The sequence below is a fragment of the Pseudomonas sp. R-28-1W-6 genome, from assembly GCF_009799925.1.
GTDB lineage: Bacteria > Pseudomonadota > Gammaproteobacteria > Pseudomonadales > Pseudomonadaceae > Aquipseudomonas.
In genome coordinates this window covers 1-55,404 of the sequence record NZ_WELK01000016.1, presented here as the reverse complement: position 1 = coordinate 55,404, position 55,404 = coordinate 1, and the positions used below count along the sequence as shown (strand labels likewise).

The window sequence follows — 55,404 nt, the reverse complement described above, 5'->3', positions numbered from 1 at the left end:
CAACGACCGCTACGGCCACCAGGCCGGCGATGCGGTGCTGCGCCAGGTCGGCCAGGTGTTCCAGCAGGCCGCCCGGCGCCCGCTGGACATGGCCGTACGCATGGGCGGCGAGGAGTTCGCACTGCTGCTCTACGACATCGATGCCGCGCAGACGCAGCAGCGCGCCGAGGCCTTGCGCCAGGCCGTCGAGGACCTGCGGATCGAGCATGCCGGCTCCACCAGCGCCGCCGTGGTGACCCTGTCTATCGGCGTGGTCTGCCTGCTGCCGCAGCCCGGCCAGGCCCCGAGCAGCCTGTACCAGCAGGCCGACCGCTGGCTGTACGAGGCCAAGGCCTTTGGCCGCAACCGGGTGATGAGCGCGGCGCAGTAGTCTGGCCGCAAGGGTCTGTCGCTTTGGCGCATTCTGTCGCCAGGCGCATGCGGGCCGGCTGCTAGCATCGCCGTTTTCGCAGCCGAGCCGTGCCGATGCAACGATTGATCCAGGCCAATGGCCAGCCCCATTACGGCATCTTCGCCGAGGCCCCGGGCCTGGTGAACTACCGCGACTTCGACTTCCGCTCGCCCATGGGCCGGCGCCTGGGTGCCTTGGCCAAGTGGCGGCGCTTCCACCAGTTCCAGTACTTCGGCCTGGTCAGCCACGAGCTGATCGGCGGCTGCGCCCTGGGCAACCTCAGCCTGCTCGGCGTCGGTTTCGTCTACCTGTTCCATCCGCCCAGCGGCCGCATGATCGAACGCCAGTTCCGCCTGCCCCTGGGCTTTGGCAGCCGCTTCTCGCAGCAGCCGGACGACGGCATCTGCGAGCTGCGCAGCGGCGGCAACCTGCTGCGCCTGGAGAACCGCCCGCAGCCCAGGGAGAAGCGCCTGCTGGTCGAACTGGACGACGGCACGCGCATCGATGCGCACTTCTCCGAGCAGCAGCCGGCCTTCCAGCCCATGTGCATCTGCACGCCCACGGCGGTCAACGGCTGGGTCTACGCGCAGAAGGTGGCCGGGGTTCGCTGCCGCGGTGCGGTGCAGAGTGCGCTGGGCGATTTCGACCTGGCGCAGATCGAGGTGTTCGCCCACCACGACTGGTCGGCCGGCTACATGCGCCCGGAAACCCACTGGAACTGGGCCTGCCTGTCCGGCGAGGTGGCCGGCGTGCGGGTCGGCCTGAATCTGTCCTGCGGGGTCAACGAAACCAGCTTCAGCGAGAACTGCTACTGGCTGGACGGCGAGCTGGTCCAGGTCGGCGGCGTGCACTTCCAGTTCGACCGCGACGACCCGTTGCAGCCCTGGCAGATCCGCTCCGCCGATGGCCAGATCGAGCTGCGTTTTCGCGGCCACGGCCTGCACCGCGAGCGGCTCGACCTAGGCCTGCTGGCGAGTAACTTCAAGCAGGTCTTCGGCTGCTTCGAGGGCGTCCTGCGCCCACCGGGCCGGGCTCCGCTGGTGATCGAGCAGCTCTGGGGCTTCGTCGAGGATCAGTACGTGAAATGGTAACGGCGGGCTTGGCGGGGGCCCGCGTCGGAGTTATGGTTAGGTGACTAATAATTAGGTTTTTCTGCTGTCTGCCCGCCATAGGGGCAGGCGGGCGGTAGCGGAAACCGGGAAATCGTCACTATGAATACGTTTGCGCAACACAGTTTCGGCATGCAGCTGGCTCAACTTTCCCGCGCCTGGCGCGCCGAACTGGATCGCCGCCTGGCCGGCCTCGGCCTGTCCCAGGCGCGCTGGCTGGTCCTGCTGCACCTGGCCCTGCACCAGGAACCGCCGACCCAGCGCGAGCTGGCGAAAACCGTCGGGGTCGAGGGGCCGACCCTGGCCCGCCTGCTCGACGGCCTGGAGGCCCAGGGCCTGGTCCAGCGCCAGGCCGTGCCGGAAGACCGCCGGGCGAAGAAGGTGCTGCTCAGCCCGCAGGCCCGCCCGCTGATCGAGCAGATCGAGAGCATTGCCATGGGCCTGCGCAAGGAGCTGTTCGCCGGCGTCAGTGAGGAAGACATGCAGCTCTGCCAGCGGGTGCATGCCCAGGTCCTGGCCAATCTGGAAAAGAACTGAGGTTGCCCATGAGCGAAGCCACGCGATCCGCCAAACCCGAGGTGGTCATCACTTACTGCACCCAGTGCCAGTGGCTGCTGCGTGCCGCCTGGCTGGCCCAGGAACTGCTCAGCACCTTCGCCGACGAGCTGGGCAAGGTCAGCCTGGAACCGGGTAGCGGCGGGGTGTTCTGCATCAGCTGCGACGGCAGCCAGCTGTGGGAGCGCAAGGCCGACGGCGGCTTCCCCGAGGCCAAGGTGCTCAAGCAGCGCCTGCGCGACCTGATCGATCCGGCCCGCGACCTGGGTCACAACGACCGCTGAGACCCTGTTCACTATCTCCCGGCTGTGTCTGGCTCTAATCCAACAGATGGTGAGCAGGCTCTGAGCCGCGCGCCAGCGTTTAGCTGAGGTCGTCGACGCTCGGGCTGTGCTTGCTCAGGCGTGCCGAGAGCACCGTGGCCAGCACGATCAGCGCGCCGCCGCAGAGCATGCGCAGCCCCGGCTGTTCGTGGAACAGCCACCAGGCGAAGGCGATGCCGTAGACCGGCTCCAGGGCGAACACCACCGAGGCATTGCGCGCGTTGAGCACGCGCAGGCTGGCGACGAACAGGCTGTGCGCCAGCGCCGTGCAGAGCAGGCCGAGCAGGCCGATCCACAGCCAGTCGAGCGGGCGCACCGCGGGCAGCAGGCTCCAGGCAAAGGGCAGGCTGCACAGCAGGATGCTGATGTTCTGCCACAGCGCCGCCTGGGCCGGGTGCAGGCCGCGGGTGGTGGCGCGGTTGCTCACCGACACCAGGGCGAACAGCAGGCCGGACAGCACCGCCCAGGCCAGGCCGAGGGTCGCCTGGTTGCCGAAGTCGAAATTCGGCGTGACCAGCACCAGGCCCAGGCAGACCAGGCCGACCACCGCCCATTCGCCACGGCGCACCCGCTCCTTGAACAGCAACCCTTCGAGCAGCACGGTGAAGGCCGGGAAGGTGGCGAAGCCGAGGGTGGCCACTGCCACGCCCGCCACCTTCACCGCGATGAAGAAACTCCACCAGTGCCCGCCGAGCAGCAGGCCGGCACCGGCCAGGGCCAGGCGGCGCTGCCAGCTGGGCCGCTCCTGGCCGGTGGCGGTGCGGGCGAACAGGCCCAGGGCGCCGACGGCGAACAGGGCGCGGCCGAACACTATGACCACCGGGGCGGCCAGGGCCAGCTTGCCGAAGATCCCGGACAGGCCGAAGAACAGCGCGCCCAGGTGCAGGGCCAAGAGTGCCTTGCGCCGGTTCATGCCAGGCGTGCGCCGTTGGGCAGCGGATGCTCGAAGCTGGCCAGCACCACCTTGCCGTCCGCGTCGTAGACGCCGGTGACCAGCACCTCCGAACGGATGCCGGCGATGCGCTTGGGGGCGAAGTTGCACACGCAGAGGACCTGGCGGCCGATCAGCTGCTCGGCCGAGTAGTGCGCGGTGAGCTGGGCGCTGGAGGTCTTGATCCCCAGCTCGCCGAGGTCGACTTCCAGCACATAGGCGGGTTTCACGGCTTTCTCGTTGAGACGGGCGCTGCGCAGGGTGCCGACGCGCAGTTCCACGCGCTCGAAATCCTGCCATTCGATGGTTTGCATAGGCGACTCCTGAATATCGGCAGAGTCTAGACGGCGCCCCCGCGCCCGGTCTGTCGGGTTACTCCCGGGATTTGTCGCGAGACTCGCGGCGCAGCTGGCGCGGAGTGCTGCCGAGCTGGCGGGTCAGGGCCGCGGTGAAGGCACTCTGCGAGGCGTAGCCGACCCGCGCGGCGACTTCGCCGACCGCCAGGTTGCTGGCCAGCAGCAGTTCGCGGCCCAGCTGCAGGCGGCGGCTGCGCACGTAGTCCATCGGCGTCTGCCCGGTTTCGGCGAGGAAGCGCGCGTGGAAACGCGCCACCGACAGGCCGCACAGGCGCGCCAGGTCGGCCACCTGCAGCGGATGGGCACAGTGGCGCGCGATGTGCGCATCGAGCGCCGCCAGCGGCAGGCCCGGGCTCGCCGCCGGCTGGCTGCTGCTCAGGCTGGCCAGCAGCAGGGCGGCGCCTTGCTGGGCGATCACCTCATCGTTGATCGGGCTGGCGGCCAGCCAGTTGACCAGCTGGCTCTGCGCCGGGTTGAGCAGCACGCGCCCGGGGCGTTCGAGCAGACGCCGGCCGGCATCGGCATGGGCGCCCAGGCGCTGCTGCAGCCAGCCGTCCGCGGGCACGTCGAGCACCAGGCAGTGGCTGCCGGCGGCACTGGCGCAGGCATGGTGGGCGGTGGGCGGCACCACGGCGAGGCTGTGGCTGAGCACCTGGCAACCCTGGCCGGCAACTTCGAAATCCAGGCAGCCGGACAGGCCGAACACCAGCTGGGCGTGCTCGTGGCTGTGGGCGATCTGTTCGTGGCGATACTGACGCAGGGAGAGGACCGGGTGCATGACGGGCTCCAGAAACGAGCCGGCAGTCTACACCGCCGCGGCGGGCCGGTGGGCTGTCATTGGACTGTCGCCTGGCGGTCATGCGGCCTTCACCGGCGGCGGGCAAGCTCGCGCTAAAACCAGCGGAGGCCCTCCATGAGCATCGCCGAGCGCAGCAAACCGAGCCGCAAGCAACGAGTCCGCACCCTGTGGATCTCCGATGTGCACTTGGGCACCCGCGACTGCCAGGCCGAGCGCCTGGCCGAGTTCCTCAAGCGCTACCAGGCCGACAAGATCTACCTGGTCGGCGACATCATCGACGGCTGGAAGCTGCGCGGCGGCATCTACTGGCCGCAGGCCCACACCAACGTGATCCGCCGCCTGCTGACCATGAGCAAGCGCGGCACCGAGGTGATCTACGTCACCGGCAACCACGACGAGTTCCTGCGGCGCTACTCCCGCTTGATTTTGGGCAATATCCAGCTGGTCGACGAGGCCGAACACCTCACCGCCGATGGGCGCAAGCTGCTGGTGATCCACGGCGACCAGTTCGACGTGATCACCCGCTACCACCGCTGGCTGGCCTTCCTCGGCGACAGCGCCTACGAAGTCACCCTGACCCTCAATCGCTGGCTCAACCACTGGCGCGAGCGTTACGGCTACGGCTACTGGTCGCTGTCGGCCTACCTCAAGCACAAGGTCAAGACCGCGGTGAACTTCATCAGCGACTTCGAGGAGGCGATCGCCCACGAATGCGTCAAGCGCGGCTTCGACGGCGTGGTCTGCGGGCATATCCACCACGCCGAGATCCGCCGGGTCGGCGAGGTCGAGTACCTCAACTGCGGCGACTGGGTGGAATCGTGCACGGCACTGATCGAGCACCTGGACGGCGGCATCGAACTGTATCGCCTGGCCGAGGCCCAGGCCCGCGAGGCCCAGCTGGCCATCGGGCAGGTGGCATGAGGATCCTGATCGTCAGCGATGCCTGGCTGCCGCAGGTCAACGGCGTGGTCACCAGCCTGCAGGCGCTGGTCGCCGAGCTGCGTGGCCTCGGTCATCTGGTCAAGCTGCTGGCTCCCGGCGACTTCCGCACGCTGCCCTGTCCGAGCTACCCGGAGATCCCGCTGGCCTGGGACCTGTGGAAGGTTGGCCCGGCGATCCGCGAGTTTCGTCCCGATTGCGTGCATTTGGCCACCGAAGGCCCGCTCGGCTGGGCCGCCCGGCGCTGGCTGAGCCGGCGCGGGCTGGCCTTTTCCAGCGCCATCCACACGCGTTTCCCGGAATACGTGCACGGCCGCTGGCCGCGGATTCCGCTGAGCTGGGGCTACGCCTACCTGCGCCTTTTCCACCGGCCGAGCCAGGCGGTGCTGGTGAGCACCGAGCGCATGCGCGAGGCGTTTGCCGCCCACGGCCTGCGCGGCCTGCAGCTGTGGCGCAAGGGCGTGGATGGCGCGCAGTTCCGAGCGCAGGAGGCGCTGCCGGGCGAGCCGGTGTTCCTCTACGTCGGGCGCCTGGCGGCGGAGAAGAACCTGCGGGCCTTCCTCGACCTGGACCTGCCGGGTGAGCAGCGCGTGGTCGGCGATGGCCCGCAGCGCGCCGAACTGCAGGCGGCCTATCCGCAGGCGCGCTTTCTCGGCTACCAGCAGGGCGCCGAACTGGCCCGCAGCTTCGCCACGGCCAGCGTGCTGGTGTTCCCGTCGCGTACCGATACCTACGGCCTGGTGATGCTCGAAGCGCTGGCCTGCGGCACGCCGGTGGCGGCGTTCCCGGTGGCCGGGCCGCTGGATGTGCTGGAGGAGGGTGTCAGCGGGGTGATGCGCGAGGATCTGCGCGAGGCCTGCCTGGCGGCCCTGCAGCTGGACCGCGGGCAGTGCGCGGCGCTGGCGGCGCGGCAGTCGTGGCGGGCCTCGGCGCTGGAGTTCCTGGCCCGGCAGCCGTTGCTCGATGGCGAGCCCGTGCCGGTCGAGGAGCTGCAAGCCCTGCAGGCGTAGGCTGGGTGGAGCGCGCCGCGCCGAAGCCCGGCGAGCGAAACCGGGGCGTCGGCTGCATTGGCCTGCGCTGCGCGCAACCGGCATCAGCCCCGGAAACGAAGAAGCCGCCTCGCGGCGGCTTCCGGGTTACAGGATGACCTTGTCGCGCAGCTTCTCGGCGGCCTGGTTGAGGGCCTGGATGACCTTTTCCTTGTCGTAGTTCTGGATGCCGTTGGTATCCAGGTACATGGAAAAGCCCGGCAGCTCGTGTTCGACGTAGCTGGACTTGGCGCCCAGGTCGCGGCGGAAGTCCACCACCTGGTAGATCTGCACCGGACGGCTGAAACCCTTGACCGCGATCTGGCCCTTGTCGCGGCACATGATCACGTCCTTGACCAGCGAGTAGGCCTCGTGGGAGATCAGGATCTCGCCGGCCTCGGCCGCGCTTTCCAGGCGGCTGGCCAGGTTCACTTCGCGGCCGATGATGGTGTAGTCCATGCGCGTGTCGGCGCCGAAGTTGCCCACCGTGCAGTAGCCGGTGTTCAGGCCCATGCGGATTTCCAGCGGCTTGGTGATGCCCTGGGCGCGCCACTGCTGGCGCAGCACCTTCATGTGCTTGCGCATGGCGATGGCCATGGACACGGCGTTCACCGCATCCTTCTTGGCGCCCTGGGTGGCCGGGTCGCCGAAGAACACCATGACGCTGTCGCCGACGAACTTGTCGATGGTGCCGCCGTACTTCAGGGCGATCTTCGACATCTCGTTGAGGTAGGTGTTGAGCAGATCGGTCAGGGCCTCGGCTTCCAGCTCCTCGGACAGCTCGGTGAAGCCCTTGATGTCGGAGAAGAACACGGTGAGCTTCTTGCGCTGGGTTTCCAGGCGCACGTGCTTCTTGCCGCTGAAGATCATTTCCCAGACCTGCGGCGACAGGTACTTGGCCAGGTTGCGCGCCAGGCGGGCGGCCTTTTCCTGTTCCTTCTTGATCTCGCTGCGGACCTGGGTCAGGTGGCGGCTCTGCTGGTGGACGAAATAGGCGGTGATGCAGATGTACAGGGTGGTCAGCAGGATGCTGACCAGGGCCACCAGGATCGGCGTGCTGGCATTGACCTGCGGCTGAGCCAGGGCGGTGGTTAGTGCCATGCTGCCGGCGGCCACCAGCAGGGCCAGGCCCATGTGGCGCAGGCCGCCGGAGATCAGGGTGCTGAAGCTCAGGGTGAGCAGGAACATCAGCGTCGGCACCACCGAGAAGCCCATCAGCACGGCGGCCATGCCGGCATGCACGGCGTCGATGAACAGCAGCACCAGGTGGGTCTTTTCCGGGTAGTCGCGCTTGAAGCGGTTGCCCAGGTGGTGGGCCAGGTGCGGGTAGAGCAGGGCGTAGGGCACCATCCACAGGATGTCGTAGCCGAAATGCTGGGAGTAGGTGCCGGCGGCGAGGCTGGCCGCCGTCGCGATATAGGCCAGCACGCGGGAGTAGTACTCGCGCAGCACGGGGGTGGAGTGGACCCGCGAAGGGTCCTGGGCGACAGACTTAATCAAATGCGAATGATCCCTGCTGGTTTTCTGGCGCTTCTGGCGAGCGCCTGGGTGGTCTGCAAGACCTGAGCCAAGGCTATGGCAAGGCGGGATCATAACCATGTGCGGGGCCGGCGGCCAAGCATGACCGCCGAATGGTGGGCCAGGCGTGCGCCCACGCCGTTGCCCGGACGGGGGGAAGTCGACCGGCAGCTGGCGGCTGGTCCGCGTGCTTGAGCGGACCAGCGCTGGACTCAGAACCTGTTTCGGATCTTTTGAGCTAGAGCCAAGCAAGGCGCAACGACCAGCGGGAGTAACAGCCGCAGGCTGGCCCGAAGGGTGAGCGCCAGCGAATCAATTGGGCGAGGACGCGGAGTTTACGAGGTGTAAATGAGCAGTACTCGTTTCACTCGCCCTTCGGGTCGCGCTAAAGCGCGCTAGCCGCAAGCGGCTTGCTGAGCCCAATTGATCAGCCTGCGGCTGTTACTGAGTTGCAACGCAGCATGGCCGACGATCAAGAGATCCGAGGCAGGTTCTCAGAAGCGGATGCGCCCGGTGAAAGCGTCCTTGAGCATGACCCAGTCGCCCATGAAGCTGTACAGCGGGTACTTGAAGGTGGCCGGGCGGTTCTTCTCGAAGACGAAGTGGCCGACCCAGGCGAAGCCGTAGCCGGCCACGGGCAGGGCCAGCAGCCACAGCCACTGCTGGCTGGCCAGGGCATAGCCGAGGATGCCGAGCACCAGCAGGCTGCCCACGTAGTGCAGGCGGCGACAGACATCGTTGCTGTGCTCCTGCAGGTAATAGGGGTAGAACTCGGCAAAGCTGTGGAAGCGTTCGGTGGTTGCGGCGCGCATGGCGTACCTCCTGTCATTGTCGGCTGGCAGTGTAGGGCGACTGTCTCCGGCGGCCAGTGACATACAGTGCCAGTTTAGTATCCTCATGGCGCCATTTCGTGCCGACCAACCTAATAAGAACAATCGATGAGCGAACGTACCACTTCATCCAGCTGGGCATCCGGCATCGTCGCGGCTCTGGAGCTGGGCGGGGTCGATTGCCGCAGCCTGTTTGCCCGTCTCGGCCTTGACTATGCGGCGCTCGCCGATGCCGACGCACGCTTCCCCCAGGACGCCATGACCCGCCTGTGGCACCTGGCGGTGGAAGCCTCAGGCAATCCGGCCATCGGCCTGAACATGGCCAGGGTGGTGCGCCCGTCATCCTTCCATGTGGTGGGCTACGCGCTGATGTCCAGCCGCAACCTGCTGGAAGGCTTCGCGCGCCTGGTGCGCTACCAGCGCATCATCGCCGAGGGCTCCGATCTCGGTTTCCAGCCGACGGCCGACGGCTACCAGCTGACCCTGGTGATCCATGGCGATCGCCTGCCCTCGGCCCGGCAGAGCGCCGAAGCCTCGCTGGCCTACTCCCTGGCCTTCTGCCGCTGGCTCACCGGCAAGCCGCTGACGCCGCGGCTGGTCAGCTTCCAGGGGCCGCCGCCGGTGGACCTGCAGCCCTACAGGGAGGTGTTCCAGGGGCCGCTACGGTTCAATGCCGAGCACTATGCCCTGCTGTTCGAGCGGGCCGACCTGGATGCGCCGCTGCCCACCGCCAACGAGGCGCTGGCGCAGCTGCACGACCGTTTCGCCGGGGAATACCTGGCGCGCTTCTCGGACAGCCGGGTGACCCACCAGGTGCGCCAGGTGCTCTGCCGCCTGCTGCCCCAGGGCGAGCCCAAGCGCGAGGCGGTGGCCCAGGCCCTGCTGCTGTCCGAGCGCACCTTGCAGCGGCGCCTGCAGGACGAGGGCAGCACCTACCAGCAACTGCTGGACGACACCCGCCGCGAGCTGGCCGGGCAATACCTGGCCCAGCCTAACCTGACCCTGCTGGAGATCGCCTATCTGCTGGGTTTCGCCGACCCGAGCAATTTCTTCCGCGCCTTCCGCCGCTGGTTCGACAGCACCCCGGGCGAGTACCGCGCCGGCCTGTAGCCGAGCCTCAGTGGCGCCAGAAGGCCGGCAGCAACAGCACCAGCACGGTGAGGATTTCCAGGCGGCCGAGCAGCATGCCGATGGTCAGCAGCCACTTGGCGCTGTCCGGCAGGCTGGAGAAGTTGCCGGCCGGGCCGATGATCGGGCCCATGCCGGGGCCGACGCCGGCCACCGTGCTGGCCGCGCCGGACAGCGCGGTGATCCAGTCCAGCCCGCACAGGGTCAGGGCCAGGGCCAGGGTGGCGATGGTGATGGTGAAGAAGAACGAGAAGGTCAGGATCGAGCGGACGATGTCCTCGTCCAGGCGGTGACGGTTGTACTGCTGCTTGATCACCGCCCGCGGGTGCACCAGCTGCTGCAGGTTGGCCTTGAGCAGGATGTAGGCGACCTGGAAGCGGAAGATCTTCAGCCCGCCGGCGGTGGAGCCGGAGCAGCCGCCGACGAAGCCCAGGTAGAAGAACAGCATGGTGGCGAACGGGCCCCACAGGCTGTAGTCGCCGAGGGCGAAGCCGGTGGTGGTCATCACCGAGGTGATGTTCACCGCGACATGGCGCAGGGCCTCCAGCCAGTGCAGCTGGTTGGTCGCCCAGTACCAGGTGGCGAGCACCAGCCAGCTGCTCAGCAGGATGAACAGGAAACCGCGGACCTGGGCGTCGCGCAGCAGCGCCTGGTAGTTGCCGCGCAGGGTCGACACGTAGAGCACGAAGGGCAGGCTGCCGAGAATCATCACCACCACCGCCACCCAGTGCACCGCCGGCTCCTGCCACTTGGCCAGGGACGCGTCGGAGGTGGAGAAGCCGCCGGTGGCGATCGCCGACATGGCGTGGTTGATGGCGTCGAACGGGTTCATCCCGGCCAGCCAGAAGGCCAGGGTGGCCAGGGCGCTGAGGCCGACATAGGCCAGCACCATGTACTTGGCGACCATGTGCGAGCGCGGCATGACCTTGTCCGAGCGGTCCGAGGATTCGGTCTGGAACAGGCGCATGCCGCCGATGCGCAGCATCGGCAGGATGGCCACGGCCATGGCGATGAAACCGATGCCGCCCAGCCAGTGCAGCAGCGAACGCCAGATCAGCACGCCCGGCGACATGCCGTCCAGGCCGCTGAAGATGGTGGCGCCAGTGGCGGTGACGCCGGACATGCTCTCGAAGTAGGCATCGGTAAAGCTGACGTGCTGGGTGAACAGGAACGGCACGGCGGCGAAGATCGACACCAGGATCCAGCTCGACACCGTCAGCATGTACATGTCGCGCGGGCGCAGCTGGCTGTTCTGCGGGCGGCCCTGGGCAACCATGGCGATCCCGGCGATGAAGGTGATCAGGCTCGACCAGAGAAAGGCGTTGATGCCCTGCGGCTGTTCGTAGACCAGCAGGGTGCCCACCGGCACCAGCATGCTGATGGCCAGGGTGATCAGGAAGATGCCGTTGATGAAGGCGAGGACACGCAGGGAGGGCAGGGTCATGGGGTGCTATGGCGCCGGGTCGATGGGCTGAGTCTAGGTGCGCGGCGGGCATTGGCCGAGGCGCTGTTGATCAATGTTTCCAGAATGCCTTGGTGAACAGCACCAGCACGGTGAGGATTTCCAGGCGGCCGAGCAGCATGCCGATGGTCAGCAGCCACTTGGCGCTGTCCGGCAGGGTCGAGAAGTTGCCGACCGGACCGATGATCGGTCCCAGGCCCGGGCCGACGTTGCACACCGCGGTGGCTGCGCCGGTCAGCGAGGTGACCCAGTCCAGGCCGGTGAGGGTCAGGCCGAGGGCGATCACGCCGATGGTGATGGCGAAGAAGAAGGAGAAGGTGATCAGCGAACGGACGATGTCTTCGTCCAGGTTGTGGTTGTTGTACTGCTGCTTGATCACCGCCCGCGGGTGCACCAGTTGCTGCAGGTTGGCCTTGAGCAGCACGTAGGCGACCTGGAAACGGAAGATCTTCAGGCCGCCGGAGGTGGAGCCCGAGCAGCCGCCGATGAAGGTCAGGTAGAAGAACAGCAGCACCGAGAAGCTGCCCCACAGGGTGTAGTCGCCGAGGGCCACACCGGTGGTGGTGACCACCGAGGTGACGTTGACGGCGACGATGCGCACGGCATCCAGCCAGGCGTGCTCGGAATTGGCCCACAGCCAGGTGCCGAACACCAGCCAGGTCAGCAGCAGGAAACCGATGAAGCCGCGCACCTGATGGTCGCGCAGCAGTGCCTTGCGATGGCCGCGCAGGGTGGCCACGTACAGGGTGAAGGGCAGGCCGCCGAGGATCATGAACAGCACGGCGACCCAGTGCACCGCCGGTTGCTGCCAGTTGGCCAGGGATGAGTCGGAGGTGGAGAAACCGCCGGTGGAGATCATCGACATCGAGTGGTTGATCGCCTCGAACGGCGTCATGCCGGCGGCCCAGAAGGCCAGGAAGCCGAGCCCGGTGAGGGCCACATAGACCAGCAGGATGTACTTGGCGGCCATGTGCGAGCGCGGCATGACCTTCTCGCCCCAGTCCGAGGACTCGGTCTGGAACAGGCGCATGCCGCCGACCCGCAGCAGCGGCAGGATCGCTACCGCCATGCCGATGAAGCCGATGCCGCCCAGCCAGTGCAGCATCGAGCGCCAGATCAGGATGCCCGGCGACATCGTGTCCAGCCCGACCAGGATGGTGGAGCCGGTGGTGGTGATGCCGGACATGGTTTCGAAGAACGAGTCGGTGTAGCTGATGTGGGCGATGATCACCATCGGCAGGGCGGCGAAGCAGCACACCACCACCCAACTGGCGGTGGTCAGCAGGTACATGTCGCGCGGGCGCAGCTGCATGTGTTGCGGTCGGCCGGGAATGACCAGGGCCAGGCCGGCGACGAAGGTGATCAGGCTCGACCAGAGAAAGGCGTTGAGGTCGTCGCTGCGCTCGAAGGCGAGCAGGGTGAGCATGGGGATGATCATGCTGGCCGCCAGGGTGATCAGGAAGATCCCCAGGATGAAGCCGATGATGCGCAGGGTCGAGAAGGCCATGAGGCACTCGAATGACTGGAAAGGCCGGCATTCTACCTGTCCGCTCAGCCACCTAGAAGCGCTGCTTTTTGCCAAAAAGCACAGCTGCGGCACTAGAATGCCAGCCTCGATTCCGGAGGATATGGCCGATGCAAGCCCTCGATCTGTTGCTCAACCGCGTGTCTGTAGGCCGCCTGCTCGATCCCGCGCCGGATGCCGCGCAGCGCGAGGTGCTGTTTCGCGCCGCCCTGCGCGCGCCCGACCATGGCCAGTTGCGCCCCTGGCGCTTCCTGACGGTGGAGGGCGAGGCTCGTGTGCAACTGGGCGAGCTGTTCGCCAGCGCGCTGCTGGCCGGCAACCCCGAGGCCAAGCCGGAGGCCCTGGACAAGGCGCGCGGCATGCCGCTGCGCGCGCCGCTGCTGGTGGTGGCGATCGCCCGGCTGAGCGAGCACCCCAAGGTGCCGCAACAGGAACAGCTGCTCTCGGCCGCTTGCGCGGCGCACGGCCTGTTGCTGGCGGCGCAGGCGCAGGGCTTCGGCGCAGTCTGGCGCACCGGCGAGCTGGCCAGCGATGCCCATGTGCTGGCCGGGCTGGGCCTGGCGGCCAACGAGCGCATCGTCGGGTTCGTCTACCTGGGCAGCTTCGAGGGGGCGCGGCGCACGCCGGCGCCGCTGGCCGTCGCCGACTTCGTCGGCAGCTGGCCGAGCTGAAGGGTTGCGCAGGCCTGGCGGTCGCCGCTCGCTGAGCGGCGCCGGCTAGGCCGCAGGCCCGGGTTTCACTGCGAGCTGCCGCTCAGCGGCAGCTCCAGGCTGGCGACGAAGCCGCCGTCCGGGTGGTTGGCCAGCAGCAGGCGGCCGCCATGCCGTTCGGCGCTGCGCCGGGCGATGGCCAGGCCCAAGCCGTGGCCCGCGGCGCTCTGCCCGGGGGCGCGGAAGAACGGCTCGCCGAGCTTCTCCAGCAGCTCCTCCGGCACCCCCGGGCCATGGTCGCGCAGGCTGATCAGCAGGTGCTGGGCGTGCCGCGTCACGCTGATCTCGATCGGCTGGCCGGGCGGGTTGAAGCGCAGGGCATTGCGCAGCAGGTTGTCGAGGGCGCGGGCGAGCATGTCCGGCCAGCCCTGGAACGTCAGCCCGGGATCATCCAGCTGCACCCGCAGCTGTTGCGCGGGGGCGCTCAGGCGCGCGTCGTCCTGCAGGTCGTCGAGCAGCTTGCCCAGCGCGATCGGTTGCGCGCTGCCGGGTTCGGCATCCAGGCGGGCGAGGGCGAGGATTTCGCTGATCAGGCCTTCCAGGCGGTCGCACTCCTGGGCCAGGCGTGGCCACAGCTTGTCGCGTTCCGCCGGCTCGGCGCGTTCGGCCAGGGCCAGGGCGATGCGCAGGCGCGCCAGCGGCGAGCGCAGCTCGTGGGACACGTCGCGCAGCAGCTGGCGCTGGCTGCCGATCAGGCCCTGCAGGCGCGCGCCCATGCGGTTGAAGTCGCGCGCCAGCACGCCGAACTCGTCGCGGCGATCGGCCAGGCGCGCCAGGCTGTGCTGCTGGTAGGTGGTCTGGCCGAGGTCATGCACGGCGCCGCGCAGGCGCCCGAGCGGGCGGGTGATGGACAGGGTCAGCAGCAGGCTCAGCGCGGTCAGCACGACCAGGGCGATGCCCAGGGCGCTGAGTGGCCAGAGCAGGCTGTCGCGGTGCCACTCGGCCAGCTCCGGGTGGGGGATGCGGTAGATGAACAGGTAGGTCTTGCCACTGTCCGGGTTGGTGTATTCGTCGGTCAGGCGGCGCCAGGGCAGGCGCTTCTCGTTGCGCTGGCGGGCTTCGAAGGCGGCGGCGCGCGGCGGGAAGGTGCCATAGACCAGAGCCTGGCCGTCCTCGTCGAGCACCTGGGTGTCGACATGGAAGCGCCGCTTGCGCCGTTCCAGGAAGTCCTGGGCGGCCTGCGCGCCCTGCTGCTCGTAACGCTGGCTCCAGCGCTCGGGCAGGTTGCGCAGCGCCGGGTGGTTGCTGAGGATCCAGGCATCCTGGTTCAGGGCGTGCCCCAGCAGCAGGGAGAGCCCGGCAACCAGGGCGATGGCCAGCCAGAAGCTGGCAAAGATGCGCCAGAACAGTGAACGCACGGGGACTCCTCAATCGGCAAAACCCGCCAGCAGTACCTGCCTGGCGGGTGGGGTGAGATGGGCCGGGTTATTCGGCCTTGCTGGCCTTCTCGGCCTTCCAGGCCTCGAATTCCTCGCGCTCGGCGCGGCGCTTGTCCATTTCCGCCTTGTGCGCGTCGAAGGTCTTCTGCTGCTCCGGGGTGAGAATGGCGCGGATGGCCTTGTCATGCTCCAGGCGCGCGGTCTCGATTTCCTTCTGCATGGCCTGCTGGTCGGCTGCCGGCAGCTTGTCCAGGTACTTCTGGGTGATGGCGCGCGGGTTGTCCTTGCGCTCGCGCATCAGCTTGCCCATCTGCTCGCGCTGTTCGGCGCTGAGTTCGAGGTCCTTGAACATCCGCATGCCGGGGCCGCGCTGCTCACCGTGCATTGACGGGTGGCAGGGGCCTTGCTCGTGCGGGCCGCCATCGGGCATGGCCATGGCCACGGCGGGCAGGGTGGCGGCGATCAGCAGGGCGATCAGGGTCTTGCGCATGGTGTGTCTCCTTGTCTGGATGCCGGTGGGTTACCGGATGGGCTCAGTTTAGGGAGGGCAAGGTCAGGCGCGGTCAGCCGAGGGTAAAGCCTGGGTAAAGAGCGCTGGCGCGGGTCAGGCGCTGTAGTAGTAGCCGCGGCTGCGCAGGGCGACGATGCGCGGGCGGCCGTCGGCATGGGCGCCGAGCTTCTTGCGCAGGTTGCTGACGTGCATGTCCAGGCTGCGGTCGTACAGGGTCAGTTTGCGGCCGAGGGCCAGCTGGGCCAGGGTCTGCTTGTCCACCGGCTCGCCGGGGTGTTGCAGCAGGGCTTCCAGCACGCGGCTTTCCGAGAGGGTCAGGCTGATTTCCTGCTCGCCGATGCTGGCCACGCCGCGTACCTGGCTGTAGCTCAGGTCGCCCAGTTCCAGGCGCGCAGTGCCGGCTACCGGCGCACTGCGGCGCAGCACGGCGCGCAGGCGGGCGGTCAGCTCGCGCGGGTCGCAGGGTTTGGCCAGGTAATCGTCGGCGCCCAGTTCCAGGCCGAGGATGCGGTCCAGCGGCTCGCCGCGGGCGGAAAGCATCAGCACCGGCAGTTCCGGGTACTCGCTGCGCAGTTGCTTGAGCAGCTCCAGGCCGCTGCCGTCGGGCAGCATGACGTCGAGGATGACGGCGGCCGGCGTGTGCTGCGCCAGGGCGGCACGGGCGCTGATGCCGTCATGGCTGGCGCGCACCAGAAAACCCTCCTGCTGCAGCCAGCTGGCCAGCAGTTCGCAGAGTTCCTGGTCGTCGTCGATCAGCAGCAGTTCGCTCATGGTTGCGCTCAGACCCACTGGCTCTGGCGTTTGTTCCGTCGCCCGCCACTCAGGCGCCCGACGACAAAGGCCAGCAGGGCGGTGCCGGCGCCGACGGCGAACCACATCTGCTGTTCGCTGAGCAGCTTTTCCGGCTGCCGGGCCAGGCTTTCCTTGAGCTTCAGCTTGAGCCGCTGATTTTCCTGGCGCAGGCGGCCGAGCAGGGCGCTTTCACGTTCGGCCTCGGCCTCGGCGCTGTCCTCGTCGGTGCTGTCGACGGTTGCCGGCGGCATTGCGCTCGGCGCGGGGCTGGGTGCCGGCGCGGCCAGCGTGCCGGGCGCCGTTGTCGCCGGCAGCACCAGTTCTTCGGCGGCCAGCCAGGGAGCAAAGGCCAGGGCGATGAGCAGCAATGACAGCGGACCTGTGCGCATGTGGAACTCCAGTTTCCCGTTTGTTCTTATGGTTTTTGTGGCAGGGGGCGAATCAGGGCAGTACCAGCTTGAACGGTTTGACCAGCACGCTGGCATACACGCCGGCGGCCCGGTAAGGGTCGGCGTCGGCCCAGTTCTGCGCGGCGCTCAGGGATTCGAACTCGGCGACGATTAGGCTGCCGCTGAAGCCGGCCGGGCCCGGGTCGTTGCTGTCCACCGCCGGGTGTGGGCCGGCCAGGACCAGGCGGCCTTCGCTCTTCAGCTGTTCCAGGCGGGCCAGGTGCGCCGGGCGGGCGGCCAGGCGCTGTTCGAGGGAGTTGGCTACATCGCTGGCGATAATGGCGTAGAGCATGTCAGTCCTTGCTTTGCTGGGGGGCGTCGTCGTGCATGTGGCGCGCCAGGTAGACGCCCTGGCCGACCAGGAACAGCACGGTCATGCCCAGGCTGCCGAACACTTTGAAGTCGACCCAGATGTCGTGGAAGGTGAAGGCGACGAACAGGTTGGCGCAGCCGCTGAAGAGGAAGAAGGCGATCCAGGCCAGGTTCAGGCGCGTCCAGATCGGCTGCGGCAGGTTCACCGCGTGGCCCAGCATGCGCTGGATCAGCAGCTTGTTGCCGATGAAGTGGCTGGCGGCGAAACCGGCGGCGAACAGCCAGTTGACCACCGGCGCCTTCCACTTGAGAAAGGTTTCGCTGTGGAAGGCCAGGGTCATGCCGCCGAACAGCAGGCAGGCGACCAGGGTCAGCCACTGGCCTTTCTCCAGCTTGCGCTGCACCAGCAGCAGGGTGCCGTAGACCAGCACCGAACTGGCGATCAGCACCGCGGTGGCGCTGAAGATGCCGCCCAGCTCGACGCTGTGGCCGGCCAGGTCGATGGTGCGTGGGTCGAGCTTGTAGACGATGAAGAACAGGATAAGCGGGATGAAATCGATGAATTGTTTCACGGCGGCAGCCAGAAGCGGGATGTGCCGGCATAATAACAAACATCATTCCCAGCGAAAGCGGCCCCATGAAAGTTGATCTGCACTGCCACAGCACCGCCTCGGACGGCGTTCTCGCGCCCGCTGTGGTGGTCGCGCGGGCCCATGAGCGGGGCGTGCAGATGCTGGCGCTGACCGACCACGACACCCTGGAAGGCCTCGCCGAGGCGCGCCGGGCCGCCACCGAGCTGGGCCTGCAGCTGATCAACGGCATCGAACTGTCCTGTACCTGGGGGGGCGCTACTATTCATGTATTGGGCTACGCCTTCGCCGCCGATGCCCCGGCTTTGCAGCAGGCCATTGGCGAACTGCATCAGGGCCGCTGGCTGCGTGCCGAGGAAATTGCCCGGCGCCTGGCCGCCAAGGGCATGCCCGGTGCGCTGGAGGGGGCCCGCGCGGTGCAGCAGGCCCTGGGCGACAGCGGCAATGCACCGGCGCGGCCGCATTTCGCCGAGTTCCTGGTCCGCGCCGGGCATGTGCGCGACCATGCCGAGGCGTTCCGCAAGTGGCTGGGGTCGGGCAAGCTGGGCGATGTGAAACAGCATTGGCCGACCCTGGAGCAGACGGTCGGCACCCTGCGCGAGGCGCGCGCCTGGATCAGCCTGGCGCACCCCTGGCAGTACGATTTCACCCGTAGCAAGCGGCGCCGCCTGGTGGCCGACTTCATCGCCGCCGGTGGCCACGCGCTGGAAGTGGTCAATGGCCTGCAGCCGGCTGAGCAGGTTGGCGGCCTGGCCATTCTGGCGCGAGAATTCGGCATGCTGGCCAGTGTCGGCAGCGATTTCCATGCACCGGGCGACTGGTCGGAGCTGGGCATGTACCGTCCGTTGCCCGAAGACCTGCCACCCTTGTGGGAGCGTTTCAGTGATGTCCACCGCCCAACTTCTACTGCCCCCTGAACAGGGAGAGGTCATGAGTCAGTTCTTCCAGGTCCACCCGGAAAACCCGCAGGCGCGCCTGATCAAGCAGGCGGTGGAGATCGTCCGGGCGGGCGGGGTGATCGTCTACCCCACCGATTCCTCCTATGCCATCGGCTGCCTGATCGGCGACAAGGGCGCGGTCGAGCGCATCCGCCGCCTGCGCCAGCTGGACGACAAGCACAACTTCACCCTGGTGTGCAGCGACCTGTCGCAGATCGGCCTGTTCGCCAAGGTCGATACCGCCGCCTTCCGCGTGCTCAAGGCGCATACCCCGGGGCCCTATACCTTCATCCTCAACGCTACCCGCGAAGTGCCGCGCATGCTCCTGCATCCCAAGCGCCGCACCATCGGCCTGCGCGTGCCCGGGCACCCGATCGCCCAGGCGCTGGCCGAGCAGCTGGGCGAGCCGCTGATGAGCGTCAGCCTGATCCTGCCCGGCGAGGGGTTGCCGATGAGCGATCCCTACGAGATGCGCCAGATCCTCGAACACCATGTCGACCTGATCATCGACGGCGGTTACGGCGGCCTGGAGGCGTCCACCGTGGTCAACCTGGCCGACGGCGAGCCGCAGGTGCTGCGTGTCGGCTGCGGCGATCCGACGCCCTTCGCCAGCGAAGCCTGAGGCGCGCTGGTGCCTGGCCTCGGGCCGTCCACGCGCGATGGCGCCGGTTCACAGGGCTATCGCGACCAGGATGGCGACCAATAGAATGATCACCACATCCATGCCGCTCAGCGCGCCGCCGGCTGGCAGCGCGTCGATGCGCTGGGCCAGGCTGGCCACTTCCTCGGCGGTCAGGGCATCCACCCGGGTTTTGGCCAGGGCGGCCGGCACGTCCATGGCCTGCAATTTGTCCTGCACGGTGGCGCGATCGAGAAACGCCTGAACCTTGGCGCGGTCGGTCTGTATGGATTGTTCGGCCACCGCGTCTTGCGTGGTGATCATTCCAGCTTCCAGCGGCAAGGCCACGAGGGCGGCCAGGCAGGCGAGCAGCAGGGCGAAAGCGAAGGGGAGGGAAAGGGTCTTCATGGCGTGCTCCCTGGTTGAGGTTCGCCTGGCGAACCGTTCAAGGCGGGTCGAGAGAGCGGCCCTGGCAGTTTCTCCAGTCGGGTAGAATGCCGCGGCGCTCACTCGTTCTGTTTGGACCCGCCGGCCGAGCCGCCGGTTCCGCCAGCCGTGGCTGGCGTGCGCGCCGCCGGTTTTTCAGCGATCAAGAGAGTGCCATGCAGACGACCCCGCCCGCCGATCCCGCCAGCCAGTCCGGAGCCCAGCAGGAGCTGCCGTTCGCCCTGGTCTACGGCCAGGCCGTCACCGAGCTGCCGCTGGACCTGTACATCCCGCCGGATGCCCTGGAGGTGTTCCTCGAGGCCTTCGAAGGCCCGCTCGACCTGCTGCTGTACCTGATCCGCAAGCAGAACATCGACATCCTCGACATCCCGGTGGCGGAAATCACCAAGCAGTACATGGGCTATGTCGAGCTGATGAAGTCGGTGCGCCTGGAGCTGGCCGCCGAATACCTGGTGATGGCCGCCATGCTCGCCGAGATCAAGTCGCGCATGCTCCTGCCGCGTTCGGCCGAGGCCGAGGCGGAAGAGGACGACCCGCGCGCCGAGCTGATCCGCCGCCTGCAGGAATACGAGCGCTACAAGGCCGCCGCGGAAGACCTGGACAGCCTGCCGCGGGTCGGCCGCGACCTCAGCGTGCCGCGCCTGGACGCCCCCGAGGCCCGCGCGCGCAAGCTGCTGCCGGAGGTCAGCCTGGAAGAGCTGCTGCTGTCCATGGCCGAAGTACTGCGCCGCGCCGACATGTTCGAGAGCCACCAGGTGACCCGTGAGGTGCTGTCCACCCGCGAGCGCATGAGCGAGGTGCTGGAGCGCCTCAAGGGCGGCGCCTTCGTGCCGTTCGTCGAACTGTTCAGCGCTGGCGAAGGGCGCCTGGGTGTCGTCGTCACCTTTATGGCGGTGCTGGAATTGATCAAGGAATCCCTGGTGGAGCTGGTGCAAAATGAAGCCTTTGCGCCGATCCATGTGCGTGCCCGAGCCGAATGATGAACCTCAACGATCCGAAAGAGCTGGCCTCCCTGCTGGAAGCCTTCCTCCTGGCCTCCGGCAAGCCGCAGTCGCTGGAGCGTATCAGCGAACTGTTCGATGAGGCCGAGCGCCCCGAACTGGCCACCATCCGCAATGCCCTGAGCCTGCTGGCCAAGTCGTGCAAGGGCCGCGCGTTCGAACTCAAGGAGGTGGCCTCCGGCTACCGCCTGCAGGTGCGCGAGCAGTTCGCCCCCTGGGTCGGCCGGCTGTGGGAGGAGCGCCCGCAGCGCTACTCGCGGGCCATGCTGGAAACCCTGGCGCTGATCGCCTACCGCCAGCCGATCACCCGCGGCGAGATCGAGGATATCCGCGGCGTGGCGGTCAACAGCCAGATAGTCAAGACCCTGATGGAGCGCGAGTGGATCCGCGTGGTCGGTTACCGCGACGTGCCGGGCAAGCCGGCGATGTTCGCCACCACCCGGCTGTTCCTCGATCATTTCAACCTGAAGAACCTCGACGAACTGCCGACCCTGGCCGCCCTGCGCGAGCTGGAGCCCGAGCCGGTGCTGGAGCTGGACGACGAGCTGCCGGTGCCGGCCGAGCTGCAGGCGCGCGCCGACGCCGCCGCGGGTGAGGAGGCGGGCGAGCCGCGCGACGAAACCAGCTTCCGCAGTCTGCTGGCCGAGCTGGACTCCATGGAACAGGGGCTGAAGACCGACTTCGACGACCTGCCGGAGCCCGAAGACGAGGCCGAGGCCATGGGCGATCTGGACGGGCCGGACCGGCAGCATTGAAAGGTCGCAGCGCGCGCATCGAGCTCTTCAAAGCGGCGCAAATCCCGCTAGGCGGTCTATAGTCTGCCGTGCGCCGCGGCGCTGATCCGCGTATGATGCGCGACCTTTTGTCGCCAGCTCCCCGGGCTTGGCGGCGCTCTCAGCATTAATTACACCGGGAGGTGCCGAGCATGAGTGAATTCGAAACCGATAGTGAAGTCAGTCGTCCCAGCGGCGAGAAGCTGCAGAAAGTCCTGGCCCGCATGGGGCAAGGCTCGCGCCGCGATATCGAGCAGTGGATCAGCCAGGGCCGGGTCAAGGTCAACGGGGTGATCGCCACCCTCGGCGCGCGGGTCGACCTGCATGACGCCATCAGCGTCGACGGCCACCTGCTCAAGCGCGAAGAGATGGCCGAAAGCGTGCGCCGCGTGCTGATCTACAACAAGCCCGATGGCGAGATCTGCACCCGCGACGACCCGGAAGGCCGTCCCACCGTGTTCGACCGCCTGCCGCGGCCGAAAGAAGGCCGCTGGATCAATATCGGCCGCCTCGACATCAACACCACCGGCCTGCTGCTGTTCACCACCGACGGTGAGCTGGCCAACCGCCTGATGCATCCTTCCTACGAGATGGACCGCGAGTACGCGGTGCGGGTGCGTGGCGAAGTCACCGACGAGATGATCGAGCAGCTGAAGGCCGGCGTGATGCTGGAAGACGGCCCGGCCAAGTTCACCGACATCCAGGAAGCGCCGCGCGGCGATGGCTTCAACCACTGGTACCACTGCGTGGTGATGGAAGGCCGCAACCGCGAGGTGCGCCGCCTGTGGGAATCCCAGGGGCTGGTGGTCAGCCGCCTGAAGCGCGTGCGCTTCGGCCCGGTGTTCATGACCTCCGACCTGCCCATGGGTCGCTGGCGCGAGCTGAGCCAGCGCGAAGTGGACATCCTCAGCGAGGAGGTCGGCCTGGCCTCGGTGGCCATGCCGGCCATGAAGGAGAAGATGCGCGACAAGCTCGATCGCCTGCAGCGCAAGTCGGCGCGTCCGCTGGGCAAGGGTGAGCGGCCCAAGCGCACCCTGCGTCCGGCGCTCGACCTGGCTGGCGGCGAGGCACCCCGTCCGGCGCGTGCCCCGCGTGGCGATGCCGAGCGCGCCCCGCGTGCGCCGCGCAAGGATGGCGAGCAGCGTGCGCCGCGTGGCCCGCGCAAGGACAGCGGCGAGCGTCAGGCTGGGCGTGGTTCGGCAGTGGCCGAGCGTCCGGCCGACGTGAACAAGAAGCGCACGCCGCGCCCGGCCAATGAGTCCGGCGAACGTCCGGCGCGCAAGCCGCGTCCGAGTGGCGATGGGCAACGTCCGGGTTTCGGCCGCAAGCGCTGAATCCAGGCAAATAAAAAAGGGGCTCCGCGGAGCCCCTTTTTGTTGTGCAGCGTCAGCCGGCCATGGACAGGCGGTTGCGCCCCTCGCGCTTGGACACATACAGCGCATTGTCGGCGCGGCGTTGCAGGCTGTCGCCCGACTCGCCGGGCAGCAGGGTGGCGCAGCCGATGCTCACGGTCAGATCGATGGCGTGGCCGTCGACCAGGTATTGCAGGCCCAGCACCGCCATGCGCAGGCGCTCGCCAACCATGGCGGCGGACTCGCGGCTGGTGTTGGACAGCAGCACCATGAACTCCTCGCCGCCGTAGCGGAACACCATGTCGATGTTGCGCAGGCTGTGTTTCAGGGCGCCGGCCACGGCCTTGAGCACTTCGTCGCCGGTGATGTGGCCGTATTGGTCGTTGATCCGCTTGAAGTGATCGATATCCAGCATCAGTGCCGACAGCGGCTGCAGGCTGCGTCGGGCCAGGTCGATCTCGCGTTGCAGGGACTGGTTCATGGCGATGCGGTTGCCGGTGTCGGTCAGCGGATCGCGCAGGGCGGTCTGCAGGGCGGCGCGGTAGAGCAGGGCGTTGCGCAGCGGGAACAGCAGGCTGGCCAGCAGCGATTCCAGCTGACCCAGTTCGTCTTCGCTGAAGCGCTGGTTGCGGCGGAACACCAGCTCGCCGAGGTATTCGCCCTCGTGGCTCAGGCGGTAGCCGGCCGAGTGGCTGGCTCGCTCGCCCAGTTCCAGGCGCAGGTCGCAGGCGGCCAGCTGGTAGCTCAGCGCATGCAGGGGCACCAGGCGCTGCACTTCGCGGAAGAACAGCTTGAGGATGCGATCGACCTCCAGCGAGGTCTGCAGCTGCAGGCCCAGTTGCTGGCGCAGCTGGGCCAGGCTGACCGGCTTCAGCGGCTGCTGGTTGCGGCTGGCATAGCCGAGGCGCTGCAGCTTGGCGGCATCGAAATCGATGGTGTTGGACTGATTATGCGGGACCATGGAACTCAACCTCTGGCGCTGGGCGCTTTGCTGAGGGAGATAGAGCGAATTCCATGCCAATGTAATAAAAGTCTTTTATTTCATTGGTTTAGGTTGTTTTTGCGAGGCCTTGCGGCAAGGGCTTGCCGGTAGTTTGGCGGGGATGGTGGCAATGTGATGCCGTTCACGGAAAGCGGCCGCCGGAAAACCGGCGGCCGTGGCGCGTGCTTACTGGGCGTCGAAGGCCTGGCCGTTGACGCCCTTGCTGTCCGGGCCCATCAGGTACAGGTAGACCGGCATGATGGCTTGCGGCTCCGGGTTGTTCGCCGGGTTCTCGCCCGGGTAGGCCAGGGCGCGCATGCTGGTGCGGGTGGCGCCGGGGTTGACGCTGTTGGCGCGCACGTTGCTGATGCCATCGACTTCGTCGGCCAGGGTCTGCATCAGGCCTTCGGTGGCGAACTTGGAGACGCCATAGGCGCCCCAGTAGGCGCGGCCCTTGCGCCCGACGCTGCTGGAGGTGAACACCACCGAGGCGTCATCCGACAGCTTGAGCAGCGGCAGCAGGGTGCTGGTGAGCATGAACATGGCGTTGACGTTGATCTGCATGACGCGCATGAAGTTGTCGCCGGACAGCTGCTCCAGCGGCGTGCGCGGGCCGATGATGGCGGCGTTGTGCAGCAGGCCGTCGATCTTGCCGAATTCGCTTTCCAGCATGGCGGCCAGTTCGTCGTACTGATGCGGCAGCGCGGTTTCCAGGTTGAACGGGATCACCGCCGGTTGCGGGTGGCCGGCGGCTTCGATCTCGTCGTACACCGCGGTCAGGTTGGCTTCGGTCTTGCCCAGCAGCAGCACGGTGGCGCCGTGGGCGGCGAAGGCCTTGGCGGCGGCGGCGCCGATGCCGCGGCCGGCGCCGGTAACCAGGATCACCCGGCCTTGCAGCAGGTCGGGGCGGGCTTGGTAGTCAAACATGCGGATGTCTCTCTCAATGGGTGTGGCTGAGGCCCGTGATGTGGGCGTTCAGCAACTGCACAGGGCGCGGTCGAGCACGCCGCGCAGTTCCAGGGGATGCTCCACTACCACGTCGGCGCCCCAGTGGCTGGGATTGTCGTCCGGGTGGATGTAGCCGTAGGTGACCGCGGCGGTCTTGCAGCCGGCAGCGCGGCCGGCTTCTATGTCGCGCTCGTCGTCGCCGACGAACAGCACTTCGCCGGGTTGTACGCCGATCTTCTGGCAGGCCAGCAGGAGCATTTCCGGGTCGGGCTTGCTGCGGCTGACGTGGTCCGGGCAGACCAGCACGGCCGAGCGTTCGGCCAGGCCCAGCTGCTGCATGATCGGCTCGGCGAAGCGCGCCGGCTTGTTGGTCGCCACGCCCCAGATCAGCCTGGCCTGCTCGATGTCGGCGAGCAGCTCGGCCATGCCCTCGAACGGCTGGCTGAACACGGCGCAGTGCTGCTGGTAGCGCTCGAGGAACTCCAGGCGCAGGGCCTCGAAGCCGTCGGCCGCGCTGTCCATGGCGAAGGTAGCGGCGACCATGGCACGCGCGCCGCCGGACACTTGGTCGCGGATCAGCTTGTCGTCGATGGCCGCCAGGCCGCGCTCCAGGCGCATGGCCTGGCACACGGCGATGAAGTCCGGGGCGGTGTCCAGCAGCGTCCCGTCCATGTCGAAGAGTACGGCTCGCAAACGCATGCGCCTCACTCCTCGCGCAGGGTCTGGATCATGTAGTTGACGTCCACGTCCGCGGCCAGCTTGTAGTGCTTGGTCAGCGGGTTGTAGGTCAGGCCGATGATGTCCTTGACGGTCAGGCCGGCGGTGCGGCTCCAGGCGCCCAGCTCGGACGGGCGGATGAATTTCTTGAAGTCGTGGGTGCCGCGCGGCAGCAGGCGCATCAGGTATTCGGCGCCGACGATGGCGAACAGGTAGGCCTTGGGGTTGCGGTTGATGGTGGAGAAGAACACCTGGCCGCCGGGCTTGACCATGCGGAAGCAGGCGCGGATCACCGAGGACGGGTCCGGTACGTGTTCGAGCATCTCCAGGCAGGTGACCACGTCGAACTGCTCGGGCAGTTCCTCGGCCAGGGCTTCGGCGGTGATCTGCCGGTACTCGACGCTGACCCCGGATTCCAGCTGGTGCAGCTGGGCCACGGCCAGAGGCGCCTCGCCCATGTCGATGCCGGTCACCGTGGCGCCGCGCTGGGCCATGGCTTCGCTAAGGATGCCGCCGCCGCAGCCGACGTCGAGCACCTTCTTGCCGGCCAGGCCGACGCGTTCGTCGATCCAGTTGACCCGCAGCGGGTTGATGTCGTGCAGCGGCTTGAACTCGCTCTCGCGGTCCCACCAGCGGTGGGCGAGGGCTTCGAATTTGGCGATTTCGGCGTGGTCGACGTTGCTCATGGGGCTTTCCTTCAAATCGAATGCTGGTCGGCAATGCGCGCGCCCCAGGCGCGGGCATTGGCGATGATGCGCTCTTCGTCCAGGCGCGTCAGGCGACCCTGGTCGAGCAGTTGTTTGCCGCCGACCCACAGGTGGCGCACGCAGCTGCGGCCGCCGGCGTAGATCAGCTGGGAGACCGGGTCGTAGACCGGCTGCTGGGCCAGACCGGCGAGGTCGAAGGCGACCAGATCGGCCTGCTTGCCCAGCTCCAGGGAGCCGGTCTGCTCGTCCAGGCCGAGGGCACGGGCGCCGTTGAGGGTGGCCATGCGCAGGGCGCTGTGGGCGTTCAGGGCGGTGGCGCTGCCGGCCACGGCCTTGGCCAGCAGGGCGGCGGTGCGGGTTTCGCCGAGCAGGTCCAGGTCGTTGTTGCTGGCCGCGCCGTCGGTGCCGATGGCCACGTTGACGCCGGCCTGCCAGAGCTTCTCCACCGGGCAGAAGCCGCTGGCCAGCTTGAGGTTGGACTCCGGGCAATGGATCACGCTGCTGTTGCTTTCTACCAGCAGGGCGATGTCCTCGTCGCTGATCTGGGTCATGTGCACGGCCTGGAAGCGCGGGCCGAGCAGGCCGAGGCTCGCCAGCCGCTGCAGCGGGCGCATGCCGTGCAGCTCCAGGCTCTGCTGCACCTCGAAGGCGGTCTCGTGCACGTGCATGTGGATCCCGGCGTCCAGTTCCTCGGCCAGCATGCGCACGTTTTCCAGCTTGTCGTCGCTGACCGAGTAGGGCGCGTGCGGGCCGAAGGCGATCTTGATCCGCGGGTGCAGCTTGAGTTCGTCGAACAGCTTGAGGCCCTTGCGCAGGGCTTCGTCGGCGTCGCGGGCGCCGGGGGTGGGGAAGTCCAGCACGGGAATGGTCATCTGCGCGCGGATGCCGCTCTTGTGCACCAGTTCGCTGGCCACTTCCGGGAAGAAGTACATGTCGGAGAAGCAGCTGATGCCGCCCTTGAGCTGCTCGGCGATGGCCAGTTCGGTGCCGTCGCGGACGAACTCCTCGTCGACCCACTTGGCTTCGGCCGGCCAGATATGGTCCTGCAGCCAGCTCATCAGCGGCAGGTCGTCGGCCAGGCCGCGGAACAGGGTCATCGCCGCATGGCCGTGGGCGTTGATCAGGCCGGGGCTGAGCAGCTGGTCCGGCAGCTCGCGCACTTCCCTGGCCGGGTGCTTGAGCGCCTCGGCGCGCGGTGCGATCAGGGCGATGCGGCCGTCGCGAATGCCCAGCCCGTATTCGCGCAGCACCACCCCGGCAGGCTCGACCGGCACCAGCCAGGTGGGCAGGAGCAGCAGGTCGAGCGGTGCGCGCTGGTCGGGCATGGCGAGATATCCGAGGTAAATAAAAAGTGGCGGCAGTATAACTGAGCCATAGCGGCGGCCGCTCGCTATAATCCGCGGCTTTTCGTTTCGGCAAGTGGGGTGGGCCATGCGCGAGCAATTGCTGGCGGCGGAGAAGGTAAAGGCCATTGAGTGGCGAGATGGCAGGCTGCATTTGCTCGATCAGCGCCTGCTGCCGCGCGAGGAAGTCTGGCTGGCTTACGACACGGCGGCCGGGGTGGCCGAGGCCATTCGCCAGATGGTGGTGCGCGGCGCGCCGGCCATCGGCATCGCGGCGGCCTACGGCCTGGTGCTGGGCGCCCGCGAACGCCTGGCCGAGGGCGATGCCTACTGGCAGGTGGCGCTGGAAGACGACTTCACCGTGCTGGCCGAGTCGCGGCCGACTGCGGTCAACCTGTTCTGGGCCCTGGAGCGCATGCGCGAGCGCCTGCAGCGGCTGAAGCCGGGCGAGGTGCCCCTGGCGGCGCTGGAGGCCGAGGCCATCGGCATCCATGACAGCGACCGCGAGGCCAACCTGACCATGGCCCAGTACGGCATGGAGTACATCCGCAAGCACCAGGGCAGCCCGCAGAACATCCTCACCCACTGCAACACCGGGGCCCTGGCCACCGGCGGCTTCGGCACCGCGCTGGGGGTGATTCGCGCGGCGTACCTGGATGGCCTGATCGAGCGGGTGTATGCCGACGAGACCCGGCCCTGGCTGCAGGGTTCGCGCCTGACCGCCTGGGAGCTGGCGGGCGAGGGCGTACCGGTCACCCTGAACGTGGATTCGGCGGCGGCGCACCTGATGAAGGATCGCGGCATCACCTGGGTCATAGTCGGCGCCGACCGCATCACCGCCAATGGCGATGTGGCCAACAAGATCGGCACCTACCAGCTGGCCGTCTGCGCCATGCACCACGGCGTGCGCTTCATGGTGGTGGCGCCCAGTTCGACCATCGACATGGGGCTGGAAGACGGCGACGACATTCCCATCGAGGAGCGCGACGGCCGCGAGCTGCTGGATGTCGGGGGGCAGCGGATTGCCGCCGACGTGGAGGCCTACAACCCGGTGTTCGATGTCACCCCGGCCGACCTGATCGATGTGATCGTCACCGAGAAAGGCATAGTCGAGCGGCCGGACGCGGCGAAAATGGCGCAACTGATGTGCCGCAAGCGCCTGCACTGAGTCGTGCCGAGCCGCTGGCCGGCCTGCCCGGTGGGGTAGGTCTGCAGCGGCGATTGTGGTAACCTCCGGCAGTTTTCCGGACGCCCTGCACAAGGTCGTTCATTAGCGCGAATTGTTGGCTTAACTCGTTGATTTGTCGTGAGTCGCTGCTGGGCAAGAGCGACAACGGCGGACTCCGGTCACGCCCGGGAAGGGTGCGACGGGGTTTCACCAGAAAAAGGAACCAGGCTTCTCATGGGCGAACTGGCCAAAGAAATCCTCCCGGTCAATATCGAAGACGAGCTGAAACAGTCCTACCTCGACTACGCGATGAGCGTGATCGTCGGCCGCGCCCTGCCGGATGCGCGCGACGGTCTGAAGCCCGTGCACCGTCGCGTGCTGTTCGCGATGAGCGAGCTGGGTAACGACTGGAACAAGGCGTACAAGAAATCTGCCCGTGTGGTCGGTGACGTCATCGGTAAGTACCACCCGCACGGCGACACGGCGGTGTACGACACCATCGTGCGCATGGCCCAGCCGTTCTCGCTGCGCTACATGCTGGTCGACGGCCAGGGCAACTTCGGTTCGGTGGACGGCGACAATGCCGCGGCCATGCGCTACACCGAGGTGCGCATGGCCAAGCTGGCCCATGAGCTGCTGGCCGACCTGGACAAGGAAACCGTCGACTGGGTGCCCAACTATGACGGCACCGAGCAGATCCCGGCGGTCATGCCGACCAAGATCCCCAACCTGCTGGTCAACGGTTCCAGCGGTATCGCCGTGGGCATGGCGACCAACATCCCGCCGCACAACCTGTCCGAAGTGATCGACGGTTGCCTGGCGCTGATGGACAACGGCGAGCTCACCGTCGATGAACTGATGCAGTACATCCCCGGCCCGGACTTCCCCACCGCGGGCATCATCAACGGTCGCGCCGGCATCATCGAGGCCTACCGCACCGGCCGTGGCCGCATCTATATGCGTGCCCGTGCCGAGATCGAGGACATCGACAAGGTCGGTGGCCGCCAGCAGATCGTCGTCACCGAGCTGCCATACCAGCTGAACAAGGCACGGCTGATCGAGAAGATCGCCGAGCTGGTCAAGGAGAAGAAGCTCGAAGGCATCACCGAACTGCGCGACGAGTCCGACAAGGACGGCATGCGCGTGGTCATCGAGCTGCGCCGTGGCGAAGTGCCGGAGGTGATCCTCAACAACCTCTACGCCCAGACGCAGATGCAGAGCGTGTTCGGCATCAACGTGGTGGCCCTGGTCGACGGCCAGCCGCGCACGATGAACCTCAAGGACATGCTCGAGGTGTTCATCCGTCACCGCCGCGAAGTGGTGACCCGGCGGACCGTCTACGAGCTGCGCAAGGCCCGTGAGCGTGGCCACATCCTCGAAGGCCAGGCGGTTGCCCTGTCCAACATCGACCCGGTGATCGAGCTGATCAAGACCTCGCCGACCCCGGCCGACGCCAAGGAGCGCCTGATCGCCGCCGCCTGGGAATCCAGCGCCGTGGAGGCCATGGTCGAGCGCGCCGGCGCCGATTCCTGCCGCCCGAACGATCTCGATCCGCAATACGGTCTGCGCGAAGGCAAGTACTACCTGTCGCCCGAGCAGGCCCAGGCCATCCTCGAACTGCGCCTGCACCGCCTGACCGGCCTGGAGCATGAGAAGCTGCTGGCCGAGTACCAGGAGATCCTCACCCAGATCGGCGAGCTGATCCGCATCCTGACCAGTGCCACGCGCCTGATGGAAGTGATCCGCGAGGAGCTGGAGAAGGTCAAGGCCGAGTTCGGCGACGCCCGTCGCACCGAGATCATGGCCTCGCAGACCGATCTGACCATCGCCGACCTGATTACCGAAGAAGAGCGCGTGGTGACCATCTCCCACGGCGGCTACGCCAAGTCCCAGCCGCTGGCCGCCTACCAGGCCCAGCGTCGCGGCGGCAAGGGCAAGTCGGCCACCGGGGTGAAGGACGAGGACTACATCGAACACCTGCTGGTCGCCAACAGCCACGCCACCCTGCTGCTGTTCTCCAGCAAGGGCAAGGTCTACTGGCTGCGTACCTTCGAGATTCCGGAGGCCTCGCGTACCGCGCGTGGCCGTCCGCTGGTCAACCTGCTGCCGCTGGACGAGGGCGAGCGCATCACCGCGATGCTCCAGGTCGACCTGGAAGCCGTGCGCCAGCAAGCGCCGGAAGGTGAAGACGGCGACGACGTGATCGAAGGCGTGCTGGTCGAGCAGGAAGAAATCAGCGAAGAAGTCGGCGACGACGAAGACGCCGATGACGACAGCGCCGACGAGCCGACCGGCACCTACGTGTTCATGGCCACCGCCTTCGGTACCGTGAAGAAGACTCCGCTGGTGCAGTTCAGCAAGCCGCGCAGCTCGGGCCTGATCGCCCTGCGCCTGGAAGAGGGCGACACCCTGATCGCCGCTGCCGTGACCGACGGCGCGCGGGAAGTGATGATGTTCTCCGATGGCGGCAAGGTCATCCGCTTCAAGGAAAGCAAGGTGCGCACCATGGGCCGTACCGCCCGCGGCGTGCGCGGCATGCGCCTGCCGGAAGGCCAGCGCATCATTTCCATGCTGATTCCGGAAGCCGGCGCGCAGATCCTCACCGCTTCGGCCCGTGGTTACGGCAAACGCACCGAGATGGCCGAGTTCCCGCGCCGTGGGCGTGGCGGCCAGGGCGTGATCGCCATGGTGATCAACGAGCGCAACGGCAACCTGATCGGTGCCATCCAGGTGCAGAATGGCGAGGAGATCATGATGATTTCCGACCAGGGCACCCTGGTGCGGACCCGCGTCGACGAACTGCGCTGCCTGGGTCGCAACACCCAGGGCGTGATCCTGATCAAGCTGGCCGCCGACGAGACCCTGGTCGGCCTGGAGCGGGTGCAGGAGCCGTCCGGCGTGGATGACGACGAGAGCGAAGGTGGGGAGCTGAACGGCGAAGTGCTCGCCGAAGGCGCCGCTGCCGAGCAAGATGATGTGGACGCGGCCGACCTGGGCGACGACGCCTCGGTAGATGCCCCAAGCGACGAAGAGTGAGATTGACGTGAGCAAGCGAGCCCATAACTTCTGCGCCGGTCCGGCGGCGCTCCCCACCGCGGTACTCGAACGCGCCCAGGCCGAGATGCTCGACTGGCAGGGCAAGGGCCTTTCCGTGATGGAAATGAGCCACCGCAGCGACGAGTACGTGGCTATCGCCGAGAAGGCCGAGCAGGACCTGCGCGACCTGCTGAGCATCCCGAACGACTACAAGGTGTTGTTCCTCCAGGGTGGCGCCAGCCAGCAGTTCGCCGAGATCGCCCTCAACCTGCTGCCGGAAGACGGCGTCGCCGACTACATCGACACCGGCATCTGGTCGAAGAAGAGCATCGAGGAAGCCAGTCGCTACGGCAACGTCAACGTCGCCGCCAGCGCCAAGGCCTACGACTACTTCGCCATCCCGGGGCAGAACGAGTGGCAGCTGTCGAAGGATGCCGCCTACCTGCACTACGCCAGCAACGAGACCATCGGTGGCCTGCAGTTCGACTGGGTCCCGGAAGTGGGCGACACCCCGCTGGTGGTGGACATGTCCTCGGACATCCTCTCCCGCGAGATCGACGTGTCCAGGTTCGGCCTGATCTACGCCGGCGCGCAGAAGAACATCGGCCCCAGCGGCCTGGTGGTGACCATCGTCCGTGAGGACCTGCTGGGTCGTGCCCGCAGCATCTGCCCGACCATGCTCAACTACAAGGTCGCGGCCGACAACGGCTCGATGTACAACACCCCGGCGACCTATTCCTGGTACCTCTCCGGCCTGGTCTTCGAGTGGCTCAAGGAGCAGGGCGGCGTGGCCGCCATGGAGCAGCGCAACAAGGCTAAGAAGGACCTGCTGTACAAGGCCATCGACGCCAGCGACTTCTACAGCAACCCGATCGCCAGGAACGCCCGTTCCTGGATGAACGTGCCGTTCCGCCTGGCCGACGAGAAGCTGGACAAGGCCTTCCTGGCCGGTGCCGAGGCGCGCGACCTGCTCAATCTCAAGGGCCACCGTTCGGTGGGCGGCATGCGTGCCTCCCTCTACAACGCCACCGGCCTGGATGCGGTGGAAGCCCTGGTGGCCTACATGGCGGAGTTCGAGAAGGAGCACGCCTGATGAGCGACGTCGATCAGCTCAAGGCGCTGCGCGTTCGCATCGACAGCCTGGACGAGAAGATCCTCGAGCTGATCAGCGATCGCGCGCGCTGCGCCCAGGAAGTGGCGCGGGTGAAGATGCTCTCGCTGCCGGCTGGCGAGAAGCCGGTGTTCTATCGCCCCGAGCGCGAGGCCTGGGTGCTCAAGCACATCATGGAGCTGAACAAGGGGCCGCTGGACAACGAGGAAGTGGCGCGGCTGTTCCGCGAGATCATGTCCTCCTGCCTGGCCCTCGAGCAGCCGCTGAAGATCGCCTACCTCGGCCCGGAAGGCACCTTCTCCCAGGCCGCGGCGCTCAAGCACTTCGGTCACGCGGTGATCAGCCAGCCGATGGCGGCGATCGACGAAGTATTCCGCGAGGTGGCCGCCGGTGCGGTCAACTTCGGCGTGGTGCCGGTGGAGAACTCCACCGAGGGGGCGGTCAACCATACCCTCGACAGCTTCCTCGAGCACGACATGGTCATCTGCGGCGAGGTGGAGCTGCGCATCCACCATCACCTGCTGGTCGGCGACACCACCAAGACCGACAAGATCACCCGCATCTATTCCCATGCCCAGTCCCTGGCTCAGTGCCGCAAGTGGCTGGACGCGCACTACCCGAACGTCGAGCGCGTGGCGGTTTCGAGCAACGCCGAAGCGGCCAAGCGGGTGAAGAGCGAGTGGAACTCGGCGGCCATCGCCGGTGATATGGCGGCGAACCTCTATGGCCTGAGCAAACTGTTCGAGAAGATCGAGGATCGTCCGGACAACTCCACGCGCTTCCTCATCATCGGTAATCAGGAAGTGCCGCCGACCGGCGACGACAAGACCTCGATCATCGTGTCGATGAGCAACAAGCCGGGCGCGCTGCACGAACTGCTGGTGCCGTTCCACGTCAACGGCATCGACCTGACCCGCATCGAGACCCGTCCGTCGCGCAGCGGCAAGTGGACCTACGTGTTCTTCATCGACTTCGTCGGTCACCACCGCGACCCGCTGATCAAGGACGTGCTGGAAAAGATCAATCAGGAAGCCGTGGCCCTCAAGGTGCTGGGTTCCTACCCGAAAGCGGTCCTCTAAGGAGCCCACATGAGTTGCGATTTCCTCGCCCGTGCCGTGCCGGGCGTGCAGAAACTCTCGCCCTACGTGCCGGGCAAGCCGGTCGACGAGCTGGCCCGCGAGCTGAATCTCGACCCGGCCGGCATCGTCAAGCTGGCCAGCAACGAGAACCCGCTGGGCCCCTCGCCGAAGGCGCTGCAAGCCATCCGCGCCGAGCTGGCCGAACTGACCCGCTACCCGGACGGCAACGGCTTCGAACTCAAGTCGAGGCTGGCCGCGCGCTGTGGCGTGCAGCTGAACCAGGTGACCCTGGGCAACGGCTCCAACGACATCCTCGACCTGGTCGCCCGTGCCTGGCTGGCGCCAGGGCTGAACGCGGTGTTCAGTCAGTACGCCTTCGCCGTCTACCCGATCGCCACCCAGGCGGTCGGCGCCCAGGGCAAGGTGGTGCCGGCCAGGGACCATGGCCACGACCTGGAGGCCATGCTGGCCGCCATCGATGCCGATACCCGCGTGGTGTTCATCGCCAACCCGAACAACCCGACCGGCACCTGGTTCGGCCCGGACGCGCTGGAGCGCTTCCTCGCCCGCGTGCCGCAGGACGTGCTGGTGGTGCTGGACGAGGCCTATATCGAATACGCCGAGGGCGACGAGCTGCCCGATGGCCTCGACTACCTGGCGCGCTACCCCAATCTGCTGGTATCGCGCACCTTCTCCAAGGCCTATGGCCTGGCCTCGCTGCGGGTCGGCTATGCGCTGTCCTCGCCGCAGGTGGCCGATGTGCTCAACCGCGTGCGCCAGCCGTTCAACGTCAACAGCCTGGCCCTGAGCGCCGCCTGTGCCGCGCTGGAGGATGCCGACTACCTGGCGGCAAGCCGGCAGTGCAACGATGCCGGCATGGCCCAGTTGGAGGCCGGCCTGGCCGCGCTGGGGCTGAGCTGGATCGCCTCCAAGGGCAATTTCATCGCGGTGGATTTCGCCCGCGATGCGGCGCCGATCAATCAGGCGCTGCTGCAGGCCGGGGTGATAGTGCGTCCGGTGGCCGGTTACGGCATGCCGACCTTCCTGCGCGTGTCCATCGGCACCCAGGCGGAAAACGCCCGCTTCCTTGACGTGCTGGGGCAGGTGCTTGCGCGTGGCTGAGGTCATGTCTGCGCCATCCGTGCCTGCCAAGCTCGGCCGCCTGGTGGTGGTCGGTCTGGGCCTGATCGGTGGCTCGTTTGCCAAGGGCATGCGCGAGAAGGGGCTGTTCGGCGAGGTGGTCGGCGTCGACCTGGATGCCGAGTCGCGGCGCTTGGCCGTGGAGCTGGGGGTGGTCGATCGCTGCGAAACCGATCTGGCGGCCGCCTGTCAGGGGGCGGCGGTGATCCAGCTGGCGGTGCCTATCCTGGCCATGGAGAAGCTGCTGGCGCAGCTGGCCAGGTTCGATCTGGGTGATGCGCTGCTCACCGATGTCGGCAGCGCCAAAGGCAACGTGGTGCGCGCGGCGCGCCTGGCCTTTGCGGGCGACAACCCGCGCTTCGTGCCGGGCCATCCGATCGCCGGCTCCGAGCAGAGCGGGGTGGAGGCGGCCAATGCCGGCCTGTTCCGGCGCCACAAGGTGATCCTGACGCCGCTGGATTCGACCGATCCGGCTGCCCTGGCGCTGATCGACGGGCTGTGGCGCGCGCTGGGTGCGGATGTCGAGCACATGCAGGTCGAGCACCACGACCAGGTGCTGGCCGCCACCAGCCATTTGCCGCATCTGCTGGCCTTTACCCTGGTCGACTCGCTGGCCAAGCGCAGCGAGAACCTGGAAATTTTCCGTTACGCCGCCGGCGGTTTCCGCGACTTCACGCGGATTGCCGGCAGCGATCCGGTGATGTGGCACGACATCTTCCTCGCCAATCGCGAGGCGGTGCTGCGCACCCTTGATGCATTTCGCGACGATCTCGACGCCCTGCGCGACGCGGTTGACGCAGGGGACGGGCATCAACTGTTGGGCGTGTTCACCCGCGCCCGGGTTGCCCGCGAGCATTTCAGTAAAATCCTGGCCCGTCGGGCCTATGTGGACGCCATGCATTCGAACGACCTGATTTTCCTCGCCAATCCTGGTGGCTCCCTGTCCGGCCGCATCCGCGTGCCGGGCGACAAGTCGATTTCCCACCGCTCGATCATGCTCGGCTCGCTGGCTGAGGGCACCACCGAGGTGGAGGGCTTCCTCGAAGGCGAGGATGCACTGGCCACCCTGCAGGCGTTCCGCGACATGGGCGTGGTCATCGAGGGGCCGCACCATGGCCGGGTGACCATTCACGGGGTCGGCCTCAATGGCCTCAAGCCGCCGCCCGGCCCGCTCTATGTGGGCAACTCGGGGACGTCCATGCGCCTGCTGTCCGGCCTGCTTGCCGGGCAGCCGTTCGACACCACCCTGACCGGTGATGCCTCGCTGTCCAAACGCCCGATGAATCGCGTGGCCAAGCCGCTGCGCGAGATGGGCGCGATCATCGAGACCGGCCCGGAAGGGCGTCCGCCGCTGACCATCAAGGGTGGTCAACGCCTGACCGGCATGCATTACGAAATGCCGATGGCCAGCGCCCAGGTCAAGTCCTGCCTGCTCCTGGCCGGGCTGTATGCCGCCGGTGAAACCGCGGTGACCGAGCCGGCGCCGACCCGCGACCATACCGAGCGCATGCTGCGTGGCTTCGGCTACCCGGTGGCGGTGGACGGCAGCGTGGCTCGCGTCGAGTCCGGGCACAAGCTCAGCGCCACCCACATCGAAGTCCCGGCGGACATCTCTTCGGCGGCCTTCTTCCTGGTGGCGGCGAGCATCGCCGAGGGTTCCGAGCTGGTGCTGGAGCACGTCGGCATCAACCCGACCCGTACCGGGGTGATCGATATCCTCAAGCTGATGGGCGCCGATATCTCCCTGGAAAACCAGCGCGAGGTGGGTGGCGAACCGGTGGCGGATCTGCGCGTGCGCGCCGCCAAGCTGAAAGGCATCGACATTCCCGAAGACCTGGTGCCGCTGGCCATCGACGAATTCCCAGTGCTGTTCATCGCCGCCGCCTGCGCCGAAGGGCGCACCGTGCTGCGCGGCGCCGAGGAGCTGCGGGTCAAGGAATCCGATCGCATCCAGGTGATGGCCGACGGCCTGCTCGCCCTGGGCGTGAAGGCCGAGCCGACCCCGGACGGCATCATCATCGACGGCGGTCCGATTGGTGGCGGCGAGGTATGGAGCCACGGCGACCACCGCATCGCCATGTCCTTCAGCGTGGCCTCGCTGCGCGCCACCGCGCCGATCCGCATCCATGACTGCGCCAACGTGGCCACCTCGTTCCCCAATTTCCTCGGTCTGGCCGCTCAGGCCGGTATCCGCGTGGCGGAAGAGGGCAAGGCATGACTGGCTTGGCGACGGTGATCACCATCGACGGGCCGAGCGGCTCGGGCAAAGGCACGGTGGCCGGCCTGCTGGCGCGCCAGCTGGGCTGGAACCTGCTGGACTCCGGCGCGCTGTACCGCCTGCTGGCCTTCGCCGCGCGCAATCATGGCATCGACCTGACCAATGAAGAGGCGCTGAAGACCCTGGCGGCTCACCTGGACGTGCAGTTCATCGCCGCCAGCGGCGGTCACGGCCAGCGCATCATCCTCGAAGGCGAGGAAGTGACCGACGACATCCGCAACGAGCAGGTCGGCGCCGGCGCTTCCCAGGTCGCCGCCTTGCCGGCGGTGCGCGATGCGCTGCTGCAGCGCCAGCGCGCCTTCCGCGAGGCGCCGGGCCTGGTGGCGGACGGTCGTGACATGGGCACGGTGGTGTTTCCCGAGGCGCCGCTGAAGATCTTCCTCACCGCCAGTGCCGAGGAGCGCGCCCGTCGGCGCTATCTGCAGTTGAAAGGCAAAGTGGAAGGTGTTAGCCTGCCGAGTCTGCTAGACGAGATTCGTGCACGTGATGAGCGTGACATGCAGCGCGCAGTGGCGCCACTGAAGCCGGCAGTCGATGCCATTCAGCTGGATTCCACTGAGCTGTCCATCGAGCAGGTACTGGAAAGAATTCTCAGCGAGGTCGCCAATCGCGATCTCGCCGGGTAGTAAAAGACCGCACTCACGCGGTCGACAAGGAGGCGTGCAGGAGACCAGTCAACGTCCTGCAGGCCTCTTTTTACATCACGAACCCACATTGTCTGGAGTGTGGTTTGGGCAGATTCCCTGCCCTTGATCAACAGGAATCAACATGAGCGAAAGCTTTGCAGAACTTTTTGAAGAAAGCCTAAAGACTCTTAATCTTCAGGCTGGCGCGATCATCACCGCGATCATTGTCGACATCGACTATCAAGCTGGCTGGGTAACCGTCCACGCTGGTCTGAAGTCCGAAGGCCTGATCCCGCTTGAACAGTTCTACAACGATGCTGGCGAACTGGCCATCAACGTTGGTGATGAAGTTCACGTGGCGCTGGACGCGGTTGAAGATGGCTTTGGTGAAACCAAGCTGTCCCGCGAAAAAGCCAAGCGTGCTGAGTGCTGGATCGTTCTGGAAGCAGCTTTCGCCGCTGAAGAAGTGGTCAAGGGCGTTATCAACGGTAAGGTTAAGGGCGGCTTCACTGTCGACGTTAACGGCATCCGTGCGTTCCTGCCGGGTTCCCTGGTCGATGTCCGTCCGGTGCGTGATACCACTCACCTGGAAGGCAAAGAGCTCGAGTTCAAGGTCATCAAGCTGGACCAGAAGCGCAACAACGTTGTCGTTTCCCGCCGCAGCGTGCTGGAAGCCGAGAACAGCGCCGAGCGCGAAGCTCTGCTGGAATCCCTGCAGGAAGGCCAGCAGGTCAAAGGTATCGTCAAGAACCTCACCGACTACGGTGCGTTCGTTGACCTGGGCGGCGTCGATGGTCTGCTGCACATCACCGACATGGCCTGGAAGCGTATCAAGCACCCGTCCGAGATCGTCAACGTTGGCGACGAGATCGACGTCAAGATCCTCAAGTACGACCGCGAGCGCAACCGCGTCTCCCTGGGCCTGAAGCAGCTGGGCGAAGACCCATGGGTTGCCATCAAGGCGCGTTACCCGGAAGGCACTCGTGTCACCGCCAAGGTCACCAACCTGACCGACTACGGCTGCTTCGCTGAGCTGGAAGAAGGCGTTGAAGGCCTGGTGCACGTGTCCGAGATGGATTGGACCAACAAGAACATCCACCCGTCCAAAGTCGTTAACGTCGGCGACGAAGTGGAAGTTCAGGTGCTCGACATCGACGAAGAGCGTCGTCGTATCTCCCTGGGCATCAAGCAGTGCAAGTCGAACCCATGGGAAGACTTCTCTGGCCAGTTCAACAAGGGCGACAAGATCTCCGGCACCATCAAGTCGATCACCGATTTCGGTATCTTCATTGGTCTGGACGGTGGCATCGACGGTCTGGTTCACCTGTCCGACATCTCCTGGAACGAAGTGGGCGAAGAAGCCGTGCGTCGTTTCAAGAAGGGCGACGAGCTGGAAACCGTCATCCTCTCCGTTGATCCGGAGCGCGAGCGCATCTCCCTGGGCATCAAGCAGCTGGAAGACGATCCGTTCTCCAACTACGCCTCGCTCAACGAGAAGGGCACCATCGTTCGTGGCACCGTGAAAGAAGTTGACGCCAAAGGCGCCATCATCGATCTGGGCAACGATATCGAAGCGACCCTGAAGGCCTCCGAAATCAGCCGTGACCGCGTTGAAGACGCGCGCAACGTGCTGAAGGAAGGCGACGAGGTCGAAGCCAAGATCATCAGCATCGACCGCAAGAGCCGCGTAATCAGCCTGTCCATCAAGTCCAAAGACGTCGAAGACGAAAAGGATGCGATGAAAGAGCTGCGTACCAAGCAAGAAGTTGAAAGCACCGGTCCGACCACCATTGGTGATCTGATCCGCGCGCAGATGAACCAGAACTAAGTTCAGGTTGATCAGGAAAAGGGCGACTTCGGTCGCCCTTTTTTGTGCCTGTCGATTTTTCCGGAAAGCGGCTTGGCGCCGGGCCGTGGGTGGCTTCCGGCGCCGCTGCGCGGCAGCGCCATGCGGCGAAAACGGTGCACGGCGAACTATCTTGCCCGGCTACTGCGATTTTGCGCTAACACCTTGTTTTATAGGCTGTTCAAAAGCTGACCAGCATGCTAAAACCTTCCTATCTAGTGATCTAGCCGCTTGAAAAAGAAGGGAAAACCATGACCAAGTCGGAGTTGATCGAGCGCATTGTCACCCATCAGGGGTTGCTGTCCTCAAAGGATGTTGAGCTGGCGATCAAGACCATGTTGGAACAAATGTCGCAGGCTCTGGCCACCGGGGATCGCATTGAGATCCGCGGTTTTGGCAGTTTTTCCCTGCACTATCGGGCGCCACGTGTCGGTCGCAATCCGAAGACCGGCGAGTCGGTGCGTCTGGACGGCAAATTCGTCCCGCACTTCAAGCCGGGGAAGGAGCTGCGTGACCGGGTCAACGAAGATGAATGAGTTCGTCTCGCGGGGGCTGGCATGCTGAGCTATTTGAAGCGTTGGCTATTGCTGGGCGGGCTGTTGCTGGTGGCGCTGGCCGTGCTGGTGTTCGTGCTGGAAAACCGCCAGCAAAGCCATCTGGTGTTCCTCGGCTGGTTGACCCCCGAGCTTCCCGTCGCGGTGCTGATGTCCGTCGCTTTCATCCTCGGTGTGGCGTTTTCCCTGCTGCTCAATCTCTGGCTGCTGGGCAGTCTGCGCCTACGCATAGCGCGCCAGCAGCGCGATCTGCTGCTGTTGCGGCGACAGCAGGCCGAGACCAGGGAATAGTCCAGCGAATTCTTCGCGACGACGTCGTTGCGTACCTTAAGTCTTTCTTGGTCACACCGACGGTGGCGTGTGCTTCCCTTGGGTCGGCGGTTTTTGGGTGCTCTGCCGTCTATTCCGATTTTTCTTGTTGGGTGCAGGTAGGGGCTTTAGGCGAATGCGTGTTCTGGTCACTGGTGCAGGAGGGTTTGTCGGGCGCGCTCTGGTCGAGCATTTGCGCTTGAATCCTGCGTTGCAGGTCGTGGCTGGCCTACGCTGCGCCGGGAAATATTCCGCAGGTCCTGCAGTCGAGACGCTCGAGCTGGGGGATCTGGCGCAGGATGGCATTGATGCTGCAGTTTTGCAGGGTACTGCAGTGATCGTGCATTGTGCAGCCCGGGTGCATGTACTGGCGGAGCGCGGTAGCGACCCGCTGCCGGCGTTCCGCCAGGTCAATGTGCAGGGAACGCTAGGCCTGGCGCAGGCCGCGGTACGGGCCGGGGTGAAGCGCTTTGTGTTCATTAGTACGATCAAGGTCAATGGTGAGGAAACCGCTGCGGGTTCCAGCTTTCGTGCCGATGACCGACCGACTCCCGCCGATCCTTATGCCATCTCCAAGTTCGAGGCCGAGCAGGGGTTGCTGCAACTGGCCTCGGATACGGGGTTGGAAGTCGTCATCGTGCGACCACCGCTGGTCTACGGACCGGGCGTCGGTGCCAATTTTCTCAGCATGATGACCTGGTTGAGTAAGGGCTGGCCTTTGCCGTTGGGAGCCATTCATAACGGTCGTAGCCTGGTGGCCTTGCCGAATCTGGTTGATCTGATCGAGCTTTGTCTGGTTCATCCGGCAGCGGCCAACCAGGTTTTCCTGGTTAGCGATGGCGAGGACCTGTCTAGCTCAGAGCTGTTGCGCCGGGTTGCGTCGGCCTTGTGTCGGCCTGCACGCCTGCTGCCTATTCCGGCTTGGCTGTTGCGCTCGTTGGCGACCATGCTGGGGCGTCGGGGTATGGGGCAGCGGTTGTGTGGTTCACTGCGGGTCGACATGAAAAAGACCTGTGAGCGCCTTGGCTGGCGCCCTCCGGTGTCTAGTGCCGTGGTGTTGCAGCAGACGGCCGACTATTTTCTCGAGCGCCAATCGGCATGATGGTGCTGTGGTCATTACCCACGGTATTTCTTGGGGCGTTGCTGATGACGTGGGGGCTGCGTCGCTATGCGCTCTTGCGCAATGTGCTGGATATCCCCAATTCGCGCAGTTCCCATACGCAACCGACACCGCGTGGCGGTGGTTTGGCCATAGTGTTGGCCTTCTCCTTGGCGCTGCCTTGGGCTAGCTGGGTGGGCGCATTGTCCATGATGCACCTGTGGGCATTGTTGGGGGCGGGGGGGCTGGTTGCCCTGGCGGGCTTTGTCGATGATCACCTCTCCCTGGCGGCGCGTTGGCGCCTGCTGGCACATTTCGTCGCGGCCATCTGGGCGCTGGCATTCCTGGGTGGGGCGCCTGATCTCCAGGTGCTGGGGGTGGTCGTCGATCTCGGTTGGGGCGGTTTTGCCCTGGCTGTGCTCTATCTGGTCTGGCTACTCAATCTCTACAACTTCATGGATGGCATAGATGGCCTTGCCGGTGTCGAGGCGCTCACTGTTGGGCTGGGTGTCGCATTGTTGTATGCCTGGCTGGGGTTGTGGGATGCGCTGCTGCTACCGCTGCTGCTGGCTCTGGCCGCCAGTGGTTTTCTGGTCTGGAATTTCCCGCCGGCGCGGATATTTATGGGTGATGCTGGCAGTGGTTACCTGGGCCTTATTCTCGGCATGTTGTCTCTGCAGGCGGCCCTGAGCGATCCAGGTCTGTTGTGGGTATGGCTGATCCTGCTGGGGGTGTTTGTCGTCGATGCGACGTTGACGCTGGGACGGCGCCTTGCTCGGGGGGAGAAAATCTATGAGGCGCATCGCAGCCATGCCTATCAGCATGCTGCCCGTCACTATGGGCGGCACCTGCCCGTGACTTTGGCTGTCGCGGCGATCAATATATTCTGGCTATTACCTGTTGCCTGCTGGGTCGCGCAAGGGGGCGAAGGGCTTGCGGGAGTTTTCCTGGCTTACCTGCCGCTGATCTGGCTGGCGCTGCACTTCAGGGCAGGCCTGGATGGCTGAAGCGCTGTAACGGTTGATCGCGTTCGAGAATAATAACGAGAATAGACATGGATCCTCTGACTTTGCGCACCTGGTTATTGCGCTGGCCGCGTCGCTACAAGCGTCTCGTCCAGGTTGCCGCGGATGTGGCTATTACCTGGCTGGCGCTGTGGCTGGCCTTCTGGGTTCGCTTGGGTTCGGATCGGCTGGTCAATCCGTTCGGCGATCATTTGTGGCTGTTTGTGGCGGCCCCCCTGTTGGCTATCCCGGTATATATTCGCCTGGGAATGTATCGAGCCGTTCTGCGCTATCTGGGCAATGATGCCCTGCTCACCATCTTCCGTTCGGTTACCGTCGCAGCCTTGTTCCTGGCGCTATTGGTGTACTGGCATCACGATGTGCGGGCGGTAGTGCCGCGTTCGCTGGTGTTCAATTACTGGTGGCTCAGTCTGGTGATGGCGGGCGGGTTGCGCCTGGTCATGCGCCAATACTTCATGGGTGACTGGTTCAACGTGCGCCACGCCATGAACCTGATGGGGCGTGATGATGGGTTGCCCAAGGTGGCCATCTACGGGGCGGGGACTGCCGGCAACCAGCTGGCAGCGGCCCTGCGTTCTGGGCGCGCCATGCGTCCGGTGGCTTTCATCGACGATGACCCGAGTATTTCCTTTCGGGTCATCTCGGGGTTGAAGGTCTACAAACCCAAATATATCGAGCAGATGATCGGCGAGACCGGTGCCCAGGAGATCCTGCTCGCGATTCCGTCGGCGACGCGGACTCGGCGCCGAGAAATCCTGCACTACCTGGAAGCCTTCCCCCTGCATATCCGTTCGGTCCCGGACATTCTGGATTTGGCCAGCGGCCGGGTTAAGGTCGAGGATATTCAGGAGGTCGATATCGCGGATTTGCTCGGCCGTGATGCAGTGCCCCCGCAGATGGCGCTGTTCGAGCTGTGTATTCGTGGGCGGGTGGTGTTGGTGACCGGTGCTGGCGGTTCCATAGGGGCGGAGTTGTGCCGGCAGATCCTCGGCTGCTCGCCGAAGACTCTGATCCTTTTCGATCATGGCGAATTCAATCTGTACAGCATTCATGCCGAGCTGGAGGCGAGGGGGCGTCGCGAATCCCTGCCCGTCAGGCTCGTGCCGATCCTGGGGACTGTGCGCGCTCCCGAGCGCCTGCAGAATGTGATGCTGTCCTGGGGAGTCGATACGGTTTACCACGCAGCGGCCTATAAGCATGTGCCGATGGTTGAGCACAATATTGCCGAAGGCGTGCTCAACAACGTGCTAGGGACTTTGCATGCGGCGCAGGCTGCGCTGAAGGCCGGTGTCGAGCACTTCGTGCTGATATCTACCGACAAGGCCGTCCGCCCGACCAATGTCATGGGCAGCACCAAGCGCCTGGCAGAAATGCTCTTGCAGGCCTTGAGTCGGGAGTCCGCGCCGATTCTGTTTGCGGATCGGGCTAACCTGCATCGGGTCAACAAGACCCGCTTCAGCATGGTGCGCTTTGGCAATGTGTTGGGATCCTCCGGTTCGGTCATTCCGCTGTTCCGTGAGCAGATCAAGCGTGGCGGACCGGTTACGGTGACGCATCCGGCCATGACCCGCTACTTCATGACCATTCCGGAGGCCGCCCAGCTGGTAATCCAGGCTGGAGCCATGGCGCAGGGCGGCGAGGTGTTTGTCCTGGATATGGGGCAGCCGGTGAAGATTCTCGATCTGGCCGAGAAGATGATCCATTTGTCCGGACTCAGCGTTGATGCCGAGGACAACTTGCAGGGTGACATCCGTATCGAGTTCACCGGGTTGAGGCCCGGCGAGAAGCTGTATGAGGAGCTGCTGATCGGCGATAACGTCAATCCGACTTGCCATCCGATGATTATGCGTGCCGCCGAAGAGAGCTTGCCCTGGGATGCCATGAAGGCAGTGCTTGAGGCGCTGCTTCAGGCGTTGGAGCGGGACGATTACGACCGGGTTCGCCAGCTGCTGCGCGAGACCGTCAACGGTTACTGTCCAGAGGGTGAGATTGTCGATTGGATTCATGTGCAGCGCCGCACAGAACATTGAGCTTGCCGGTTTGACAGGGCCGTTGCAGCAACTAGCTTGAAAGCGTGGCAGGAGTACGCCACGCCTATCAATAGCAAAAGGAACTTTGCAATGCTCAAGAAAGATCTGTCCATCCTGTTATTTTCCTGCCTTGCCACCCTGTCTGCCGCTGTCTTCGCGGCGGAGCCGGTCACCAGCCAACCTTCTTCCGTCGATGCAAACCAAGCTGCGGTTGTTGCCGAGGTGGCGCGCGTCAATCTGAATACCGCCGATGTGCCTGCCTTGGAAAGTGGCCTGGTGGGTATTGGCAAGGTCAAGGCCCAGGCCATTGTCGATCACCGTACGGCCAATGGCCCGTTCGCCTCGGTTGACGAGTTGCTGGAGGTCAAGGGCATTGGTGCGGCCACTCTGGAGAAGAATCGCGACAGATTGAGTGTGAACTGACGCGGCGTGTCGCCGGGTGGTAAAAGCCGGTCGTTGACCGGCTTTTTTGTGGCTGCGCTTCGGTTGTCTGCCGTGGGGCTGAAGCTGCCCTGCGAGGTGATGGATAATTATCGCGGGCAAATTCGGACTCGACAGCGCAGCTGAACGCGCTTTAGCGCGGCCCTGAAGGGGTGAGCGAAGCGAATAACCTGGGGCGCAGTCCCTGGTGAGAATCCGGCAAGCAATAAAAAAGCCCCAGGTTTTCACCTGAGGCTTTTGAATTTGGCTCCGCGACCTGGACTCGAACCAGGGACCCAATGATTAACAGTCATTTGCTCTACCGACTGAGCTATCGCGGAACTGCGGTGCGTATCCTACTGATTAAAAAGGGGAAGTCAACACCTTGTGAGGACTTCCCGGATTTTTTCAGAGGACCTGAACGATGGCCTTGGTCACGGCGTCCAGGTTGCTGCGGTTGAGTGCGGCGACGCAGATGCGCCCGGTGCCGACTGCGTAGATGGCGAACTCGTTCTTCAGGCGTTCCACCTGCTCGGCGGTCAGGCCGGAGTAGGAGAACATGCCGCGCTGGCGGGCAACGAAGCTGAAGTCGCGCTTGGCGCCGAGGGCGGCCAGCTGTTCGACCATGGCCAGGCGCATGTCGCGAATGCGCTGGCGCATCTCGCCCAGTTCCTCTTCCCACAGGGCGCGCAGCTCGGGGCTGTTGAGCACGCTGGCGACCACGGTGGCACCGTGGGTCGGCGGGTTGGAGTAGTTGGTGCGGATTACGCGCTTGGCCTGCGACAGCACGCGGCCGGCTTCTTCCTTGGAGGCGGTGACGATGGACAGCGCGCCGACACGCTCGCCATACAGCGAGAAGGACTTGGAGAAGGAGCTGGAGACGAAGAACGGCAGGCCGGACTCGGCGAACAGGCGCACGGCGAAGGCGTCCTGCTCGATGCCGTCACCGAAGCCCTGGTAGGCGATGTCGAGGAAGGGCACGTGCTCACGCTCGCGCAGCACTTCCAGCACGGCTTTCCAGTCGTCCAGCGACAGGTCGACGCCGGTCGGGTTGTGGCAGCAGGCGTGCAGCACGACCACGGAGCGGGCCGGCAGGTTCTGCAGGTCTTCCAGCAGGCCGGCGCGGTTCACGCCATGGGTGGCGGCGTCGTAGTAGCGGTAGTTCTGCACCGGGAAACCGGCGGACTCGAACAGCGCGCGGTGGTTTTCCCAGCTCGGGTCGCTGATGGCGACCACGGCATTCGGCAGCAGGCGCTTGAGGAAGTCGGCGCCGGTCTTCAGTGCGCCGGTACCGCCGACGGCCTGGGTGGTGACCACGCGGCCTTCGGCCAGCAGGGCGGAATCGGCACCGAACAGCAGTTTCTGCACGGCGCTGTCATAGGCGGCGATGCCTTCGATCGGTAGGTAGCCGCGCGGCGCATGGGCCTCGATGCGGGCTTTCTCGGCCTCGGCGACGGCGCGCAGCAGCGGAATCCGTCCTTCCTCGGTGAAGTAGACGCCCACGCCAAGGTTGACCTTGGTGGCGCGGGGATCGGCGTTGAAGGCTTCATTCAGGCCCAGAATCGGGTCGCGCGGTGCCATTTCGACGGCAGAGAACAGACTCATGATGCGGCAGCTCGGAGAGGAAGTAGGGGGGTGGCAATACCCTGCGACGACTGAGGCTAGGGGTTGCCCGGACGGGCCGGTATTATAGCGGCCAAGGTTGCATGGGGCGATATCGCTCACATGCTTTATTGCGTTAGCTGTGACGCCCGCCATCGCGTCGCGTCACAGTTGTTTGCCGAGGTTCGCCGATGTCGGATTTTCAGCTCGTCACCCGCTTCAAGCCGGCCGGCGACCAGCCGGAGGCCATCCGCCAGCTGGTCGAGGGGCTGCAGGCCGGTCTGTCGCACCAGACCCTGCTCGGCGTGACCGGTTCGGGCAAGACCTTCAGCATCGCCAACGTGATCGCCCAGATCCAGCGCCCGACCCTGGTGCTGGCGCCGAACAAGACCCTGGCCGCGCAGCTGTATGGCGAGTTCAAGAGCTTCTTCCCGAACAACGCGGTGGAGTATTTCGTCTCCTATTACGACTACTACCAGCCCGAGGCCTATGTGCCGTCCTCGGACACCTTCATCGAGAAGGATGCCTCGATCAACGACCATATCGAGCAGATGCGCCTGTCGGCGACCAAGGCCCTGCTCGAGCGCCCGGACGCGATCATCGTCACCACCGTGTCGTGCATCTACGGTCTGGGTAGCCCCGAGAGCTACCTGAAGATGGTGTTGCACGTCGACCGTGGCGACAAGCTGGACCAGCGCGCGCTGCTGCGCCGCCTGGCCGACCTGCAGTACACCCGCAACGACATGGACTTCGCCCGCGCCACCTTCCGCGTACGCGGCGATGTGATCGATATCTTCCCGGCCGAATCCGATCTGGAAGCCATTCGCATAGAGCTGTTCGACGACGAGGTGGAAAGCATCTCGGCCTTCGATCCGCTGACCGGCGAGGTGATCCGCAAGCTGCCGCGCTTCACCTTCTACCCCAAGAGCCACTACGTCACCCCGCGCGAGGTGCTGCTGGAGGCGGTGGAGAAGATCAAGGTCGAACTGGCCGAGCGCCTGGAATACTTGCGCGCCAACAACAAGCTGGTGGAGGCGCAGCGTCTGGAGCAGCGCACCCGTTTCGACCTGGAGATGATCCTCGAACTGGGCTACTGCAACGGCATCGAGAACTACTCGCGCTACCTCTCCGGGCGCGGCCCAGGCGAGCCGCCGCCGACCCTGTATGACTACCTGCCGGACCAGGCGCTGCTGGTGATCGACGAGTCCCACGTGTCGGTGCCGCAGGTCGGTGCCATGTACAAGGGCGACCGCTCGCGCAAGGAAACCCTGGTCGAGTATGGCTTCCGCCTGCCTTCGGCGCTGGACAACCGGCCGATGCGTTTCGAGGAATGGGAGGCGGCCAGCCCGCAGACCATCTTCGTCTCTGCCACGCCGGGGCCCTACGAGGCCGAGCATGCCGGGCGGGTGGTCGAGCAGGTGGTGCGCCCGACCGGGCTGGTCGACCCACAGATCGAGGTACGCCCGGCACGCACCCAGGTCGACGACCTGCTCTCGGAAATCACCAAGCGGGTGGCGGTCGAGGAGCGCGTGCTGGTCACCACCCTGACCAAGCGCATGGCCGAGGACCTCACCGACTACCTGGGCGATCACGGGGTCAAGGTGCGCTACCTGCACTCGGACATCGATACGGTGGAGCGGGTGGAGATCATCCGCGACCTGCGCACCGGGGCGTTTGACGTGCTGGTGGGGATCAACCTGCTGCGCGAAGGCCTGGACATGCCCGAGGTGTCGCTGGTGGCGATTCTCGATGCGGACAAGGAAGGCTTCCTGCGCTCCGAGCGCTCGCTGATCCAGACCATCGGCCGCGCCGCGCGCAACCTCAATGGTCGGGCGATCCTCTATGCCGATCGCATGACCGGTTCCATGGAGCGTGCCATCGGCGAGACCGAGCGCCGGCGCAACAAGCAGATCGCCTTCAACGAAGCCAACGGCATCGTGCCCCGGGGGGTGAAGAAGGACATCCAGGACATCCTCGAAGGCGCCACCGTGCCCGGTTCGCGCAGCAACAAGCGCAAGGGCATGGCCAAGGCCGCCGAGGAAAGCGCGCGCTACGAAGCCGAGCTGCGTTCGCCGAGCGAGATCGGCAAGCGCATTCGCCAGCTGGAGGAGAAGATGTACCAGCTGGCCCGCGACCTGGAGTTTGAGGCCGCCGCGCAGCTGCGCGACGAAATCCACAAGCTGCGCGAGCGGCTGCTGCAGGTTTGATCCGCGGTGCAGGTGCTTCAGAACCCGTTTCGGGGCTCTTGAGCTAGGGCCAGGCAAGGCGGAATTGGGCGAGGACGCGGAGTTTACGAGGTGTAAATGAGCAGTCCGAGCCCAATTTCAACGCAGCATGGTCGACGATCAAGAGAGTCCGAGACGGGGTCTCAGCGCCGACCCAGGATGATCAGCGACACCCCGGTCAGGGTCGCCAGGCAGGCCAGGCCGGCGCTGAGGCTGAGCTGTTCGCCGAGGATCAGGTAACCGAGCAGCAGCGCCACCACCGGGTTGACGAAGGCGAAGGTCGACACCAGGCTCGGGCGCACCTCGCGCAGCAGCCAGAAATACGCCGGGTACACGCCCAGGCTGACCGGCAGCACCAGATAGGCCAGCCAGAGCCAGCCGCTACCGCTCAGTTCGTCGAGGTGCAGCGCCTGCCAGTCGCCTTCGAACAGGGCCAGGCCGGCGAGAATCGCGGCGCCGATCAGCATCTGCAGGCTCAGCCCCAGCCAGCTGGAACGGAACGGTGGACGCTGGCGCATCCACCAGGCGCCGATGGCCCAGAGCAGGGTGGCGAGCAGCGTCAGGCCGCCGGAAAACCATTGCAGCACGCCGCTCTCGGCGCCCAGGCCATTGCCCATCAGCAGCACAATGCCGCCGCTGGCCAGGGCCAGACCCAGCAGCGCCCAGAACGGCGGGCGTTCGCCGAGCAGCCATTCCAGGGCCACGCTCCACAGCGGCAGGCTGGTGTAGAGCATCGCCAGCAGGCCGGTGGGCAGGTGCTGGTTGGCGTAGATCAGTGCGCCCTGGCCGAAGGCGATCAGCAGCAGGCCACCGATCAGGGCGCTGCCCCAGTTGCCCGCCTGCATCTGCGTGTCGCCACGCCCCAGCGCCCAGAGCAGGGCCAGCACGCCGGCGCAGAGAAAGCGCAGGGTGCCGATGACGAAGGGTGGCAGCTCGCGCAGGAGGAAGTGGTTGGCCAGGTAGGTGGTGCCCCAGCCGACATAGATGACCAGGAAAGCCGCGATCAGCAGCAGGGAGCGGGTGCGCGTGGTGGAAGCGGGCATTGCGGAACCTTGAGCGTCGACGCGCCGCTCGTGGCGGCGTGCCGGTTTGTCAGTGGGCAGCGCCGCCGGTGGTGCCCGGTGGCAGTGCGCGGGTCAGGAGCACGGCGATCATGCTGATGCCCAGCGCCAGGCCGACGAAATGGAAGGCGTCATTGTAGGCCATGATGCTGGCCTGCTGGTGGGCGATTTCGCTCAGTTTGCCCAGTGCCGCCTGCTCGCTGCCGAGCTTCTCGGTGAGCAGGGCCAGGCGCTCGCTGACCTGCGGATTGCTCGGTACCAGGGCCTCGCGCAGGTAGTCGGAGTAGGCCTTGCTGCGGCTGTCGAGCAGGGTGGCGAGCAGGGCGATGCCGATGGCGCCGCCGAGGTTGCGCAGGATGTTGAACAGGCTGGAGGCGGAACCGGCGTCCTGGGCCTGGATGTAGGCGGTGGCGATCAGCGAGACGGTGACCATGATCATCGGCTGGCCGAGGGCGCGGATGATCTGGATGTGGTTGAACTGTTCGCCGGCGAAGTCCGGGTTGAGCACCCCGGAGGCGAAGCTGGAGAAGCCGAACAGGCCGAAACCCAGGGCGCACAGCAGCTTGGGCGGAACCACCTTCATCAGCAGCGGCACCAGCGGGATGATGAACAGCTGCGGCAGGCCCATCCACATGATCACTTCGCCGATCTGCAGGGCGCTGTAGTTCTGGATCTGCGCCAGGTACAGCGGCAGCAGGTAGATCGAGCCGTACAGGCCCAGGCCCATGCCCAGGCTGGCGATGCTGGTCAGGCCGAAGTTGCGCTCGCGCAGGATGCGCAGGTTGATCAGCGGGTTGTCGCGGGAAAACTGCAGGATCACGAACAGGCACAGACTGATCAGCGCGACCGAGCCGAGGCCGACGATCAGGCTGGATTCCAGCCAGTCCTTGCGGTGGCCTTCCTCGAGGAACACCTGCAGGCAGCCCAGGCCCAGGCCCAGGGTGAGGATGCCGCCGTAGTCGGTGCTTTTCAGCAGTTGCCAATGTGGTGCCTTCTTCTCCAGGCCGTACAGCAGCCCGGCGATCATCAGCAGGCCCGGCGGCACGTTGATGTAGAAGATGTATTCCCAGCCCCAGTTCTCGGTCAGCCAGCCGCCCAGGGTAGGGCCGATGGACGGGGCGAAGGTGGCGGTGATGGCGAACAGCGCCATGCCCTTGGCACGGTGGTGTTCCGGCAGCTTGATCAGGGTCAGGGTGAAGGCCAGCGGGATCAGTGCGCCGCCGGTGAAGCCCTGCAGGGCGCGGAATACGATCATGCTCTCCAGGTTCCAGGCCATCGAGCAGAGCAGGGATGAGGCGAGAAAGCCCAGCGACACCCACACCGCCAGGCGCCGCGCCGAGAGCAGCTGCACCAGCCAGGCGGTGAGCGGGATCATGATGATCTCCGCGACGAGGTAGGAGGTGGAAATCCACGAGCCTTCCTCCAGGGTGGCCGACAACGCGCCCTGGATGTCCTTCAGCGAGGAGTTGGTGATCTGGATGTCCAGCACCGCCATGAAGGCGCCAAGCATGGCGCTCATCACCGCAATCCAGTCGCGCCGGCTGGGTTCGCCGACGGGGCGGATCAGTTCATCAGCCGCCATGGCGTTGGTCGCCGCGGATGTCGACCTTGACCTCGACCGACATGCCCGGACGGATCTTGCCCTGCAGCGGGTTGTCCGCAGCAAAGGTCAGCTTCACCGGGATGCGCTGCACCACCTTGGTGAAGTTGCCGGTGGCGTTGTCCGGCGGCAGCAGGCTGAACTGCGCGCCGGAGGCGGCGAACAGGCTGTCGATGCGGGCTTCGATCGGCGTGTCGGGGTAGGCGTCGAAGGTCAGTTCGGCTGTTTGCCCGGGCTGCATGCGGCCGATCTGGGTTTCCTTGAAGTTGGCCTGCACCCAGATGTCGTCGTTCGGCACGATCGACAGCAGGTAGGCGCCGGCCTGCACCACCTGGCCGTTGCGCGCCGAGCGCTGGCCGACGATGCCGCCGATGGGGGCGTGGATCTGCGTGCGGGCCAGGTTCAGCTCGGCCTGGGCGATGTCGGCACGGGCGTTGGCGATCTGCGCCTCGAGGCGCTTGACCTCGGCGCTCAGGGCGTCGACCTGCTGGCGCTGGGCGCTCAGGTCCGCCTCGGCCTTGGCGACCTGGGACAGGGCGACGCGGCTGTCGGCGGCCAGGGTGGTGACCCGCTCCTCGGAGACATAGCCGGGCTTGCGCAGGGTCTGGGCGCGCGACAGGTCGATCTGCGTGCGGCTCAAAGTGGCCTGGCTGGCGCCGACATCGGCGCGGCTGGCGGCGATCAGGCTGGCCTGCTGGGTTAGGCGGCTTTGCGCCTGGGCCAGCTCGGCCTCGCGGGTGGCCAGGGCGGCGCGGGCGCGGTCGAGGGCCAGCTGGAAGTCGGCGCTTTCCAGGGTGGCCAGCAGCTGACCCTGTTCCACGTGCTGGTTGTCCTGCACCAGTACCTGCTCGATGCGCGCGCCGAGCTGGCTGGACACGCGGGTGATCTCGCCCTGCACATAGGCGTTGTCGGTGCTCTCGTGGAAGCGTCCGACCAGCAGCCAGTGGCCGAGCAGGGCCAGGGCGATCAGGGCGACGAGGGCGAGGAACACGGACAGGCGGCGTTGCAGTTTTGCGGGCATGGCGGGGCTCAAACGGCTGGCGTAAGTGTAAGCAAATCTAACAGTGTTGCCCTCAGTGTTATAGCCGCTAGAATCGGCATGCTTTGTTGCTTATAGGGAACAATAATGGGCCTCGATGATGCCTTGATCTTCACCCGCGTGGTGGAATGCCACAGCTTCACCCAGGCGGCGCAGAGCCTGGGCATGCAGAAGTCCACGGTCAGCCGGCGCATCGCCCTGCTCGAAGAGCGCCTCGGTGTGCGCCTGCTCAATCGCACCACGCGCAAGCTGCGCCTGACTGAAGTGGGGCAGGCCTACTACGAGCGTTGCCGGCAGATCATGCTCGACTTTGCGGAGGCCGAGCAGGCGGTGATGCAGCTGCAGCAGGAACCGTCCGGGCTGCTGCGGATCACCGCGCCCATCGAGTTCGGCCAGTTGTTCCTGGGTAGCGTATTGGGGCGCTTCATGCGCCAGTATCCGCAGATCAGTGCCGAGGTGGAGCTGACCTCGCGCGATGTCGACCCGGTGGAGGAGGGGGTGGATATCACCATCCAGGTCGGCCAGCCCCATGACTCCACCCTGATTGCGCGCAAGCTGTTTGAGACCAGGCGGCATCTGTACGCCAGCCCGGAGTACCTGGAATTGCAGGGAATGCCGCAGTGCATCGAGGATCTGGCAGGTCACCGGGCGATCATCCTGCCGCAGGACTCGCCACGCTACTGGCCGCTGCTCGGTGAGCACATTGCCTGCCAGCGCGTGCTGTCCTGCAACAACATCACCCTGGCCCGCGAGGCGGCCCTGGCGGGTGCCGGGATTGCCACACTGCCGCTGATGATTACCGAAGAAGCCGTGCAAAACGGTCGCCTGGTGGCGTTGCTGCCCGATGCCCGGCTGCCGGTTGGCGAGCTGTATGCGGTCTATCCCTCGCGGCGTTTCCAGGCGATGAAGGTCAAGACCTTCCTCGACTTCCTCATGGCCAGCCTGCCGCGCAGCAGTCTGCTGGAGCCGCCAGGGGCGGGCCTGTTAACATCGCGCCCCTGAGTTCTTCCCATCCGTTTCGCTTCATTGTTCCGAGACCCGCCATGACCAAAGTCCGCACTCGCATTGCGCCGTCGCCCACCGGTGACCCGCACGTCGGTACCGCCTATATCGCCCTGTTCAACCTGTGTTTCGCCCGTCAGCACGGCGGCGAGTTCATCCTGCGCATCGAGGACACCGATCAGCTGCGTTCGACTCGCGAGTCCGAGCAGCAGATCTTCGACGCCCTGCGCTGGCTGGGCATCGAGTGGAATGAGGGTCCGGACGTCGGCGGCCCGCACGGCCCGTATCGGCAGAGCGAGCGCGGCGCGATCTACAAGAAATACTCGGACGAGCTGGTCGAGAAGGGCCATGCGTTCCCCTGCTTCTGCTCCGCCGAGCGCCTGGATCAGGTGCGCGCCGAGCAGATGGCGAAGAAGGAAACCCCGCGCTACGACGGTCACTGCATGCACCTCGCCGCGGACGTGGCGCAGCAGCGCATCGCTGCCGGCGAATCCCACGTGGTACGCATGAAGGTGCCGAGCGAGGGCGTCTGCGTGGTGCCGGACATGCTGCGTGGCGACGTGGAGATCCCCTGGGATCGCATGGACATGCAGGTGCTGATGAAGGCCGACGGCCTGCCCACCTACTTCCTGGCCAACGTGGTCGACGACCACCTGATGGAGATCAGCCACGTCCTGCGTGGCGAGGAGTGGCTGCCGTCGGCGCCCAAGCTGATCAAGCTGTACGAGTACTTCGGCTGGGAGCAGCCCAAGCTGTGCTACATGCCGCTGCTGCGCAATCCGGACAAGAGCAAGCTGTCCAAACGCAAGAACCCCACCTGCATCACCTTCTACGAGCGCATGGGCTTCATGCCCGAGGCGCTGCTCAACTACCTGGGGCGCATGGGCTGGTCGATGCCGGACGAGCGCGAGAAGTTCTCCCTGGCCGAGATGATTGAGCACTTCGACCTGTCGCGTGTGTCCCTCGGCGGGCCGATCTTCGACGTGGAGAAGCTGTCCTGGCTCAACGGCCAGTGGCTGCGCGAGCTGCCGGTCGAGCAGTTTGCCCGGCGCGTGCAGGACTGGGCGTTCAATTCCCAGTACCTGATGCAGATCGCCCCCCATGTGCAGCAGCGGGTCGAGACCTTCAGCGACATCGCGCCGCTGGCCAGCTTCTTCTTCAGCGGCGGCGTGCAGCTGGATGCTGGGCTGCTGGCGCACAAGAAGCTCGCGCCGGACCAGGTGCGTCAGGCCCTGCAGCTGCTGCTGTGGGAGCTGGAAGCGCTGCGCCAGTGGGACAAGGAGAAGATCACCGAGAGCATCCAGTTCGTCTGCGCGGGCCTCGGCCTCAAGCTGCGCGACCTGATGCCGCTGATCTTCCCGGCCATCACCGGCAAGGCCAGTTCGGTGTCGGTGCTGGACGCCATGGAAATCCTCGGCGCCGACCTGTCGCGCTTCCGTCTGCGCCAGGCCATCGAGCTGCTGGGCGGCGTCAGCAACGGCGAAAGCAAGGAGTGGAAGAAGCTGCTGGAATCTTTCCGCTGAGCGGTGGGTGAGGGTAAGTGGTTGTTCTTTCGGCAAAAAAGATTAGGGTCGAATGAAAAATAGTGTTGACAGCCCAGGCCCTCGCCCCTAATATGCGCCCCGTCCAACGCGACGGGGCTATAGCTCAGCTGGGAGAGCGCTTGCATGGCATGCAAGAGGTCGACGGT

The 55,404-nt window shown here is 65.9% G+C and carries 53 protein-coding genes and 1 tRNA gene (1 of these 54 only partly in view); 30 read left to right on the top strand and 24 right to left on the bottom strand.

Annotation, left to right across the window (positions count from 1 at the left end; translation table 11 throughout):
* The 4 genes from F3I62_RS19400 to F3I62_RS19385 all read left to right on the top strand — a co-directional run.
* On the top strand, positions 1-370 hold the final stretch of the coding sequence (locus F3I62_RS19400; protein WP_372240156.1) for a diguanylate cyclase domain-containing protein. 800 nt of this gene lie to the left of the window's left edge; the window shows 370 of its 1,170 coding nt (coding positions 801-1,170); its start codon lies beyond the left edge, outside the window; the stop codon is at positions 368-370.
* A gap of 95 nt (positions 371-465) precedes the next feature.
* Entirely contained in the window at positions 466-1,482 is a 1,017-nt protein-coding gene (locus F3I62_RS19395) for a DUF2804 domain-containing protein (protein ID WP_160491286.1), read from the top strand.
* A 120-nt stretch (positions 1,483-1,602) separates the two neighbouring features.
* Positions 1,603-2,037: a MarR family transcriptional regulator gene (locus tag F3I62_RS19390; protein WP_160491285.1), complete on the top strand. Its 435-nt coding sequence runs from the start codon at positions 1,603-1,605 to the stop codon at positions 2,035-2,037.
* 8 nt (positions 2,038-2,045) lie between these two features.
* Positions 2,046-2,339 carry a SelT/SelW/SelH family protein gene (locus tag F3I62_RS19385; RefSeq protein WP_160491284.1) on the top strand — a complete coding sequence of 98 codons (294 nt, stop codon included), beginning with the start codon at positions 2,046-2,048 and terminating at the stop codon, positions 2,337-2,339.
* 79 nt (positions 2,340-2,418) lie between these two features.
* Here F3I62_RS19385 and F3I62_RS19380 read toward each other — a convergent pair whose 3' ends face one another.
* The 3 genes from F3I62_RS19380 to F3I62_RS19370 are packed head-to-tail and all read right to left on the bottom strand — an operon-like array spanning position 2,419 to position 4,443.
* Complete coding sequence (locus F3I62_RS19380; RefSeq protein ID WP_160491283.1) at positions 2,419-3,291, bottom strand: DMT family transporter; 873 nt, start codon at positions 3,289-3,291, stop codon at positions 2,419-2,421.
* Positions 3,288-3,623 (bottom strand): tRNA-binding protein, encoded by a 336-nt coding sequence (locus F3I62_RS19375; RefSeq protein WP_160491282.1) that lies wholly within the window; start codon positions 3,621-3,623, stop codon positions 3,288-3,290. The genes F3I62_RS19380 and F3I62_RS19375 overlap by 4 nt, the downstream gene beginning before the upstream one ends.
* 58 nt (positions 3,624-3,681) lie before the next feature.
* Positions 3,682-4,443 carry an AraC family transcriptional regulator gene (locus F3I62_RS19370; RefSeq protein ID WP_160491281.1) on the bottom strand — a complete coding sequence of 254 codons (762 nt, stop codon included), beginning with the start codon at positions 4,441-4,443 and terminating at the stop codon, positions 3,682-3,684.
* Between the two features lie 135 nt (positions 4,444-4,578).
* On the opposite strand from F3I62_RS19370, the gene F3I62_RS19365 reads away from it, so the two are divergent.
* Complete coding sequence (locus F3I62_RS19365) at positions 4,579-5,385, top strand: UDP-2,3-diacylglucosamine diphosphatase (protein ID WP_160491280.1); 807 nt, start codon at positions 4,579-4,581, stop codon at positions 5,383-5,385.
* Positions 5,382-6,413, top strand: a complete 1,032-nt coding sequence (locus F3I62_RS19360; RefSeq protein WP_160491279.1) for a glycosyltransferase family 1 protein — start codon at positions 5,382-5,384, stop codon at positions 6,411-6,413. The genes F3I62_RS19365 and F3I62_RS19360 overlap by 4 nt, the downstream gene beginning before the upstream one ends.
* Before the next feature lie 126 nt (positions 6,414-6,539).
* Here the strand turns inward: F3I62_RS19360 and F3I62_RS19355 are convergent, their stop codons facing one another.
* Positions 6,540-7,931: an adenylate/guanylate cyclase domain-containing protein gene (locus F3I62_RS19355; RefSeq protein ID WP_256667831.1), complete on the bottom strand. Its 1,392-nt coding sequence runs from the start codon at positions 7,929-7,931 to the stop codon at positions 6,540-6,542.
* Positions 7,932-8,443: 512 nt separating this feature from the next.
* Positions 8,444-8,761: an Mpo1-like protein gene (locus F3I62_RS19350; RefSeq protein ID WP_160081517.1), complete on the bottom strand. Its 318-nt coding sequence runs from the start codon at positions 8,759-8,761 to the stop codon at positions 8,444-8,446.
* Positions 8,762-8,887: 126 nt separating this feature from the next.
* Between F3I62_RS19350 and F3I62_RS19345 the strand changes: the two genes are divergently transcribed.
* Positions 8,888-9,889, top strand: a complete 1,002-nt coding sequence (locus F3I62_RS19345; protein ID WP_160491278.1) for an AraC family transcriptional regulator — start codon at positions 8,888-8,890, stop codon at positions 9,887-9,889.
* 7 nt (positions 9,890-9,896) lie between these two features.
* Here F3I62_RS19345 and F3I62_RS19340 read toward each other — a convergent pair whose 3' ends face one another.
* Both F3I62_RS19340 and F3I62_RS19335 read right to left on the bottom strand, forming a co-directional pair.
* Entirely contained in the window at positions 9,897-11,351 is a 1,455-nt protein-coding gene (locus F3I62_RS19340) for a TrkH family potassium uptake protein (protein ID WP_160491277.1), read from the bottom strand.
* 70 nt (positions 11,352-11,421) lie between these two features.
* Positions 11,422-12,876, bottom strand: a complete 1,455-nt coding sequence (locus F3I62_RS19335; protein WP_160491276.1) for a TrkH family potassium uptake protein — start codon at positions 12,874-12,876, stop codon at positions 11,422-11,424.
* A gap of 128 nt (positions 12,877-13,004) precedes the next feature.
* Between F3I62_RS19335 and F3I62_RS19330 the strand changes: the two genes are divergently transcribed.
* The gene (locus F3I62_RS19330; protein WP_160491275.1) at positions 13,005-13,565 is read left to right on the top strand and encodes a nitroreductase family protein; all 561 of its coding nucleotides are present in this window, start codon (positions 13,005-13,007) and stop codon (positions 13,563-13,565) included.
* A 65-nt stretch (positions 13,566-13,630) separates the two neighbouring features.
* Here F3I62_RS19330 and F3I62_RS19325 read toward each other — a convergent pair whose 3' ends face one another.
* The 6 genes from F3I62_RS19325 to F3I62_RS19300 all read right to left on the bottom strand — a co-directional run bounded on the left by F3I62_RS19325 (position 13,631) and on the right by F3I62_RS19300 (position 17,619).
* Complete coding sequence (locus F3I62_RS19325) at positions 13,631-14,962, bottom strand: HAMP domain-containing sensor histidine kinase (RefSeq protein ID WP_160491274.1); 1,332 nt, start codon at positions 14,960-14,962, stop codon at positions 13,631-13,633.
* 67 nt (positions 14,963-15,029) lie between these two features.
* Positions 15,030-15,473 (bottom strand): Spy/CpxP family protein refolding chaperone, encoded by a 444-nt coding sequence (locus F3I62_RS19320; RefSeq protein ID WP_160491273.1) that lies wholly within the window; start codon positions 15,471-15,473, stop codon positions 15,030-15,032.
* Positions 15,474-15,587: 114 nt separating this feature from the next.
* Positions 15,588-16,265 (bottom strand): response regulator transcription factor, encoded by a 678-nt coding sequence (locus F3I62_RS19315; RefSeq protein ID WP_160491272.1) that lies wholly within the window; start codon positions 16,263-16,265, stop codon positions 15,588-15,590.
* 8 nt (positions 16,266-16,273) lie between these two features.
* Positions 16,274-16,675 carry a hypothetical protein gene (locus F3I62_RS19310; RefSeq protein ID WP_160491271.1) on the bottom strand — a complete coding sequence of 134 codons (402 nt, stop codon included), beginning with the start codon at positions 16,673-16,675 and terminating at the stop codon, positions 16,274-16,276.
* Between the two features lie 52 nt (positions 16,676-16,727).
* Positions 16,728-17,027, bottom strand: a complete 300-nt coding sequence (locus F3I62_RS19305) for a YciI family protein (protein WP_160491270.1) — start codon at positions 17,025-17,027, stop codon at positions 16,728-16,730.
* 1 nt (position 17,028) lies between these two features.
* Positions 17,029-17,619, bottom strand: coding sequence for a septation protein A (locus F3I62_RS19300; RefSeq protein WP_160491269.1), 591 nt, complete (start codon positions 17,617-17,619; stop codon positions 17,029-17,031).
* A gap of 65 nt (positions 17,620-17,684) precedes the next feature.
* Between F3I62_RS19300 and F3I62_RS19295 the strand changes: the two genes are divergently transcribed.
* Both F3I62_RS19295 and F3I62_RS19290 read left to right on the top strand, forming a co-directional pair.
* Complete coding sequence (locus F3I62_RS19295; protein WP_160491268.1) at positions 17,685-18,554, top strand: PHP domain-containing protein; 870 nt, start codon at positions 17,685-17,687, stop codon at positions 18,552-18,554.
* A 13-nt stretch (positions 18,555-18,567) separates the two neighbouring features.
* Positions 18,568-19,197, top strand: coding sequence for an L-threonylcarbamoyladenylate synthase (locus tag F3I62_RS19290; RefSeq protein ID WP_160491267.1), 630 nt, complete (start codon positions 18,568-18,570; stop codon positions 19,195-19,197).
* 48 nt (positions 19,198-19,245) lie between these two features.
* Here F3I62_RS19290 and F3I62_RS19285 read toward each other — a convergent pair whose 3' ends face one another.
* A complete protein-coding gene (locus tag F3I62_RS19285) occupies positions 19,246-19,602 on the bottom strand; it encodes a PA2779 family protein (protein WP_160491266.1) in 357 nt (118 codons plus the stop codon).
* A 320-nt stretch (positions 19,603-19,922) separates the two neighbouring features.
* Here F3I62_RS19285 and F3I62_RS19280 point away from each other — a divergent pair, with 320 nt between their 5' ends.
* The 3 genes from F3I62_RS19280 to rluB all read left to right on the top strand — a co-directional run bounded on the left by F3I62_RS19280 (position 19,923) and on the right by rluB (position 22,749).
* Entirely contained in the window at positions 19,923-20,621 is a 699-nt protein-coding gene (locus tag F3I62_RS19280) for a ScpA family protein (protein ID WP_160491295.1), read from the top strand.
* Positions 20,621-21,397 (top strand): SMC-Scp complex subunit ScpB, encoded by a 777-nt coding sequence (gene scpB, locus F3I62_RS19275; protein ID WP_160491265.1) that lies wholly within the window; start codon positions 20,621-20,623, stop codon positions 21,395-21,397. The genes F3I62_RS19280 and scpB overlap by 1 nt, the downstream gene beginning before the upstream one ends.
* Positions 21,398-21,567: 170 nt before the next feature.
* The gene (rluB, locus tag F3I62_RS19270; protein WP_160491264.1) at positions 21,568-22,749 is read left to right on the top strand and encodes a 23S rRNA pseudouridine(2605) synthase RluB; all 1,182 of its coding nucleotides are present in this window, start codon (positions 21,568-21,570) and stop codon (positions 22,747-22,749) included.
* Positions 22,750-22,801: 52 nt separating this feature from the next.
* On the opposite strand, the gene F3I62_RS19265 is transcribed toward rluB, so the two are convergent.
* The 5 genes from F3I62_RS19265 to F3I62_RS19245 all read right to left on the bottom strand — a co-directional run bounded on the left by F3I62_RS19265 (position 22,802) and on the right by F3I62_RS19245 (position 27,446).
* Positions 22,802-23,728 (bottom strand): GGDEF domain-containing protein, encoded by a 927-nt coding sequence (locus F3I62_RS19265; RefSeq protein WP_160491263.1) that lies wholly within the window; start codon positions 23,726-23,728, stop codon positions 22,802-22,804.
* Positions 23,729-23,935: 207 nt separating this feature from the next.
* A complete protein-coding gene (locus F3I62_RS19260) occupies positions 23,936-24,676 on the bottom strand; it encodes a YciK family oxidoreductase (protein ID WP_160491262.1) in 741 nt (246 codons plus the stop codon).
* Between the two features lie 48 nt (positions 24,677-24,724).
* Positions 24,725-25,396, bottom strand: coding sequence for an N-acetylmuramic acid 6-phosphate phosphatase MupP (gene mupP, locus F3I62_RS19255; RefSeq protein WP_160491261.1), 672 nt, complete (start codon positions 25,394-25,396; stop codon positions 24,725-24,727).
* A gap of 5 nt (positions 25,397-25,401) precedes the next feature.
* Complete coding sequence (gene ubiG, locus F3I62_RS19250) at positions 25,402-26,100, bottom strand: bifunctional 2-polyprenyl-6-hydroxyphenol methylase/3-demethylubiquinol 3-O-methyltransferase UbiG (protein WP_160491260.1); 699 nt, start codon at positions 26,098-26,100, stop codon at positions 25,402-25,404.
* 11 nt (positions 26,101-26,111) lie between these two features.
* Positions 26,112-27,446, bottom strand: coding sequence for a TRZ/ATZ family hydrolase (locus F3I62_RS19245; RefSeq protein WP_160491259.1), 1,335 nt, complete (start codon positions 27,444-27,446; stop codon positions 26,112-26,114).
* A gap of 106 nt (positions 27,447-27,552) precedes the next feature.
* Between F3I62_RS19245 and mtnA the strand changes: the two genes are divergently transcribed.
* From mtnA to F3I62_RS19175, 14 genes are all read left to right on the top strand, one after another.
* On the top strand, positions 27,553-28,632 hold the full coding sequence (gene mtnA, locus F3I62_RS19240) for an S-methyl-5-thioribose-1-phosphate isomerase (protein ID WP_160491258.1): 1,080 nt from the start codon (positions 27,553-27,555) through the stop codon (positions 28,630-28,632).
* A 234-nt stretch (positions 28,633-28,866) separates the two neighbouring features.
* A complete protein-coding gene (gyrA, locus tag F3I62_RS19235) occupies positions 28,867-31,668 on the top strand; it encodes a DNA gyrase subunit A (protein WP_160491257.1) in 2,802 nt (933 codons plus the stop codon).
* A gap of 7 nt (positions 31,669-31,675) precedes the next feature.
* Entirely contained in the window at positions 31,676-32,761 is a 1,086-nt protein-coding gene (gene serC, locus F3I62_RS19230) for a 3-phosphoserine/phosphohydroxythreonine transaminase (protein WP_160491256.1), read from the top strand.
* Positions 32,761-33,858 carry a prephenate dehydratase gene (gene pheA, locus F3I62_RS19225; RefSeq protein WP_160491255.1) on the top strand — a complete coding sequence of 366 codons (1,098 nt, stop codon included), beginning with the start codon at positions 32,761-32,763 and terminating at the stop codon, positions 33,856-33,858. Before serC ends, pheA begins: the two co-directional genes overlap by 1 nt.
* Positions 33,859-33,867: 9 nt before the next feature.
* A complete protein-coding gene (gene hisC, locus F3I62_RS19220; RefSeq protein WP_160491254.1) occupies positions 33,868-34,980 on the top strand; it encodes a histidinol-phosphate transaminase in 1,113 nt (370 codons plus the stop codon).
* A gap of 4 nt (positions 34,981-34,984) precedes the next feature.
* On the top strand, positions 34,985-37,216 hold the full coding sequence (locus tag F3I62_RS19215) for a bifunctional prephenate dehydrogenase/3-phosphoshikimate 1-carboxyvinyltransferase (protein WP_160491253.1): 2,232 nt from the start codon (positions 34,985-34,987) through the stop codon (positions 37,214-37,216).
* Positions 37,213-37,902 carry a (d)CMP kinase gene (cmk, locus tag F3I62_RS19210; protein WP_160491252.1) on the top strand — a complete coding sequence of 230 codons (690 nt, stop codon included), beginning with the start codon at positions 37,213-37,215 and terminating at the stop codon, positions 37,900-37,902. Before F3I62_RS19215 ends, cmk begins: the two co-directional genes overlap by 4 nt.
* Before the next feature lie 142 nt (positions 37,903-38,044).
* Positions 38,045-39,730: a 30S ribosomal protein S1 gene (gene rpsA / locus F3I62_RS19205; protein ID WP_160081459.1), complete on the top strand. Its 1,686-nt coding sequence runs from the start codon at positions 38,045-38,047 to the stop codon at positions 39,728-39,730.
* Between the two features lie 269 nt (positions 39,731-39,999).
* Entirely contained in the window at positions 40,000-40,284 is a 285-nt protein-coding gene (gene ihfB, locus F3I62_RS19200) for an integration host factor subunit beta (RefSeq protein ID WP_137971639.1), read from the top strand.
* Between the two features lie 21 nt (positions 40,285-40,305).
* On the top strand, positions 40,306-40,593 hold the full coding sequence (locus F3I62_RS19195) for a lipopolysaccharide assembly protein LapA domain-containing protein (RefSeq protein WP_160491251.1): 288 nt from the start codon (positions 40,306-40,308) through the stop codon (positions 40,591-40,593).
* Between the two features lie 154 nt (positions 40,594-40,747).
* Positions 40,748-41,713, top strand: coding sequence for an SDR family oxidoreductase (locus F3I62_RS19190; protein ID WP_160491250.1), 966 nt, complete (start codon positions 40,748-40,750; stop codon positions 41,711-41,713).
* Positions 41,710-42,717, top strand: a complete 1,008-nt coding sequence (locus F3I62_RS19185) for a glycosyltransferase family 4 protein (RefSeq protein ID WP_178122538.1) — start codon at positions 41,710-41,712, stop codon at positions 42,715-42,717. Before F3I62_RS19190 ends, F3I62_RS19185 begins: the two co-directional genes overlap by 4 nt.
* Positions 42,718-42,764: 47 nt before the next feature.
* A complete protein-coding gene (locus tag F3I62_RS19180; protein ID WP_160491249.1) occupies positions 42,765-44,765 on the top strand; it encodes a nucleoside-diphosphate sugar epimerase/dehydratase in 2,001 nt (666 codons plus the stop codon).
* 90 nt (positions 44,766-44,855) lie between these two features.
* Entirely contained in the window at positions 44,856-45,188 is a 333-nt protein-coding gene (locus tag F3I62_RS19175; RefSeq protein WP_160491248.1) for a helix-hairpin-helix domain-containing protein, read from the top strand.
* 262 nt (positions 45,189-45,450) lie between these two features.
* Here the strand turns inward: F3I62_RS19175 and F3I62_RS19170 are convergent.
* Together F3I62_RS19170 and F3I62_RS19165 are read right to left on the bottom strand one after the other, a co-directional pair.
* Positions 45,451-45,526 (bottom strand) — tRNA-Asn (locus tag F3I62_RS19170).
* A 67-nt stretch (positions 45,527-45,593) separates the two neighbouring features.
* Positions 45,594-46,790: an amino acid aminotransferase gene (locus tag F3I62_RS19165; protein ID WP_160491247.1), complete on the bottom strand. Its 1,197-nt coding sequence runs from the start codon at positions 46,788-46,790 to the stop codon at positions 45,594-45,596.
* 188 nt (positions 46,791-46,978) lie between these two features.
* Between F3I62_RS19165 and uvrB the strand changes: the two genes are divergently transcribed.
* Positions 46,979-48,994, top strand: coding sequence for an excinuclease ABC subunit UvrB (gene uvrB, locus F3I62_RS19160; RefSeq protein ID WP_160491246.1), 2,016 nt, complete (start codon positions 46,979-46,981; stop codon positions 48,992-48,994).
* A gap of 161 nt (positions 48,995-49,155) precedes the next feature.
* On the opposite strand, the gene F3I62_RS19155 is transcribed toward uvrB, so the two are convergent.
* From F3I62_RS19155 to F3I62_RS19145, 3 genes are read right to left on the bottom strand one after another with little or no spacing between them, the layout of a single operon-like run.
* On the bottom strand, positions 49,156-50,055 hold the full coding sequence (locus F3I62_RS19155; protein ID WP_160491245.1) for an EamA family transporter: 900 nt from the start codon (positions 50,053-50,055) through the stop codon (positions 49,156-49,158).
* Between the two features lie 49 nt (positions 50,056-50,104).
* Entirely contained in the window at positions 50,105-51,595 is a 1,491-nt protein-coding gene (locus F3I62_RS19150; protein ID WP_160491293.1) for an MDR family MFS transporter, read from the bottom strand.
* 49 nt (positions 51,596-51,644) lie between these two features.
* Entirely contained in the window at positions 51,645-52,694 is a 1,050-nt protein-coding gene (locus F3I62_RS19145) for an HlyD family secretion protein (protein ID WP_160491244.1), read from the bottom strand.
* Positions 52,695-52,799: 105 nt separating this feature from the next.
* On the opposite strand from F3I62_RS19145, the gene F3I62_RS19140 reads away from it, so the two are divergent.
* Both F3I62_RS19140 and gltX read left to right on the top strand, forming a co-directional pair.
* On the top strand, positions 52,800-53,714 hold the full coding sequence (locus tag F3I62_RS19140; RefSeq protein WP_160491243.1) for a LysR family transcriptional regulator: 915 nt from the start codon (positions 52,800-52,802) through the stop codon (positions 53,712-53,714).
* A gap of 41 nt (positions 53,715-53,755) precedes the next feature.
* Positions 53,756-55,237, top strand: coding sequence for a glutamate--tRNA ligase (gene gltX / locus F3I62_RS19135; protein WP_160491242.1), 1,482 nt, complete (start codon positions 53,756-53,758; stop codon positions 55,235-55,237).
* Positions 55,238-55,404 lie beyond the last annotated feature (167 nt).

Excerpts from the sequence above, each read along its gene's own strand:
- F3I62_RS19395 (WP_160491286.1), top strand. The coding sequence starts at position 466 with ATGCAACGATTGATCCAGGCCAATGGCCAGCCCCATTACGGCATCTTC.
- F3I62_RS19390 (WP_160491285.1), top strand. The coding sequence starts at position 1,603 with ATGAATACGTTTGCGCAACACAGTTTCGGCATGCAGCTGGCTCAACTT.
- F3I62_RS19385 (WP_160491284.1), top strand. The coding sequence starts at position 2,046 with ATGAGCGAAGCCACGCGATCCGCCAAACCCGAGGTGGTCATCACTTAC.
- F3I62_RS19380 (WP_160491283.1), bottom strand. The coding sequence starts at position 3,291 with ATGAACCGGCGCAAGGCACTCTTGGCCCTGCACCTGGGCGCGCTGTTC.
- F3I62_RS19375 (WP_160491282.1), bottom strand. The coding sequence starts at position 3,623 with ATGCAAACCATCGAATGGCAGGATTTCGAGCGCGTGGAACTGCGCGTC.
- F3I62_RS19370 (WP_160491281.1), bottom strand. The coding sequence starts at position 4,443 with ATGCACCCGGTCCTCTCCCTGCGTCAGTATCGCCACGAACAGATCGCC.
- F3I62_RS19365 (WP_160491280.1), top strand. The coding sequence starts at position 4,579 with ATGAGCATCGCCGAGCGCAGCAAACCGAGCCGCAAGCAACGAGTCCGC.
- F3I62_RS19360 (WP_160491279.1), top strand. The coding sequence starts at position 5,382 with ATGAGGATCCTGATCGTCAGCGATGCCTGGCTGCCGCAGGTCAACGGC.
- F3I62_RS19350 (WP_160081517.1), bottom strand. The coding sequence starts at position 8,761 with ATGCGCGCCGCAACCACCGAACGCTTCCACAGCTTTGCCGAGTTCTAC.
- F3I62_RS19345 (WP_160491278.1), top strand. The coding sequence starts at position 8,888 with ATGAGCGAACGTACCACTTCATCCAGCTGGGCATCCGGCATCGTCGCG.
- F3I62_RS19340 (WP_160491277.1), bottom strand. The coding sequence starts at position 11,351 with ATGACCCTGCCCTCCCTGCGTGTCCTCGCCTTCATCAACGGCATCTTC.
- F3I62_RS19335 (WP_160491276.1), bottom strand. The coding sequence starts at position 12,876 with ATGGCCTTCTCGACCCTGCGCATCATCGGCTTCATCCTGGGGATCTTC.
- F3I62_RS19330 (WP_160491275.1), top strand. The coding sequence starts at position 13,005 with ATGCAAGCCCTCGATCTGTTGCTCAACCGCGTGTCTGTAGGCCGCCTG.
- F3I62_RS19320 (WP_160491273.1), bottom strand. The coding sequence starts at position 15,473 with ATGCGCAAGACCCTGATCGCCCTGCTGATCGCCGCCACCCTGCCCGCC.
- F3I62_RS19315 (WP_160491272.1), bottom strand. The coding sequence starts at position 16,265 with ATGAGCGAACTGCTGCTGATCGACGACGACCAGGAACTCTGCGAACTG.
- F3I62_RS19310 (WP_160491271.1), bottom strand. The coding sequence starts at position 16,675 with ATGCGCACAGGTCCGCTGTCATTGCTGCTCATCGCCCTGGCCTTTGCT.
- F3I62_RS19305 (WP_160491270.1), bottom strand. The coding sequence starts at position 17,027 with ATGCTCTACGCCATTATCGCCAGCGATGTAGCCAACTCCCTCGAACAG.
- F3I62_RS19295 (WP_160491268.1), top strand. The coding sequence starts at position 17,685 with ATGAAAGTTGATCTGCACTGCCACAGCACCGCCTCGGACGGCGTTCTC.
- F3I62_RS19290 (WP_160491267.1), top strand. The coding sequence starts at position 18,568 with ATGAGTCAGTTCTTCCAGGTCCACCCGGAAAACCCGCAGGCGCGCCTG.
- F3I62_RS19285 (WP_160491266.1), bottom strand. The coding sequence starts at position 19,602 with ATGAAGACCCTTTCCCTCCCCTTCGCTTTCGCCCTGCTGCTCGCCTGC.
- scpB (WP_160491265.1), top strand. The coding sequence starts at position 20,621 with ATGAACCTCAACGATCCGAAAGAGCTGGCCTCCCTGCTGGAAGCCTTC.
- rluB (WP_160491264.1), top strand. The coding sequence starts at position 21,568 with ATGAGTGAATTCGAAACCGATAGTGAAGTCAGTCGTCCCAGCGGCGAG.
- F3I62_RS19265 (WP_160491263.1), bottom strand. The coding sequence starts at position 23,728 with ATGGTCCCGCATAATCAGTCCAACACCATCGATTTCGATGCCGCCAAG.
- F3I62_RS19260 (WP_160491262.1), bottom strand. The coding sequence starts at position 24,676 with ATGTTTGACTACCAAGCCCGCCCCGACCTGCTGCAAGGCCGGGTGATC.
- mupP (WP_160491261.1), bottom strand. The coding sequence starts at position 25,396 with ATGCGTTTGCGAGCCGTACTCTTCGACATGGACGGGACGCTGCTGGAC.
- ubiG (WP_160491260.1), bottom strand. The coding sequence starts at position 26,100 with ATGAGCAACGTCGACCACGCCGAAATCGCCAAATTCGAAGCCCTCGCC.
- F3I62_RS19245 (WP_160491259.1), bottom strand. The coding sequence starts at position 27,446 with ATGCCCGACCAGCGCGCACCGCTCGACCTGCTGCTCCTGCCCACCTGG.
- mtnA (WP_160491258.1), top strand. The coding sequence starts at position 27,553 with ATGCGCGAGCAATTGCTGGCGGCGGAGAAGGTAAAGGCCATTGAGTGG.
- gyrA (WP_160491257.1), top strand. The coding sequence starts at position 28,867 with ATGGGCGAACTGGCCAAAGAAATCCTCCCGGTCAATATCGAAGACGAG.
- pheA (WP_160491255.1), top strand. The coding sequence starts at position 32,761 with ATGAGCGACGTCGATCAGCTCAAGGCGCTGCGCGTTCGCATCGACAGC.
- hisC (WP_160491254.1), top strand. The coding sequence starts at position 33,868 with ATGAGTTGCGATTTCCTCGCCCGTGCCGTGCCGGGCGTGCAGAAACTC.
- F3I62_RS19215 (WP_160491253.1), top strand. The coding sequence starts at position 34,985 with ATGTCTGCGCCATCCGTGCCTGCCAAGCTCGGCCGCCTGGTGGTGGTC.
- cmk (WP_160491252.1), top strand. The coding sequence starts at position 37,213 with ATGACTGGCTTGGCGACGGTGATCACCATCGACGGGCCGAGCGGCTCG.
- rpsA (WP_160081459.1), top strand. The coding sequence starts at position 38,045 with ATGAGCGAAAGCTTTGCAGAACTTTTTGAAGAAAGCCTAAAGACTCTT.
- ihfB (WP_137971639.1), top strand. The coding sequence starts at position 40,000 with ATGACCAAGTCGGAGTTGATCGAGCGCATTGTCACCCATCAGGGGTTG.
- F3I62_RS19195 (WP_160491251.1), top strand. The coding sequence starts at position 40,306 with ATGCTGAGCTATTTGAAGCGTTGGCTATTGCTGGGCGGGCTGTTGCTG.
- F3I62_RS19190 (WP_160491250.1), top strand. The coding sequence starts at position 40,748 with ATGCGTGTTCTGGTCACTGGTGCAGGAGGGTTTGTCGGGCGCGCTCTG.
- F3I62_RS19185 (WP_178122538.1), top strand. The coding sequence starts at position 41,710 with ATGATGGTGCTGTGGTCATTACCCACGGTATTTCTTGGGGCGTTGCTG.
- F3I62_RS19180 (WP_160491249.1), top strand. The coding sequence starts at position 42,765 with ATGGATCCTCTGACTTTGCGCACCTGGTTATTGCGCTGGCCGCGTCGC.
- F3I62_RS19175 (WP_160491248.1), top strand. The coding sequence starts at position 44,856 with ATGCTCAAGAAAGATCTGTCCATCCTGTTATTTTCCTGCCTTGCCACC.
- F3I62_RS19165 (WP_160491247.1), bottom strand. The coding sequence starts at position 46,790 with ATGAGTCTGTTCTCTGCCGTCGAAATGGCACCGCGCGACCCGATTCTG.
- uvrB (WP_160491246.1), top strand. The coding sequence starts at position 46,979 with ATGTCGGATTTTCAGCTCGTCACCCGCTTCAAGCCGGCCGGCGACCAG.
- F3I62_RS19155 (WP_160491245.1), bottom strand. The coding sequence starts at position 50,055 with ATGCCCGCTTCCACCACGCGCACCCGCTCCCTGCTGCTGATCGCGGCT.
- F3I62_RS19145 (WP_160491244.1), bottom strand. The coding sequence starts at position 52,694 with ATGCCCGCAAAACTGCAACGCCGCCTGTCCGTGTTCCTCGCCCTCGTC.
- F3I62_RS19140 (WP_160491243.1), top strand. The coding sequence starts at position 52,800 with ATGGGCCTCGATGATGCCTTGATCTTCACCCGCGTGGTGGAATGCCAC.
- gltX (WP_160491242.1), top strand. The coding sequence starts at position 53,756 with ATGACCAAAGTCCGCACTCGCATTGCGCCGTCGCCCACCGGTGACCCG.